The following is a 55,979-nucleotide window of genomic DNA, read 5'->3' as shown; positions in this document are numbered from 1 at the left end:
CGTGTGGATCATCGGCGGGACGTTGCCGCTGCAATCGCCGGAAACGGAACGCGTGCTCAACACGACACTCGTCTTCGATCCGCACGGCAAGCAGGTCGCGCGCTATGACAAGATTCATCTGTTCAATTTCGAGAAGGGCGAGGAATCGTTCGACGAAGCGCGCACCATCTGTCCCGGCAGCGAGGTGCGCACGTTCGAGGCGCCGTTCGGACGCGTCGGCTTGTCGGTGTGCTACGACCTGCGTTTTCCGGAGCTGTACCGGGAACTCGGCGACTGCGCGCTGATGGTCGTGCCCTCGGCCTTCACCTGGACCACCGGCAAGGCACACTGGGAAACGCTGCTGAAGGCGCGCGCCGTCGAAAATCAATGCTACGTGCTGGCCGCGGCGCAAGGCGGCACGCACGAGAACGGCCGCCGCACCTGGGGTCACAGCATGCTGATCGACCCGTGGGGCGAGATCGTCGACGTGAAGGATGAAGGACCGGGCGTCGTGCTCGGCGGCATCGACGCGCAGCGCATCGCTGCCGTGCGGCAGAGTCTGCCGGCGTACCGGCACCGCGTGCTCGCGTAGAAGACTTGAAGATGCGGGTTTCTCCCCGCACATGAATTGACGGAATCAGACCTTAGAATAGTCTTGGATTCGTCTGAATTATCACCGAACGCGTCGCGACCGACGCAACAGGCACCGAACAGGCACCGCATGAACATCATCGAACCCGGCATTCGCAACCTGGTCACGGCAAAAGACGTTTTGCTCACGCCGTACGGCCTCGACGAAGGGCTGATCACCCGCACGCTCGCGGAAATCTTCGAGCATCGCATCGATTACGCCGACCTCTATTTCCAGTCCACGCGCAGCGAAGCGTGGAGCCTGGAGGAAGGCATCGTCAAATCCGGCAGTTTCAGCATCGATCAGGGCGTCGGCGTGCGCGCCGTCTCCGGTGAACGCACCGCCTTCGCCTACTCCGACGATCTCTCGGCCGACTCCATCCGCCAGGCGGCCATCGCGACCCGCGCGATCGCGAAAGCCGGCGGCGGCAAGCACAAGATCAAGTCGGCCAGCGCGCTGACGGGCGTCTCCGGCCGCGATCTGTACCTGCCCGCCGATCCGCTGCACTCGCTCGAGGCGCATGCCAAGGTCAAGCTGCTGGAGCGCGTCGAGCAGATGGCGCGCAGCAAGGACCCGCGCATCACGCAGGTGATGGCGGGCATGGCCGGGGAATACGATGTCGTGCTGGTCGCGCGCAGCGACGGCGCGCTCGCCGCCGACGTGCGCCCGCTGGTGCGTGTCTCGGTGACGGTGATCGCCGAACAGAACGGCCGCCGCGAGATCGGCACGGGCGGCGGCGGCGGACGCTTCGACTACGGCTATTTCACGGACGCTGTGCTGCAAAAATACGTCGATGACGCCGTGCATGCCGCGCTCGTGAACCTGGAAGCGCGCCCCGCTCCGGCCGGCGCGATGACCGTCGTGCTCGGACCGGGCTGGCCGGGCGTGCTGCTGCACGAGGCGATCGGCCATGGCCTGGAAGGCGACTTCAACCGCAAGGGCTCGTCGGCGTTTGCGGGACGGATCGGCGAACAGGTTGCGGCGAAGGGCGTCACCGTGGTCGACGACGGCACGCTGCCGAACCGGCGCGGCTCGCTCAACATCGACGACGAAGGCAATCCGACCCAGTGCACGACGCTGATCGAGGACGGCATCCTCAAGGGCTACATTCAGGACTCGCTCAACGCGCGCCTGATGAAGATGCCCGTGACCGGCAACGCGCGCCGCGAATCCTACGCCGCGCTGCCGATGCCGCGCATGACCAACACCTACATGCTCAACGGCGACAAGGATCCGCAGGAGATCATCGGGTCCGTGAAGAACGGGCTGTACGCGGTGAATTTCGGCGGCGGCCAGGTCGACATCACCAACGGCAAGTTCGTGTTCTCGGCCTCCGAGGCGTACATGATCGAGAACGGCAAGGTCACGTATCCGGTGAAGGGCGCGACGCTGATCGGCAGCGGCCCGGAATCGCTCAAGTACGTAACGATGATCGGCAACGACATGTCGCTCGACAGCGGCGTCGGCGTGTGCGGCAAGGAAGGCCAGAGCGTGCCGGTGGGCGTCGGCCAGCCGACGCTGCGCATCGAGAAGATGACCGTCGGCGGCACCGTCTGATTTTGCGAAGAACGTGCGGGAATTCCGCTTCGGTCAAGCTCGAAACATGCGCTCCGACTGATAATGATGCGGATTTTCCGCGTTCTTCCGCATTCAGGCTTGCCAGCTTCGCGTCTCAGAGGTTATAAACGCAGACACCACAGTTTCGCCCGTCCTGATTCCGCCATGTCCGCCAAGTTTTATTTTTATTTCTTTTGGCATCTCAAGCCGCTGGCGGATGGAGAGGGGTGAGTACCGGTTGAACAAACCAAATTCCCGAAAAACCGCCAGCGAGTCTGGCGGTTTTTTTTTCGCCTTGCCGCCTTGCCGAATAGCGCTGGAACTGTCCTGTTGGAGAAACGAAATGCCCCCGCACAATACCGATGACGTCCGCATCCGTGAATTGAAAGAGCTGACCCCGCCCGCGCATCTGATCCGCGAATTCCCCTGCGCCGAACCGGTTTCTGAACTCATCTACAACGCGCGGCAGTCGATGCACCGCATTCTCCACGGCATGGATGACCGGTTGATCGTCATCATCGGGCCGTGCTCCATTCATGATCCGAAGGCGGCGATCGAGTACGCCGGACGCCTCATCGAGCAGCGCAAGCGCTTCGCGGGCGAACTGGAAATCGTCATGCGCGTGTATTTCGAGAAACCGCGCACGACGGTGGGCTGGAAGGGGCTCATCAACGACCCGTACATGGACAACAGCTTCAAGATCAACGACGGCCTGCGCGCCGCGCGCGAGCTGCTGATGCACATCAACGAGCTCGGGCTGCCCGCCGGCACGGAATACCTCGACATGATCAGCCCGCAGTACATCGCGGACCTGATTTCCTGGGGCGCGATCGGCGCGCGGACCACGGAATCGCAAGTGCATCGCGAGCTGGCTTCGGGGCTGTCCTGCCCGGTGGGCTTCAAGAACGGCACGGACGGCAATGTGAAGATCGCCGTCGATGCAATCAAGGCGGCGTCGCAGCCGCACCATTTCCTGTCGGTGACAAAGGGCGGTCATTCGGCGATCGTCTCCACCGCCGGCAACGAGGACTGCCACATCATCCTGCGCGGCGGCAAGACGCCAAACTACGACGCGGCGAGCGTCGATGCCGCCTGCAGCGACATCGGCAAGGCGGGTCTGGCGGCGCGTCTGATGGTCGATGCGAGCCACGCGAACAGCTCGAAGAAGCATGAGAACCAGATTCCGGTGTGCGCGGACATCGGGCGTCAGCTGGCAGCGGGCGATGAACGGATCGTCGGCGTGATGGTGGAATCGCATCTGGTCGCCGGGCGGCAGGATCTGAAGGAAGGGTGCGAGCTGACTTACGGGCAGAGCGTCACCGATGCGTGCATCGGGTGGGACGAGAGTGTTGGGGTGCTTGAGGGGCTGGCGGAATCGGTCAAGCTGCGTCGGGTGGCGCGCGGTGGGGGGAATTAAGGGCGGAGGGTTTAGCGTTTATCGCGGACCTGGTCGAGCTCGCGCGCAGCCGCAGCGGCATACTGCTCGTCCTCGCCCGCGAGTTCGCCCTTCGAGCGCAATCCCTCGAAGATGTCCTGGCTCCGGCGCAGCCAGACCGCCCGCTGCTCCGCCGTCTGCCCGGTGATCGTACCGAGCCGCAAAAGCGTGATGGCGAGGTCGGTGCGCCATTCGGCATTGGTCGGATCGCTTCGAAGCAGTGCCTCTGAGCCGTGCATCGAATCGGTCAACGACACCTGTGCGAGTGCGCTGTTACCGTTCGCTTCGTGTGCGAATCCTACTTTTCTCTGACTGAGCGGACGTCGTCGACCTGCCGTCCGAGTTCGGCGATGGCTTCGTCCTGGCCGCGCTGCCGTTTCCTGGTCTGAGCACTGGATGTCACCAGGCGCGCGACGATCACTCTCACTTGCGGATCGGCGGGATTGATGGTGACGATGTTGCGGTCGCCGAGAATGTTCAGGGCCACGCCCCCGGGCCCCGCACGGGCGACCTGCCCGGGCGAAGTCTGCTCTTCCGCGGCCCGGGCGTCTTCCGCAAGTCCTGCGAACAATCCGAGGCAGCCCACCGCGAGCCATGACCCGATCGGCTTCATGGCCGTGTGCCGCCTATCGTGACCTGATTGCCCGTTCCCAGAACATTGGCCGCAACGCCGCCGCTTCCCGCCATCGCGTTCTGACTCGGCGCCGCCTGACTTTCGGATGAAGTGTGCTGAACGGGCGCTGCGGGAGCAGCGGCCGCAGGAGCGTCGTTGCGGCCCGACGCATGATCGTTGCGCCCGATGAACCCCGCGCTGGCAAGCAGCGCAATCGCTGCGGCCACTCCGGCGCCGAGAAAGCGCAGGGTCTTCTGATTGCCCGGCAGGCCGAGCCAGGTCCAGACGCGACCCCAAAGTGACGCCGAGCGCGGCGGCTGCACGGCATTCCCCTTTTTGGAACCCATGTCGCCTCCCCCGCCGAACCCTACGAAGCTTTCAATATAGGTCGCATTTGGCCGGAGGAACCGCCAGATTCAGCGTCCAGACGGTCTGGATTAAGGCGGCGACGGGCTAGTCGCGTGGATTGTGCTCCCTCTTCCACAACACATCCGTCCCACCATCCACCCGATTCATCACCCTCGCCAGCACGAACAACAAATCCGACAACCGGTTCACATACCGTCTCGGCGCGTCATTCACCGCCGCGCTTTCCACCCGCCCCAACGCGACGATCGCCCGTTCCGCCCGCCGGCACACGGTCCGCGCGACATGCGTCACCGCCGCCGCCCGCGACCCGCCCGGCAAAATGAATTCCTTCAACGGCGGCAGCGTGGCGTTGTACTCGGCGAGCCACCCATCGAGTTGCGCCAGATGCGCCTCCTCGATCATCGCGTGCCCCGGAATGGACAGCTCGCCTCCAAGATCGAACAAATCGTTCTGGATCCGCGTCAGCGCATCGCGCACGTCGGTGGGCATCGGCTCGCACAGCAGAACGCCGAGCGTCGAATTCAGTTCGTCGATGTCGCCGATCGCCGCAATGCGCGCATCGTCCTTCGACACGCGGCGGCCATCGCCCAGACCCGTGGTGCCGTCGTCACCGGTGCGCGTCGCGATCTTGCTCAAACGATTTCCCATCATCTGCTCCTGAAGCCCCGAAAGCCTGCCGGCCCATTATAGGCACGCAAGGGCGCGCTCCCGGACCGCCGACTCGCCCCGTCGAGCCGCGCCCCAAAAGCGTAAAATGAAACAAACAGGGCGCATGGCCGCACCGAATAGCACGGCCATCCGCGCAGAGCCCTGCCGGCCGCATCGGACCGTCGAGCGAAAAAAGCGAAAAACGCAACGTCCGTACCCAGCGCGCCGGAGACACACCGAACCTACCGCACGACAACGCACGCCGCCCGGAGACCCCGCCCGTGAACCATCCCAACGAACCCCACGTCTTCCAGAAGCGCCCCTTCCCCGCCGCGCTGCTCGACGCCCTGCAACAGCAATTCGCTGAACGCGTCTCCATCGCCCAGGCCGTGCGCGAACATCACGGCCGCGACGAATCGCCGTTCGATCCGCAACTCCCCGACGCCGTCGTCTTCGCGCGCAGCACCGAGGAAGTGCAGTCCATCGTCAAACTCTGCGCGCAGCACGACGTGCCGGTCATCCCCTACGGCAACGGCTCGTCGCTCGAAGGCCATCTGCTCGCGGTCCAGGGCGGCGTCAGCATCGACCTGTCCGAGATGAACCAGGTCGTCTCCATCAACGCCGAAGACCTCACCGTCACGGTCCAGCCCGGCATCTCGCGCAAGCAGCTGAACGAAGCATTGCGCGACACCGGCCTGTTCTTTCCGATCGATCCCGGCGCGGACGCCAGCATCGGCGGCATGACCGCGACGCGCGCCTCCGGCACCAACGCCGTCCGCTACGGCACGATGCGCGAGAACGTCCTCGGCCTCACGGTCGTCACCGCGGACGGCCGCGTCGTCAAGACCGGCACGCGCGCCCGCAAATCGTCTGCGGGATACGACCTCACGCGACTTTTCGTCGGCTCCGAAGGCACGCTCGGCGTGATCACCGAAATCACCGTGCGGCTCTATCCGCAGCCCGAAGCCATCTCGGCCGCCGTGTGCGCGTTTCCGTCGATCGGCAATGCCGTGCGCGCCGTCATCGAGACCATCCAGATGGGCGTGCCGATTGCCCGCGTCGAATTCGTCGACACGCTCGCCGTGCGCGCCATCAACCGTCACTCGAACCTGACCTTGCGCGAAGCCCCGATGCTGTTCTTCGAGTTCCACGGCACCGAATCCGGCGTGCAGGAACAGGCGCGCACCGTGCAGGACATCGTCGCGGAACATGGCGGCGAAGACTTCGAATGGGCAACGCGCCCCGAGGACCGCAGCCGGCTCTGGAACGCCCGCCACAGCGCCTACTTCGCGATGCTGCAACTCAAGCCGGGCTGCCGCGCCGTCACCACCGACGTCTGCGTGCCCATCTCCCGTCTCGCCGAATGCGTCGACGAAACCGAACAGGACCTGATCGCCTCGACCTTGCCGTGCCCGATCGTCGGCCACGTCGGCGACGGCAACTTCCACGTCGCGATGCTGCTCGACCCGGACAAGCCCGAAGAACTGGAGGAAGCCGAACGCATCAACCACCGGATCGTCGGCCGCGCGCTGAAGATGGGCGGCACCTGCACCGGCGAGCACGGCGTCGGGCTGCACAAGATGGGCTTCATGCTGGAGGAACACGGCGCGGAAGCCATCGGCGTGATGCGTGCGATCAAACAGGCGCTCGATCCCAAAAACCTGATGAATCCGGGGAAAATCTTCACTTTCGAAGGCTGACGAAGTCGCGCAAGATGCACGGATGACCTGAGCGCACGCCAAACGGCGCTCACGAAAGCGCACTCACAGCGCAGGCATCACAAGGAGGAGACATGAACGCCCCCGACGAGCTCAAGCCCGGGCACGTGGCGCCGGATCTGCCGCACGAAGACGCGCCCGAGCTCACCGAAGACCAACTCGCCGCGCGTCAGCGTGAAGTGGTGCAGGCGCTGATGGCCGTGCTCCCCACGCATTGCCTGCTGTTCCGCGACGAGGACACCGCCGCGTACGAATGCGACGGCCTCGCCGCCTACCGGCGCCTGCCGCTCGCCGTCGCGCTGCCGGAAACCGAAGCGCAGGTGCAGCGCGTAGTGCAGATCTGCAACCGCCTCGCCATTCCGATCGTGCCGCGCGGCGCGGGCACCGGCCTCTCCGGCGGCGCCATGCCGATCCGCCACGGCATCGTGCTGTCGCTGGCGCGCTTTCGCAAGATCGTCGAAGTGGATCCGTATGCGCGCACCGCCACGGTCCAGCCGGGCGTGCGCAATCTCGCCATCTCCGAAGCCGCCGCGCCTTACGGGCTCTACTACGCGCCGGATCCGTCGTCGCAGATCGCCTGCACCATCGGCGGCAACGTGTCCGAGAATTCCGGCGGCGTGCATTGCCTGAAATACGGCCTGACCGTGCATAACGTGCTGCGCGTGCGCGCCGTGACCATGGACGGCGATGTCGTCGAGTTCGGCTCGCTCGGGCCGGACGCGCCGGGCCTCGATCTGCTCGCGGTGCTGATCGGCAGCGAAGGCATGTTCGCGATCGTTACCGAGATCACGGTCAAGCTGATTCCGAAGCCGCAGACCGCGCAGGTCATCATGGCCAGCTTCGATGATGTCGTGAAAGGCGGCGATGCGGTCGCGGCGATCATCGCCGCCGGCATCATCCCGGCCGGCCTTGAAATGATGGACAAACCCGCGACGCGCGCCGTCGAGCAGTTCGTCAACGCGGGCTACGACCTCGACGCCGCCGCCATCCTGCTGTGCGAGTCCGACGGCACGCACGACGAAGTCGCCGAGGAAATCGTGCGCATGACGGCCGTGCTGCGCGAACACGGCGCCTCGCGCATCCAGATCTCGCGCTCCGAAGCCGAACGGCTCAAGTTCTGGTCGGGCCGCAAGAACGCGTTCCCGGCCGCGGGCCGCATCTCGCCCGACTACTACTGCATGGACGGCACCGTGCCGCGCCGCTCCATCGGGCCCTTGCTGAGACGCATCGAGGAGATGGAGAAGAAGTACGCGCTGCGCTGCATCAACGTGTTCCACGCCGGCGACGGCAACATGCATCCGCTGATTCTCTTCAACGGCAACGACCTCGACGAATGGCATCGCGCCGAGGCCTTCGGCTCCGACATTCTCGAATGCTGCGTCGAGCTGGGCGGCACGGTGACGGGCGAACATGGCGTGGGCATCGAGAAGATCAATTCGATGTGCGTGCAGTTTTCGCCCGAAGAGCGCGACGCCTTCTTCGCCGTGAAGCGCGCCTTCGACCCGCCCGGCCTGCTCAATCCCGACAAGGGCATCCCGACGCGCACGCGCTGCGCCGAGTACGGCAAGATGCACGTGCGCGGCGGCCTGCTGCCGCATCCCGAACTCGAGCGCTTCTGAAGCGCCGGCATCCACTCTCCCGCGCGCCGCGTGTGCGGCGCGCGTTCCGCTATCCATGTTTCTCCGAGTGCGGCGGCGTTAAGCGGCCGGTACAATCGACCGGACAGCCGTCAGAAGTCAGCACACTGAATCAGACAAGTCGAATCACGACATCGACGCTCAGACGGAACACTCATGGAACAGGACGACATCGTCGCCGGCTGGTCGGAACGGATCGCCCGGGCCACCGCCAACGGCACGCCGCTGCGCATCCGCGGCGGCGGCACGAAGGACTGGTACGGCCAGACGCTCCAGGGAGAGATCCTCGACTCGCGCGCGTATCGCGGCATCATCGCCTACGATCCGGCTGAACTCGTCATCACCGCGCGCGCCGGGACGCCGCTCGTCGAGGTCGAAACGGCGCTGCGCGAACACGGCCAGATGCTGCCGTTCGAACCCCCCCACTTCGGCCGCAATGCAACGCTCGGCGGCTGCATCGCCGCGGGACTTGCCGGCCCGCGCCGCGCCTGGACCGGCGCACCGCGCGACTTCGTGCTGGGCGCCGTCGTGATGAACGGCCACGGCCAGGCACTGCGCTTCGGCGGTCAGGTGGTCAAGAACGTCGCGGGCTACGACGTCGCGCGGCTTCTCGCCGGTTCGCTCGGCACGCTCGGCCTGATCCTCGAACTCTCCATCAAGGTATTGCCGCGCCCCGTTGCCGAAGCCACGCTCAAGTTCGACATGCACGCCACCGACGGCGTGCGCAAGCTCAACGAATGGGGCGGCCATGCGCTGCCGATCTGCGGCAGCGCATGGCGCGACGGCACGCTCGCGCTGCGTCTCGCCGGCGCGGAAGCGGCCGTGAAGACCGCCCGCACCGCGCTCGGCGGCGAAGTGGTCGACGCGGTCGAAGCGGACCGCTTCTGGATCGGCATGCGCGAGCAGACGGATCCGTTCTTCGCGGTGATCGAGCCGCGTTCGGCGCTGTGGCGGCTCGCGTTGCCGTCGATCGCGGAGCCGCTGCACCTGCCGGGCGCGCAGCTGATGGAATGGGGCGGCGCGCAGCGCTGGTGGATCACCGACACCGATCCGCAAACCGTGCGCATCAGCGCCAAGCAGGCCGGCGGCCACGCCACGATCTTTCGGGCGGGCTCCGCTTATGACCGCAACGCGGGTGTGTTCACGCCGCTTCCCGCGCCGCTGATGAAGATTCATCGCGGGCTGAAGGCGGCTTTCGATCCGGCGCGCATCTTCAATCGCGCGCGGCTGTATCCCGATTTCTAGACGCATCGCTGGCCGAACCGGAACTGAACGATGCAAACCAATCTCGCCGAATTCATCCGCGGCACCGCTGACGGCGACGAAGCCGACGCCATCCTGCGCAAGTGCGTGCATTGCGGCTTCTGCACGGCGACCTGTCCGACCTATCAAGTGCTCGGCGACGAACTCGACGGACCGCGCGGGCGCATCTATCTGATGAAGCAGATGTTCGAAGGCGCGCCGGTCACGCGCAGCACGCAACTGCATCTGGACCGCTGCCTCACGTGCCGCAACTGCGAAAGCACGTGCCCGTCGGGCGTGCAGTACGGGCGGCTGGTCGAGATTGGCCGCAAGGTGGTGGAGGAGAAAGTCGAGCGGCCCGTTCGGCAGCGCTTGCAACGGCGCCTGCTCGCGAGTTTCCTGCCCAACAGCACGCTGTTCACGCCGGCCATGAAGCTGGGCCAGCAGTTCCGCGGGCTGCTGCCGCGCTCGCTGCGCGCGAAGATTCCGGTGCCCGAGCGGCCGCTCGCCGCGCCCACGCGCAAGCACGAACGCAAGATGCTGATGCTGTCCGGCTGCGTGCAGCCCGCGATGATGCCGAACGTGAACACGGCCACGGCGCGCGTGTTCGATGCACTGGGCATCGAGATCGTGACCGCGCCCAATGCGGGCTGCTGCGGCGCGATTCGCCTGCATCTGGGCTACAACGACGACGCGCTCGACGACGTGCGCAACAACATCGACGCGTGGTGGCCGTACGTGGAAGACGGCGTCGAGGCGATCATCATGAACGCCTCCGGTTGCGGCGCGACGGTGAAGGAATATGCGCACCTGCTGCGCCACGATCCGAAGTACGCGGAGAAGGCGCGGCGCATCGTCGACATGACGCGCGACCTGGCCGAGATCCTGCCGATCTACGAGGAAGAACTCGTCGCGCTGGCGCGGCGGCGCAGCGTGCATACGGTGGCGTTTCATCCGCCTTGCACGTTGCAGCATGGCCAGCAGATCCGCGGGCATGTCGAGCAATTGCTGACCTCGCTCGGGCTCGACGTGCGCCTGCCCGCCGACGCTCATCTGTGCTGCGGATCGGCGGGGACCTACTCGGTGCTGCAGCCGAAGCTCTCCTATACGCTGCGCAACCAGAAGCTCGACCGGCTCGAAAAGCTCGAGCCGCAGCTGATCGTGTCGGCGAATGTCGGCTGCATCGCGCATCTGCAGAGCGGCACGTCCACGCCCGTCACGCACTGGATCCAGCTGGTGGAGCATCTGATCTACGGATGAGCCGTTCGTATAATGACGCGTCGCTCGTCAAGCCCTCTCAAGGCCGTTTTCAAGCATGTCCATCGCTCAACATCTCGAAGAAGTCCGGCAGCGCATCGCCCAGGCCGCGCATGACGCAGCGCGCGATGCGTCGTCGGTCGCGCTGCTCGCCGTCACCAAGACCTTCCCTGCCGCCGACGTGCGCGCCGCCTTTGAAGCCGGCCAGCGCGCCTTCGGCGAGAACTACGTGCAGGAAGGCATCGGCAAGATCGCGGAACTCGCGGATCTGCGCCGCGACATCGAATGGCATTTCATCGGGCCGCTGCAATCGAACAAGACGCGGGTGGTCGCCGAGCAGTTCGACTGGGTGCATTCCGTCGACCGTCTGAAGATTGCCGAGCGCCTCGCCACGCAACGTCCTGAAGGCACGGCCGCGCTCAATGTCTGCATCCAGGTGAACGTCAGCGGCGAAGCCTCGAAGAGCGGTGTCGAGCCGCACGAGGCCGCCGCGCTCGCGCATGCGGTCGCGGCGCTGCCCGGCCTGCGGCTGCGTGGCCTGATGGCGATTCCCGAAGCCGCCGCAACACTCGACGCGCAACGCCGGCCGCTCGCGCGTTTGCGCGAACTGATGGCCGCCTTGCGCGCCGACGGCCTCGCGCTCGACACGCTCTCGATGGGCATGTCCGCCGATCTCGAAGCCGCCGTGCTCGAAGGCGCGACCATGGTGCGCATCGGCACCGCGATCTTCGGCAGGCGCACCACCCCTCACTGACTCTTCTCTCATCATGAAAATCGCATTCATCGGCGGCGGCAACATGGCCGCGGCGCTCATCGGCGGATTGATCAAGCGCGGCACGGCGCCCGCCGACATCTTTGCCATCGACATCAACGACGAAGCCCGCGCGCGCACCGCGAAGCAGTTCGGCGTGGCGACCGGCGCCGCCATCGACGGGCAGCTCGCCGGCTTCGACGCCATCGTGCTCGCCGTGAAGCCGCAAGTCCTCAAGAGCGTGGGTGAAGCGCTCGCGCCGCATCTGTCAAAGCAAACCGTCATCAGCATCGCTGCAGGCATCCGGGCGACGGACCTGTCGCGCTGGCTCAACGGCTACACGCAGATCGTGCGCACGATGCCGAACACGCCCGCGCTGATCGGCATGGGCGTCACGGGTCTGGCCGCGCTGCCGGGCGTGAGCGAGGCCGCGAAGGCGCTGGCCTCACAAGTGCTCGAAGCGGTCGGCACGGCGGTCTGGTTCGACGACGAAGCGCAACTCGACGCCGTCACCGCGATCTCGGGCAGCGGCCCGGCCTACGTGTTCTATTTCATCGAAGCGATGCAGGAAGCAGCGCGCCGCCTCGGCCTCGACGATGAAAAAGGCCGCGCGCTCGCCGTCGCCACCTTCACGGGCGCGGCGCAACTGGCGGCGCAATCGGGGGAACCGGCCAGCGTGCTGCGCGAACGCGTGACCTCGAAGGGCGGCACGACGGCGGCGGCGCTCGCGTCGTTCGACGCGCAGGGCGTGAAGGAAGCGATCGTGCGCGGCGCGCTGGCCGCCGAGGCACGTGCGAAGGAAATGGGCGGCGAACTGGGCGCGGCCTGAGGCTGCACGCTTCAATCCGCCCGATGTGACAACGGCAGCCAAGGCTGCCGTTTTTCATTTACGTCATCGCGTAATGCAGCGCGATGCCCGCGAACAACATCCCGCCGAGCCAGTTGTTGTGCTTGAACGCCGCGAAGCACGCCATGCGCTCGCGGTTGCGGATCAGGCCGTAGTGATAGACGGCGCAGGCCGCCGCCGCCAGCCAGCCGAGCCAGTAGAGCCAGCCGAAGCCGAGCGCCACGCCGATGCCCACATAGATCGCCAGCGTGGCCGCATAGCACAGCATGACCGCGGCCACATCGAAGCGGCCGAAGGTGAGCGCGGAGGTGCGGATGCCGATCTTGATGTCGTCGTCGCGATCCACCATCGCGTATTCGGTGTCGTAGGCCACCGACCAGAACACGTTGGCGGCGAGCATGATCCACGCGAGCATCGGCACGTGGTTCTGCACGGCGGCAAAGGCCATCGGAATGCCGAAGCCGAACGCGATACCGAGATATGCCTGCGGAATCGCGAAGAACCGCTTGGTGAACGGATAGCTGCCCGCGACGAACAGCGCGAACACCGACAGTTCCTTGGTGAGCGTATTGAGCGGCAGGATTAGCAGGAAGGCGACGAGCGCGAGCGCCGCCGCCAGCGCCACCGCTTCCCACGCCTTGACCTTGCCCGACGTGATTGGACGCTCGGCAGTGCGCTTCACGTGGCGGTCGAAGTCGCGGTCGGCATAGTCGTTGATTGCGCAGCCCGCCGAGCGCATCAGGATCGTACCGACGATGAAGATGACGAGGAGCATCGGCTGCGGCTTGCCGTCCGATGCGATCCACAGCGCGTTGAGCGTCGGCCACAGCAGCAGCAGGCTGCCGATGGGCTTGTCGAGGCGCACGAGGCGCATGAAGAGCGGAAGTCGGGCGAACATGGCGGAAGTCGGGACAGGAGATACGGCAAGCGCGATGCGGCTATTTTAGAGCAGCGCGTTCGAACCCCTCCAAAAGCACAAACCCCGCACGAGAGCGGGGTTTGCGTGATGTCGAAGCGTGCTTCGACGCTCAGGCGAGCATCGCGCGCAGCATCCACGCCGTCTTTTCGTGCGTCTGCATGCGTTGCGTGAGCAGGTCGGCGGTCGGCTCGTCGTTGGCGGCTTCCGTTGCCGGGAAGATCTCGCGCGCCGTGCGCACCACCGCTTCCTGGCCTTCCACCAGCTGGCGGATCATCTCTTCCGCCGCCGGCACGCCATCCGCTTCCGGAATCGACGACAGCTTCGCGAAGTCCTTGTAGCTGCCCGGCGCATGCACGCCCAGCGCCCGGATGCGTTCCGCGATCGAATCGACGGCCAGCGCGAGTTCGTTGTATTGCGTCTCGAACATCAGGTGCAGCGTGTTGAACATCGGACCCGTGACGTTCCAGTGGAAGTTATGGGTCTTCAGGTACAGCGTGTAGGTATCGGCCAGCAGACGGGACAGGCCGTCGGCAATCTTCTTGCGGTCCTTGTCGCTGATGCCGATGTTGACGGCAGGTGCAGTGCCTTTCTTCGCCATGATGACTCCGTGAGAGCGTGGTTCGAACGGTGCGGACTCCGGGCATCGGCCTGAATACCCGGCGTCGCGAGCGCTCGACAGTTTAGCGTAGAAATGGGGAGCGCTTCATGACGCGTGATGCGCTTCCCGCCTTCTCATGCTGCGGCAATCCCGCTTGCCACGACGACGCCATACGCCGCCGCGACCATCCCGAACGCCAGCGCGACACGCACGCCGCGCGAGGCGTTCACGCTGACGGCTTCGATGTGATCGACCGCCTGGGCGATGTGGTTCAACGCTTGAGACATGATGAGTTCTCCCGGTATTGCTAACTACCGCTGTCAGACGGCGGCTTCGTCCGTCACATCGAGGGTCTGGCCGAGTTGCGCCAGCGCGGCGACGACACCCTCCGCGTATGCCGGATCGATACGGCGGAAATGCTCGATCTGGCGCGTGACGATATCGTTCGGCACGCCATGAATGTGCCGCGCGATGTTGCCGAAGAAGCGTTCGCGCTGCGCGTCATCGAAGAGGGCGAACAGCGCCGCCGGCTGGCTGTAGTAGTCATCGTCCTGCCGATGGTCGTAGCGGTACACCGTGCCGCCCGCGAGCGGCGGCTCGTTCGCCGCGACATCCTGCGCGAATTCGCCATAGCGGTTCGGCTCGTAGTTCACGCGGCCGCCGAGGTTGCCGTCGGTGCGCATCGCGCCATCGCGATGAAACGACTGGCCAACCGGCGCGCGCGGCGCATTCACCGGCACCTGATGATGATTGATGCCGAGGCGATAACGCTGCGCATCGCCGTACGAAAACAGACGCCCCTGCAACAGCCGGTCAGGCGAGAAGCCGATCCCCGGCACCACATTGGCCGGCGTGAAGGCCGCCTGCTCCACGTCCGCGAAGTAGTTCTGCGCGTTGCGGTTCAGCTCGAGCGTGCCGACATCGATCAGCGGATAGTCCTTGTGCGGCCACACCTTGGTGATGTCGAACGGATTCATGCGCGATTCGGCCGCCTGCTTTTCCGTCATCACCTGGATGCGGAAATTCCAGCGCGGGAAACGGCCTTCATCGATGCTCTGCACCAGATCGCGCTGCGCGCTCTCGCGATCCTGCGCGATCACGGCCGCGGCTTGCGCGTCAGTGTAGTTCTCGATCGGCTGCTGCGACTTGAAGTGGAACTTGACGTAGAAGCGCTCGCCGTCCGCGTTGATGAAGGAGAACGTGTGCGACCCGAAGCCATGCATCTGGCGATAGTTCTTCGGAATGCCGCGGTCGCTCATGAGGATCGTCACCTGATGCAGCGACTCCGGATGACGCGACCAGAAGTCCCACGCGGCCACGTTGCTGCGCATGTTGGTGTACGGGTCGCGCTTCTGCGTATGGATGAAGTCGGGGAACTTGAGCGGATCGCGGATGAAGAACACCGGCGTGTTGTTGCCGACCACGTCCCAGTTGCCTTCCTCGGTATAGAACTTGATCGAGAAGCCGCGCACGTCGCGCTCGGCGTCCGCCGCGCCGCGTTCGCCGGCAACCGTCGAGAAGCGCATGAAGACCGGCGTTTCCTTGCCGACTTCCGAGAACACTTTGGCCTTCGTATAGCGCGAGATGTCGTGCGTCACGCGGAACGTGCCGAACGCGCCCGAACCCTTCGCATGCACGCGGCGCTCGGGAATCACTTCGCGGTCGAAGTGCGCGAGCTTTTCGACGAGCCAGAAGTCCTGCAGCGTCACCGGACCGCGCGGACCGGCGGTCTGCGCATTCTGGTTGTCGCCGACGGGCGCGCCTGCGGCGGTCGTGAGTCGTTGGGTCGTCATCGTGGTGTTCCTTATCGTGGTTCGAATGGGATCGGTCGGCCGGGCTCTGACTCAGGCAGCGGCGCGGGCGAAGTCGGCGAGTACGCTGACTGCAACGCGGCGCCAGGACTCGAAGCGCGCGTTGAAGGTGAATGTGCGGGGCATCAACTTCCTCCGGTTCGGGCGTCCACCGTTGTTGGGGACCGATGGAAGGAGCTTATCGAATGCTATCGATATTTATAAGTTGATTAATTTTATCTATCTGATAGGCGCAGTTCGGCCGCCCCAATGACAACGCGCCGCGTCCTTTCGGAACGCGGCGCGTCAGAGGCAGCAGGCGTCTGCGGCCTAGTTGACCGCCACCGGCATGTCGAGCTTCCTCACGCCGGGCAGGTCGCACGCCGCGATGGCGTCGGAAATGGCGTCGATGGCCGGCAGCCGCGTAAAGCTCTTGCGCCAGGCCAGCACGACGCGGCGGTCGGGCACGGGTTCGTCGAAGGGCACGTAGCTCAGCAGCCCCGAGTCGATGCCCGCCGCATGCGGCTTGACCTCGCTCACCGACATGCGCGGCAGCACCGTGATGCCCACGCCGCTCGCCACCATATGGCGGATGGTTTCCAGCGAGGATCCCTCGAAGGTCTTCTGGATGCCGTCGGCGTTCTGCGAGAAGCGCATCAGCTCCGGACACACGCCGAGCACGTGATCGCGGAAACAATGGCCGCTGCCCAGCAGCAGCATGGTTTCCTGCTTGAGATCGTCGGCATCGATCTTCGCGCGGTTTTCCCACGCGTGACCCGACGGCATGGCGACCACGAACGGCTCGTCGTACAGCGCGCGCACCATGAGGCCGGTCTCAGGGAACGGCAGCGCCATGATCGCGACATCGATTTCGCCCTGCTTCAGGAGCTCGATCAGCTTGAGCGTGTAGTTTTCCTGGAGCATCAGCGGCATTTGCGGAACCGCCTTGATCATCTGCTTGACCAGCGTCGGCAACAGATACGGCCCGATGGTGTAGATCACGCCCAGGCGCAGCGGCCCGACCAGCGGATCCTTGCCCTGCTTGGCGATTTCCTTGATGGCGAGCGTCTGTTCGAGCACGCGCTGCGCCTGCGTCACGATCTGCTCGCCGATGGGCGTCACGCTGACTTCGCTCGTGCCGCGCTCGAAGATCTGCACATTCAGTTCGTCTTCGAGCTTCTTGATTGCCACCGACAGCGTCGGCTGGCTGACGAAGCACGCCTCTGCCGCGCGGCCAAAATGCCGTTCGCGCGCGACCGCGACGATGTACTTCAGTTCAGTGAGCGTCATTGGGGGCCAATGGAAGACATTGATTCAATAGGTTTGAGTTATACACCTGCCGGCGCCGATTCGACAACCTTTGCTGGTTCGCCGCTCAGATGCGGCTAAATAGGGACCGACATGGCGCCGGCGAGTTCACGTTCATGTCTTATAAATCACGCCTTCAGATACTGTTCGCGCACGCCGAGCCAGCGGGCGAGATGGCGCGTGACGGCATCGGGGAAGGTCGCGAGCATCGCGTCGGCGGCCTCACGGGCGGGTTCGATCAGCCAGCCGTCGTTTTCCAGGCTCGCGAAACGCAGCATCGCCTCGCCCGACTGCCGCGCGCCGAGGAACTCGCCCGGCCCGCGAATCTCAAGGTCGCGCCGCGCGATCTCGAAGCCGTCGGTGGTTTCGCGCATCGTCGCGAGGCGCGCGCGGGCGGTCTGCGAGAGCGGATTGGCGTACATCAGCACGCACACGGACGCGGTGCTGCCCCGGCCGACGCGCCCGCGCAGCTGATGCAACTGCGCCAGCCCGAAGCGCTCGGCGTGCTCGATCACCATCAGCGACGCGTTCGGCACGTCGACGCCCACTTCGATCACCGTCGTCGCGACCAGCAACTGCACTTCATTGCGCGCGAACGCGTCCATCACCGCCGCTTTCTCGGCGGGCGCGAGCCGGCCATGCACAAGTCCCACGCGCAGTTCCGGCAGCGCGGCCACCAGCGTCTCGAAGGTTTCGACGGCGGTCTGCAACTGCAAGGTCTCGCTTTCCTCGATCAGCGGACAGACCCAGTACACCTGCCGTCCGGTCAGCGCCGCTTCGCGCACCCGGCCGATGATCTCGTCGCGACGGCCATCGGACACGATCCTGGTCAGGATCGGCGTGCGGCCGGGCGGCAGTTCGTCGATGGTGGAGACGTCGAGGTCGGCGTAATAGGTCATCGCGAGCGTGCGCGGGATCGGCGTGGCGGACATCATCAGCTGGTGCGGCTGGAAGTCGCGCGCGCCGTCCGCCGCGTTCTGCGCCTTGGCGCGCAATGCGAGCCGCTGCGCCACGCCGAAGCGATGCTGTTCGTCGACGATCACGAGCCCGAGCCGAGCGAATTCCACCGCGTCCTGGATGATCGCGTGCGTGCCGATCACCAGTTGCGCCGTGCCGAGCGCCGCCGCTTCGAGTGCCGCGCGTTTGTCCTTCGCCTTGAGACTGCCAGCGAGCCACGCGACCGACACGCCGAGTGGCTCCAGCCAGCCGCGCAGCTTGCGCGCGTGCTGCTCCGCGAGGATTTCGGTGGGCGCCATGAGCGCGGCCTGATAACCGGCGTCGATGGCCTGCGCCGCCGCGAGCGCCGCGACGATCGTCTTGCCGCTGCCGACATCGCCCTGCAGGAGACGCTGCATCGGATGCGGCAGGGTCAGCTCCGTGGCGATTTCCGCGACCACGCGCTGCTGCGCGCCGGTCAGCGCGAACGGCAGCGCCTGCAACAGGCGCGTGACGAGCGACGCTGCGTCGGCGGGCGCGCGGCGCGGCATGGCGGGCGCGGAGCGGCGGCGGCGTTCCTCGTGCGCGCGCTTGAGCGACAGTTGCTGCGCGAGCAGTTCCTCGAACTTGATGCGGGTCCAGGCGGGATGGGTGCCGTCGATCAGCGCGGTCTCGTCGGAATCCGCGCGCGGGTGATGCAACGTCTTCACGGCATCGAGCAGGCCGGGCACGTTGAGCGGCGCGAGATGCGCGCGCGCAATCGGCTCCGGCAGCAGTTCCGGCAGCGACACGCGCCCGAGCGCGGAATCGATGGCCTTGCGCAAATAGCCCTGCGAGATGCCCGCCGTCGACGGATACACCGGCGTCAGCGCCTGCGGCAGCGGCGTGTCTTCATCCACCGGGCGCACCGTGGGATGCACCATCTCCATGCCGAAGAAGCCGCCGCGCACGTCGCCACGCACCCGCAGACGCACGCCGATGGCCATCTGCTTGACCTGCGAGCCGTAGAAGTTGAGGAAGCGCAGCGTGAGTTCGTCGCCGGCGTCGTCGTGGATTTTCACGAGCAACTGGCGGCGCGGACGGTAGGCGATCTCGTTGTCGAACACGACGCCTTCGGTCTGCGCGTTGTCGCCGGGAATCAGTTCGCCGACGGGCGTGAGCGAGGTTTCGTCCTCGTAGCGCATCGGCAGGTGCAGCACGAGGTCGATGTCGGACTTCAGGCCGAGCTTGGCGAGCTTGTCCGCGGTCTTGACGACGGTCTTCGGCTTCTCGTCGGCCTTGGCCTTCGGCTCCGCCTTGGCCCGCTTGCGCGCCGGCGCGACGGCGTGCGGCGCCTCGCCGTCCTCCACGGACAGCGGATCGGTCGAGGTGACGCGGCGGTCGGACAAGGGCATCTAATCTCTTCGCAAGTACAATATGAGGTTTGTTCGGCGCGCTTTTGCCGCGTTCGTGCCTTTCTTCACGCCCATGTTCACGCTTTCCGATTTCGATTTTAATCTGCCGCCCGAGCTGATCGCGCAGAGCGCGCTCAGCGAGCGCAGTGCGAGCCGTCTGCTCGAAGTGGACAACCACGCCGCGCCCGCCCGTTTCACCGACCGCCGTTTCGCCGAACTGCCGGCCCTGCTCGACGCCGGCGACCTGCTCGTCTTCAACGATACCAAAGTGCTCAAGGCGCGCTTCTTCGGCCAGAAGGCCAGCGGCGGCCGCGTCGAGGTGCTGGTGGAACGATTGACGGGCGCAACCACGGCGCTGGCGCAGATCCGCGCCAGCAAGAGCCCGCCGGAAGGCAGCACGATCCGTCTGGCGGACGCGTTCGACGTCACCGTGGGCGAGCGTGTAGAGCCGTTCTACACGCTGCATTTCCCCGCCGATTGCCTGACGCTCATCGAGCAATACGGCCGTCTGCCGCTGCCGCCGTATATCGAGCACGACGCCGACGCCTACGACGAAACCCGCTACCAGACCGTCTACGCGGCCAATCCGGGCGCCGTGGCCGCGCCGACCGCGGGCCTGCACTTCGACGAAGCGCTGTTCGCCGAGCTGGACGCACGCGGCGTCGAGCGCGCGACGCTCACGCTGCACGTCGGCGCGGGCACGTTTCAGCCGGTGCGCGTGGAAAATATCGCCGAGCACACGATGCACAGCGAGTGGTACGACCTGCCGCAGACGCTCGTGGACCGGATCGCCGCCGTCAAGGCGCGCGGCAACCGCGTGATCGCGGTCGGCACGACTTCCATGCGCGCGCTCGAAGCCGCCGCCCGCGACGCCGCCGAGGCCGGCCGCCCGCTCGCGGCCACCCAGGCCGAAACGGATATCTTCATCACGCCGGGCTACGCCTTCCGCGTGGTCGACCGGCTCGTGACCAACTTCCACCTGCCGAAGTCGACGCTGATGATGCTCGTCTCGGCTTTTGCCGGAATGGACACGATCCGCGACGCGTACCGTCACGCGATCGAGCAGCGCTACCGCTTCTTCAGCTACGGCGACGCGATGCTGCTGACGCGGCAAGACTGAATTCCTCAACCACACTTTTGCGCCGGACTGTTCTCCGGTTGCAGCGGAGTCTCATCGATGACCGAAGGTCACGTCACCCCGCCCGACAACGGGCTCAAGTTCGAATTGCTCACCACCGACGGCCAGGCGCGCCGCGGCCGGCTCACGCTGAATCACGGCGTGGTCGAAACGCCGATCTTCATGCCGGTCGGCACCTACGGCACGGTCAAGGCCATTCAGCCGCGCGAGCTCGAAGAGATCCGCGCGCAGATCATCCTCGGCAACACCTTTCACCTCTGGCTGCGGCCGGGGCTGGAGGTGATCGGCGCGCACGGCGGCCTGCACCGCTTCATGGGCTGGAATCGCCCGATCCTGACGGACTCCGGCGGCTTCCAGGTGTTCTCGCTCGGCGACCTGCGCAAGATCACCGAGGACGGCGTCACCTTCGCGTCGCCGATCAACGGCGACAAGCTGTTCCTCTCGCCCGAAGTGTCGATGCAGATCCAGAAGGTGCTGAACTCGGACATCGTCATGCAGTTCGACGAATGCACGCCCTACGCCACCCAGGGCGTGCCGACCTCGCACCAGGACGCCGCCGATTCCATGCGCATGTCGATGCGCTGGGCCAAACGCTCGATCGACGAATTCAACCGGCTCGGCAATCCGAATGCGCTGTTCGGCATCGTGCAGGGCGGCATGTTCGAGGATCTGCGCGACGAGTCGCTCGCGGGACTGTCGGAGATCGGCTTCCACGGGCTTGCCATTGGCGGGCTTTCCGTGGGCGAGCCGAAGGAAGACATGATGCGCGTGCTGAACCATATCGGCCCAAAGCTGCCTGCGGAGAAGCCGCACTACCTGATGGGCGTCGGCACGCCGGAAGACCTGGTGGCGGGCGTGGCGGCCGGCGTCGACATGTTCGACTGCGTGATGCCCACCCGCAACGCGCGCAACGGCTGGCTGTTCACCCGTTTTGGCGATCTCAAGATCAAGAACGCGAGTCACAAGAACTCGATGAAACCGCTCGACGAAAGCTGCGGCTGCTACACCTGCCGCAATTTCACGCGCGGCTATCTGCATCACCTGCATCGCGTGGGCGAGATTCTCGGCGCGCAGCTCAACACGATCCACAACCTGCACTACTACCTTGAATTGATGGGCGAAGTGCGCGAATCCATCGAAAATCACTCGTTCGAGGCGTTCCGCAAGACTTTCGCGGAGAATCGCGCGCGCGGCGTGGACTGACGCGGACCGGAAACGCGCGCCCAAGCATTACAATCTGCTTTCTATTGCTTTCGGCTCATGCCGCGAAGGCCACGGAATTCGCCGCTTCACAGCTTCTTCATAAGCCTGATAACACCCGGATAACAGCTTGAAGACAAAGCGCATTCCTAAAGTCTCGCGACAAGTGCGGGTGGTAGAATAGTCGGCTAATTTCATTCGAGATTATCGAACGTATTCATCGAACGCTTTTTTTGCGTCATAACGGAGAGACCAACGTGTCGTTCATTTCCAATGCCTTTGCACAAGGCACCACCGCGAGCAGCGCGGAATCGAGCCTGATGAGCTTCCTGCCGCTCATCCTGATGTTCGCGGTGCTGTACTTCATCATGATCCGCCCGCAGATGAAGCGTCAGAAGGAGCATCGCAACATGCTCGCCGCCATGGCCAAGGGCGATGAAGTGGTGACGAACGGCGGCATCGTCGGCAAGATCACGAAGGTGACGGACGCGTACGTGGGCGTGGAAATCGCCGAAGGCACGGAAATCACCATCCAGAAGGCATCCGTGACCACCATCCTCCCGAAGGGCACGATCAAGTCGCTGTAAGGCCACCTGTTCCGCCGCGTCCGGCGCGGCCTCGCCGCCGGGCGTCGGATTCCCCCGACGCCCTTCCGCGCACACCGCCGGACGCCCTCTCCCCGAAGCCAACTTGACGGTCGGCCATCCTCATGAATCGTTATCCCCTCTGGAAGTATGTCGTGATGCTGATGGCGCTCGTCATCGGCCTCGTGTACACGCTCCCCAACTTCTTCGGCGAAGCGCCGGCCGTGCAGGTATCCAGCGGCAAGGCTACGGTCAAGCTCGACTCCGCCACGCTCGCGAACGTCGAGAGCGCGCTCGCCGCGAACCACGTCACCGCCGATGAAGTCACGTTCGACAACTCCCAGCTGAACGCGAACATTCGCGTGCGCCTGAAGGACACCGACACGCAATTGCGCGTGAAGGACCTGCTGAGCCACGCGCTCAACAGCGACCCGAGCGATCCTCAGTACATCGTCGCGCTGAACCTGCAGAGCGCCTCGCCGCGCTGGCTGACGGCCCTGCACGCATTGCCGATGTATCTCGGTCTCGACCTGCGCGGCGGCGTCCACTTCCTGCTGCAAGTGGACATGGCCGGCGCGCTCAACAAGAAGCTCGATTCCGACGCCGCCGATGCCCGCACCTACCTGCGCGACCGCAACGTCCGCGACGGCGGCGTGAACCGCGTCGGGCAATCGGTCGTCGTGAATTTCTCGGACCAGAGCGCCGCGGACAACGCGCGCACCCTGCTCCAGACCGGCGTCAACGAACTGCAATGGAGCACGCGCCAGGGCGGCGACGGCTATCAGGTGGTCGGCACGTTCTCGGCGGCGACGCAGCGAACCGTCGAGGACGGCGCGCTCAAGCAGAACATCACGACGCTGCATAACCGCGTCAACGAACTGGGCGTCGCCGAGCCGGTGATCCAGCAGCAGGGCTCGGACCGTATCGTGGTCGAACTGCCGGGCGTGCAGGACACGGCGAAGGCGAAGGACATCATCGGCCGCACGGCGACGCTCGAAGCGCGCCTCGCCGACCCGGTCAATACCTACATCGGCCTGAACGATCCGGTCCCGCCCGGCGACGAAGCCTTCAAGCAGGGCGACCGCAACGTGCTGCTGCGCAAGCAGGTGATCTTCACCGGCGACCGCATCATCGACGCGTCCGCGGGCTTCGACGAACATCAGCGCCCGTCCGTCAATATCCGTCTGGATTCGGCCGGCGGCCGCGCGGTGTCGGCGGTGTCGCGCGACAACATCGGCAAGCCGATGGCCATGGTGCTGTTCGAGAAGGGCAAGGGCGAAGTGCTGACGGTCGCGACCATCCAGTCGGAACTGGGCGACCGCTTCCAGATCACCGGCCAGCCGACGCCGCAAGCCGCCGCCGATCTCGCGCTGCTGCTGCGCGCGGGCTCGCTCGCGGCGCCGATGGACATCATCGAGGAACGCACCGTCGGCCCGAGCCTCGGCGCGGACAACATCAAGAAGGGCTTCGACTCGGTGCAGTACGGTTTCGCCGCGATCGCCGTCTTCATGATCGCGTACTACCTGCTGTTCGGCCTGTTCTCGATGCTGTCGCTGTCGGTCAACCTGCTGCTGCTGGTGGCCATCCTGTCGCTGCTGCAAGCCACGCTGACCTTGCCGGGCATCGCGGCTATCGCGCTGGCGCTCGGTATGGCGATCGACGCGAACGTGCTCATCAACGAGCGTATCCGCGAAGAACTGCGCAACGGCGCGCCGCCGCAGACCGCGATCCAGGAAGGCTTCAGGCACGCCTGGGCGACGATTCTCGACTCGAACGTCACCACGCTGATCGCCGGCCTGGCGCTGCTCGCGTTCGGTTCGGGTCCGGTGCGCGGCTTCGCGGTCGTGCACTGTATCGGCATCCTGACGTCGATGTTCTCGGCCGTGTTCTTCTCGCGCGGCCTCGTGAACCTGTGGTACGGCGGCAAGAAGAAGCTGAAGTCGCTGGCGATCGGCCAGGTGTGGCGTCCGGACGGCGGCAACGCCGAAGCCGCCGCGGCGGCCTATCTGGCGGCCCAGCGCGGCGACGACTCGCCGGTGGATGAAATCGTGAAAACCGCGAAGGGCAAGACCAAGACCGCCGCGCCGCGCGCGCCGGCCCAGGCGCCCGTCCAGACGCAGGCACGCAGCGGCAAGCCGACGGTGCGCCGCCGTTCGGGGCCGGGCGTCGATCAACAGAAACCGGGCCAGTCCCGCTGAACCCGGAGAGCTAGATCATGGAATTCTTCCGCATCCGCCGCGACATTCCGTTCATGGAGCGCGCGTTGATCTTCAACGTGATTTCGCTCGTGACCTTCCTCGCGGCCGTGTTTTTCCTCGTGCATCGCGGGCTGCATCTGTCGGTGGAGTTCACCGGCGGAACGGTCGTCGAGGTGCAGTATCCGCAGGCCGTATCGCCCGAACCCGTGCGCGCGACCATGACCAAGCTCGGCTACGCCGACGCCCAGGTGCAGAACTTCGGCACCTCGCGCGACGTGCTGATCCGCCTGCCGATCAAGCAGGGCCTCACCTCGGCGCAGCAGAGCGACCAGGTGATGGGCGCGCTCAAGGCCGACAACCCGCAGGTGAGCCTGCAGCGCGTCGAGTTCGTCGGTCCGCAGGTGGGCAAGGAACTCGTGACCAACGGCCTGCTCGCGCTGGCGTGCGTGGTGGTCGGCATCGTGATCTACCTGTCGTTCCGCTTCGAGTGGAAGTACGCAGTGGCGGGCGTCATCGCCAACCTGCACGACGTGGTGATCATCCTCGGCTTCTTTGCGTTCTTCCAGTGGGAGTTCTCGCTCTCGGTGCTGGCGGCGATTCTCGCGGTGCTCGGCTATTCGGTGAACGAATCCGTGGTCATCTTCGACCGGATCCGCGAAACCTTCCGCAAACAGCGCAAGATGACCGTCATGGAAGTGATCGACCACGCGATCACCAGCACCATGTCGCGAACCATCATCACCCACGGCTGTACGGAAATGATGGTGCTGTCGATGTTCTTCTTCGGCGGCCCGACGCTGCATTACTTCGCGCTGGCGCTGACCGTGGGTATCCTGTTCGGTATCTATTCGTCGGTGTTCGTGGCCGCGGCGCTTGCCATGTGGTTCGGCGTGAAGCGTGAAGACCTCGTGAAGGACAAGAAGGACAAGTTCGATCCGAACGACCCGAACGCGGGCGCTCAGGTCTGAAGCTTCAGGCATTCCAGGACGTAAAAAAGCGGCCGGTCTTCACAGACCGGCCGCTTTGTTTTGGAGCGCTGAAACGCTTACTGCTTCACGCCTTCCGCCTGGATATGCAGCACCGTCTTCAGGCTGAAGCCATACGACTTGCCGTAGTCCATGCCGAAGTCGCCGCGATCGAACGTCGCCGTTGCTTCCACGCCGCACACTTCCTTCTTCATCATCGGGTTCACGAAGCACTTGAAGTGCTCGATCTTCAGGTTCAGCGGCTTGGTGACGCCGTGCATCGTCAGCGTGCCCATCACTTCGCTCGGCGCATCGCCGTCGAACTTCATCGACGTGCCCTTGTACTCGGCCGTCGGATACTTCGACGCGTCGAAGAACTCCGCCTTCTGCAGATGCTCGTTGAGCTTGTCGTTGCCGGTGTCGACCGACGCGATGTCGATCGTCACGTTCACCGTGCCGGTCTTCGCCGCGCGGTCGAGCGTCACTTCGCCGCTGCTCTTGTTGAACTTGCCGCGCCACGTCGACACGCCGCCGAAGTGGTCGGCCTCGAAGCTCGGATAGGTGTGGTTCGGGTCGAGCTTGTAGGTGTCGGCGGCCAGCGCGCCGAAGGACATGCCGAGCGTGCCGAGTGCGAGCGCGCCCGCAGCGATGATCGAAAGCTTTTTCAAGTTCTTCTCCTGACTAGATACACAAAGCGTGTGCAAAAAGGTTGACGCGCCGCTTACTTCTTCGCGGCGACGATATGAAACTTGATGACGACGTCGTCCGCCACGATCGACGTATCCTTCCACTCACCCGTGCCGATATCGAACTGGGTGCGCTTGATCGGCAGCGCGCCGTCGAAGGTTTCGGTCGCGCCCTGCTGCGTGACCGTGACCGGGACGGTGACCGTCTGCGACTTGCCCTTGATCGTGATCTTGCCGGTCACGTTGTACTTGTTGCCGCCGGCCGGCGCGATCGCGCTCGACACGAAGGTCGCGGTCGGATACTTGCCGGCGTCGAACCATTCGGCGCCGCGCACCTGCTTGTTGTAGTCGTCGTCGCCGAGGTCGTAGCTGCCGGTGTCGATCGTGATGTTCGCGGTGCCCGCCGTGGGCTTCGCCGGATCGAAGGCGATCTGCGCGCTGAACTTGTTGAACTTGCCGTCGGTGGGCACGTTCATCTGCTTCGACGTCGCCACCACCGAGCTCTTGCCCAGGTCGACCTGCGCATGCGCCGCCGCGACCAGCGCGAACGCGGCGCCCGTTGCCATCATCCAGCGATTCAGTTTCACTTTCATGTGTGCCCTGTTCAGACGGTACGAACCTGAACCATCCTTGCGAACGACGGTTCCGGAACAAAACCGGTATTGGAAATCAAAAGACCGCGATAACAATCAGCCGCCGGGAAACGCCCTGCCAACGACGAGGAAACAATGCGCGCTCAGCGCAGGAACGGCAGCATCCGGCCGAGCAGGCCGTCGCGATCGACGAAATGATGCTTCAGCGCTGCCAGCACATGCATGACGACGAAGAACAGCAGCGTGTAGTTCAGCGCGATGTGCACGAGGCGCAGCGTGGCCTTCAGCGCCTTGTCCGGACCGATGATGGTCGGCAGCGGCAGCACGCCGAGATACACCACCTGCAGGCCCGCCGCCGAGCTGTACAGATAGCCGGAAGCCGGGATCACGAGCATCAGCACATACAGCGCGAGGTGGCCGAGATGCGCCGCGCCCTTCTGCCAGCGCGGCATGCCGCCCGGCAGCGGCGGCGCCGGATGCGTCACGCGCCACAGCAAACGCAGCACGGCGAGCGCGAACACCGTCACGCCGATCCACTTGTGCCACGAGAAATACTTGAGCTTGGTCGGCGTGAAGCCGGGGATATCCGTCATGATCCAGCCGAGGTAGAAACCGCCCACGATCAGCAACGCAATGATCCAGTGCAGGCCGATCGCCGTGGCGCTGTAACGCGGTTGCGGCGCGGCTGCCGCGACGTGTGCGGTACTTTCCATAGTGCTTTCATCCAGAGAGTGCTGTGTGTAACGGCATGACGGGGTGACGTCCCGCCTTCATGCACGGACATGCAATGAGGGGAGCGCAAGGCCGCCATGCTACCGCAACGTAGCTTAACCGCCAGCGCCTGCCAAAAGTCCGTGCAGGATAGCCGAAAGTCATATTCGACGCGGGTTTGCGGCCGGTCGAGGGCTGCTTTGACAAGGCTCGCTTCACCGGTGCAACGAACTATTCCATGCATGCAACGGTCGATGTCTGCGCAACCTCGCGGCATCAACCGCAGCGCATTCCGGGCGCGATGTCGCTTGGAAGACTTAACGGACGAACGGGCCATTTCATTCCCCGATGTGAAGAAGCGTACTGCTTCATCCGCCATCGAGGCGCCATTTGATACCATGCTGATTGCGTTTGCGCTGGCCCGCTGCTTGCTATGCTCCACCGGAGCCGGTCCCCGCGGTCCCCGCAACGCCCGCCAATTCCGCTCGACACGGCTCGGGCTTCGACCATGAATGCCAATCAACCGGACGACCTGATCGCGTGTCACGAATGCGACGCGCTCTCCCGAAAATGTGACCTGCCCCAGCATGCGTCGGCGAAATGTCCGCGCTGTGGCTCGCTGCTTTATCGCAGCATTTCGTCGAACCTCGACAAGGTCTGCGCGATGACGCTCGCGGCCCTCGTCACGTTCCTGATCGCGCAGGGCTTTCCGATCGTCGAACTGGAGGCCAACGGGCTCACGTCGGAGACCACGCTGATCGGCGCGATCGTCGCGCTGTGGAGCGAGCAGATGGAGATCATGGCGGTGCTGGTCTTCTGCTCCACCGTGCTGTTCCCGCTGTGCGAACTGCTCGCGCTCCTCTATGTGCTGCTGCCGCTGCGCTCGGGGTATATTCCGCCGGGCTTCAACACGGTGCTGCGCGGCATTCAGTTCGTGCGGCCGTGGGGCATGATCGAAGTGTTCATGCTCGGCGTGCTCGTCACGCTCGTGAAAATGGTGAGCATCGCGCGCGTGATTCCCGAGGCTGCGCTGTTCGCTTTCGGCGCGCTGACACTGATGTTCGCCGTCGTGGTGAGCTTCGACCCGCGCGCGCTGTGGGCCATCGCGAGCCGCCTCGAACCGCGCCCGGCCAGGCGCCGGCGTCAAGCCAGGCCCGAGCCCACCAAAAGGCAGAAATCATGAGCGACGCCATCGAGCAGGCAGCCGAGCAACCTGATCCGCCCGCCATCCACTACACCACGGCATCGCGCGCGCAGGTCGTGGCGTGCCACGCCTGCGGACTCGTGCAGCCGCTCGCGCACACCATCGAGAAACAGCGCTGCACCCGCTGCGACGCCGTCGTGCACCGGCGTCATCCGGACAGCATCGCGCGCACGTGGGCGCTGCTCATCAGCGCCGCGATCCTCTATATTCCGGCGAACCTGTTTCCGATCATGCACACGTCATCGATACTCGGCTCGCAGGACGACACCATCATGAGCGGCGTCGCGCTCTTCTGGAACGACGGCGACTATCCGCTCGCGGCGGTGATCTTCATCGCCAGCATTCTCGTGCCGATGCTCAAGCTCGCGACCCTCAGCTTCCTCGTCATCAGCGTACAGCGCCGTTCTACCTGGCGGCCGCGGCAGCGCACCACCCTGTTCCGCATCGTCGAAGGCATCGGGCGCTGGTCGATGCTCGATGTCTTCGTCATCACCCTCACCATCGCGCTGGTGCGCTTCAAGTCGCTCGCCGTCATCACGCCGGGACCGGGCGCGCTCGCGTTCGCGTCGGTCGTCGTGCTGACGATGATCGCGTCCATGCAATTCGACCCGCGCCTCATGTGGGACAACATCGAACCGTCAGGAAAGAAACATGACTAGTGCCCAAGGTCCGAACGACCCGAAGCAGCCCGCGCCGCCCGCCGACACCGGCGCCGGTGCAGGTGCCGATAAAGGCGGCCGCCTGCCGCCGAACCTTCCCGAACCCGTGATCGAACCGCGCAGCCGCTGGCTGCCCTCGCTCGTCTGGGTGATTCCGCTCGTCGCGGCGCTGATCGGCGTGATCCTGGTCGTGAAGACGGTGTCGAGCCGCGGACCGACGGTCACCATCAGCTTCGCCAGCGCCGAAGGCCTAGAAACCGGCAAGACCAAGGTGAAGTTCAAGGACGTGGATATCGGCACGGTCAAAGGCATCACGTTGTCGAAGGATCATTCGCGCGTGCTCGTCGACGTGCAGCTCACCAAGGAAGCCACCGATTTCGCCGTCAAGGACACGCGCTTCTGGATCGTGCGCCCGCGCGTGGCCGCAAGCGGCGTGACCGGCTTGTCCACCTTGCTGTCCGGTGCGTTCATCGGCGTCGATGCGGGCAAGTCCACTGAAGACCAGAGCTATTTCGTCGGGCTGGAGACGCCGCCCGCCATCACCGGCGACCAGAAGGGCCACACCTTCACGCTGCACGGCGAATCGCTCGGCTCGCTCGACATCGGCTCCCCGGTCTATTACCGGCGCGTGCAGGTGGGTCAGGTCGCGGCCTTCTCGCTCGACAAGGACGGCACCGGCGTCACCTTGCAGGTGTTCGTCAACGCGCCGTACGACCAGTATGTCGGCACGAATTCGCGCTGGTGGCATGCGAGCGGCGTCGATCTGCGCCTCGATTCGAGCGGCTTCACGCTCAACACGCAGTCGCTCGCGACGGTCGTGCTCGGCGGCATTGCATTCCAGACGCCGCCCAACCAGCAATCCGGGCCGCAGGCGCAGAACGACGCCACCTTCCGCCTCGCTTCCGACCAGTCCGACGCCATGCGCGATCCGGACGGGCAGGCCGTGCATGTCGTGATGAACTTCAACCAGTCGCTGCGCGGCCTGGCGGTGGGCGCGCCGGTCGATTTCCGCGGCATCGTGCTGGGCCAAGTTACCGGCATCGGCGTGCAGTACGATCAGAAAACGCATTCGTTCATGATGCCGGTCACCATCGACCTGTACCCCGACCGGCTCGGCAAGCGCGCCAGGCAGGCGCTGCCGGAACAGGGATCGTCGGCGAGCCAGGACATGCTGCAACTGCTCGTGAAACGCGGCTTGCGCGGCCAGTTGCGTACCGGCAACCTGCTGACGAGCCAGTTGTATGTGGCGCTCGACTTCTTCCCGAAGGCGCCGCCGGCGCAGGTGTCCGCCAGCAACGATCCGATCGAGCTGCCGACCGTGCCGAACACGCTGGACGAACTGCAACTGCAGATTGCCGACATCGCGCGCAAGATCGACAAGATTCCGTTCGACCAGATCGGCAACAATCTGAACGGCTCGCTGAAGAACGCCAACGCGCTGTTCGACAAGCTCGACAAGGAAGTCCTGCCGGACATGCGCGGCACGCTCGACGAAGCGAAGAAGACCTTCAGCGCGGCGCAGGCCACGCTGCAATCCGATTCGCCGATTCAGTCGGACACGCGCCAGGCCATGCAGGAACTCACGCGCACGCTTCAATCGCTCAATGCGCTCGCGGATTATCTGGAACGCCATCCGGAATCGCTGTTGCGCGGTAAATCGGGAGACAAACCATGAAGTTCGGCCCGTTGATGTTGACTCTGGCCGCAGCCGGCATGCTCGCCGCCTGCGCCTCGCCGACGAGCCGTTTCTATACGCTCGCCGGCGGCGAGGCGCGGCCCGTGCCTTCGTCGCCCGCCGCGTTCTATTTCGAGCTCGCGCCCGTCGACATGCCGCAGCAGGTCACGCGCAACCAGCTGGTCGTGCAGACGAGCCCGGCGCAGGTCCAGGTGCTGGAGCAGGACCGCTGGTCCTCGCTGCCGTCCGATGAAGTGCGCCGTGCGCTGTCCGCCGATCTCACCCAGCAGCTCGGCGCCATCGATGTCTACAACACGCCGCATCCGGAGTCGGTGCCGGTGTATCGCGTGAAGGTCAACGTGCAGCGCTTCGAATCGTGGCCCGGCGAGCGCGCCGTGCTCGACGCGGTCTGGAGCGTGCGCGCCGCGGGGTCGTCGAACGTGCTGACGTGCCGGACCGTCGCGCAGGAACCCGTGGGCTCAGGCTACGACGCGCTGGTGGACGGGCATCGCAAGGCCGTCGACGAACTGGCTTCGGCCATCTCGGCCGGCATGCGCAGCGTGGCTTCGCTGCCGCCGGAAGCGCCGGCTGCTACGGCTGCATCAGCGGCATCGGGCGTTGCGGCGAAAGGCAAGTCCGCTGTCGTCGCCCGGCCCGCGAAGGCGCCGCTGTTGCCCTGTCCTTCGTCGGGCGCGCCGGCCACGGCCAGCGCGTCGTGAGCCCCGGCGCGCCGTGTTGTCGACAGACGACACGCGCGCCGAATCTGGCATGGGGCGCGGGGTCGCCCGGTTAAGATCATCGACGCCCGAAACACGCAGCCACGCGAAGACAAGATGATGAAACTAATCGGTTCGCACACCAGCCCGTTCGTCCGCAAGGTACGGATCGTCATGGCAGAGAAAAAGATCGATTGCGAACTGGTTCTCGAAGATGTCTGGGCCGCCGGCACGAAAATCCACGACTTCAATCCGCTCGGCAAAGTGCCCTGCCTGCTTCTCGACGACGGCGATGCCGTGTTCGATTCGCGTGTGATCTGCGAATTCGTCGACACCCTGACGCCCGTCGGCAAACTGCTCCCGCAGGAACGGCGCGAGCGCACCGAAGTGCGTTGCTGGGAAGCCCTCGCCGACGGCATGCTCGACGCCACCGTTCTCATCCGCCTCGAAGGCGTGTTGCGCGAGGAAGAACATCGCAGCGAAGCGTGGATCGCGCGTCAGCGGCACAAGGTGGACGACGGACTGCGCGCGATGTCGCGCGGTCTGGGTTCCAAACAGTGGTGTTCGGCGAACCGCTTCACGCTGGCGGATATCGCGTGCGGCTGCGCCCTCGGCTATCTCGACCTGCGCCTGCCCGATCTGAACTGGCGTGATGCCCATCCGAGTCTCGACAAGTACTACGCGCGTTTGTCGCAACGGCAATCGTTCATTGACACGGTGCCGGCCTGACCCGTTCACCTCTGCCCGCATGAAGATGCAGCGCGGGGGCGTTTCAATTTGAATCTACTACTAGATAGACGTAAGCTTCTTCACGCCGACATGTGAGACGAACCTTCGACGTTTCGACATGCGGAATGGCGGTAAATCTCGTGCGAAACGCCTCAAGCAGTTTCCGAACACCGCCTTCGTGTTCCGCCCCGCCAAAATCTATCTACCCAAAGATAGACAGTCAGCGCCCGATTCCTGTGTTTTTCACAGGGTTATCCACAGGCTTATCTACCGCCGTACTGAATCGGCGATTTCTTCGAGCCGCGCTCGCACCTGAAACAGACGGCTTGCCAGCAAGCCTCCCTGGAACGCGGCATAGAGTGTCCGCGCGGCGGCCTCGGGTTTTCCACCGGCATCGAGCGTGTCCTGCGCTTCGCCTTCGGCCAGCACTTTCGCCAGCCAGTTCTCGTTCGCCTTGAAGTACGCCTGCACCGCCTGCCGCACCTTGTCCGGCAGCGATTCGATATCCGCCGCCAGCATGCCGCACAGGCAAACCTGGTTGCCGCCGCCAAGAATCCGCCCGAACACCTTGGCATAGCGATCGAGCTTCTTGTCGGCGGGCGCGGAGCTGTCGATGGCGTACACGGACGACATCAGGTCCGCGCTGTAAGCGTTCACCGCTTCGAGCGCCAGATCCTCCTTCGCCGGAAAGTAATAGTGAATGCTCGACGTCTTCACGCCGACCAATTCGGCCAGATCGCGATAACTGAACGCGTTATAGCCGCGCGTCATCAGCAGAGTCTGAGCGTGTTCCAGAAGCGCTTCGCGTACGGTGCTCTTGTCCATTTGAGATTCGGCCTGGCCAGCGACCCGTTTAATTTATCTATCGCTAGATAGACGGTCAAGCACTTGTATCAAAAAAAGTTTTTTCTGAAATGTAACGCCGTAGAGTGTCAATTTTTGAAACAACAAGGCCCTGACCGTAGTCAGGGCTTGCGGTCACAACCCAGCCGGATCGCCTATCGCGCACTCGTGGCAACGGCAGCCGCCTGCGATGCTTCATGCCCCATCGATGCCTGTTCGATAATGCCGCCGCCCAGGCAGACGTCGTCCTGATAGAGCACGGCCGACTGGCCCGGCGTGACGGCCCATTGCGCGTCGTCGAAACGGAGCTCAAAGCGTCCGTCGTCGGCGCGCGAGAAATGACATGCGGCGTCCTGCTGCCGATAGCGCGTCTTGGCGCCGCACGCCACGCCTTCGTCCGGCGCGAAGCCGGCAACCCAGCTCGTGTTGCCCGCAACCAGCGCCGGCGACAGCAGCCACGGATGATCGTGGCCCTGCACGACGTACAGCGTATTGCTCGCCACATCCTTGCCGGCGACGAACCACGGCTCGCCGCTGCCGTCCTTCGCGCCGCCGATGCCGATGCCCTTGCGCTGACCAAGCGTATAGAACGCGAGCCCGATATGTTCGCCGACGAGCTTGCCTTCGGCCGTCTTCATCGGGCCCGGTTTGGTCGGCAGGTAGCGGTTCAGGAAGTCGCGGAACGGCCGTTCGCCGATGAAGCAGATGCCGGTCGAATCCTTCTTCTTCGCGTTCGGCAGACCGATCCGGGCCGCGATCTCGCGCACCTGGGCCTTCGGGATCTCGCCGAGCGGAAACAGCGTCTTTGACAGCTGCGCCTGATTCAGCCGATGCAGGAAGTACGACTGGTCTTTGGTGGAATCCGCGGCCTTGAGCAGCTGGAACAAGCCGTCGCGTTCGCGCACGCGCGCGTAATGGCCGGTCGCGATGGACTCCGCGCCGAGCGACATCGCGTGGTCGAGGAACGCCTTGAACTTGATCTCGGCGTTGCACAGCACGTCGGGATTGGGCGTGCGGCCCGCCGAATACTCGCGCAGGAACTCCGCGAACACGCGGTCCTTGTACTCGGCGGCGAAGTTGACCGCTTCCACGTCGATGCCGATCAGATCCGCGACCGAGACCACGTCGATCCAGTCCTGCCGCGTCGAACAGTATTCGCCGTCGTCGTCGTCTTCCCAGTTCTTCATGAACAGGCCGACCACCTCGTAGCCTTGTTCCTTCAACAGCCACGCCGTCACCGACGAATCCACGCCGCCCGACATGCCCACCACGACTCTTTGCTTGCTCATAGGGATACCGCGTTGACCCGCACAGCGCCGAAAACGTGCGGGAAGTGCACCGCCCGGGGCGGTCTGAATCTGGCGCCGCTGCGAAAGGCGTCAAGCCCGCAGCGCCGGCGCGACCGAATGCGTATGAATGAAATCGAGCGGCACGCGCCGCCCGGACAGGTAATCCTCGAGACACGCCAGGACGATCGGCGTGCGATGCCGCCCGGCGGACGCCCGCAACTCGTCGGCGGTGAGCCACAGGGCGCGCACGATGCCGTCGTCCAGCGCGCGTCCGGCTTCTTCGCCCGCCGACTTGCCGCAGAACGTGAAGCGCAGATAGGTGACGTCGCCGTCGGGCCGCTGGAAATGCGTCATGTACGCGCCGACCAGCGCCTCGGGTTCGAAGCGATGCGCGGTTTCCTCGAAGGTTTCGCGGATGACCGCCTGAACGAGCGTTTCGCCCGCTTCGAGATGACCGGCCGGTTGGTTGATTCGCAGCCCTGCCGACGTGTGCTCCTCGATGACGAGAAAGCGTCCGTCGCGCTCGACGATCGCCGCCACCGTCACGTGAGGCGCCCAAGTGTCTGATTTCATGGTCCGTCATTTTACCGTCACGCGATCGATTACGCCTGCTGCGCCGGGCAGACGGCCCCGAACGCCTAAGGGTAAGCGCTATGACCATAATCAGTAACAAGTGCCGGATCGGATTTTTGCGCGGGCTTTCTTCGGTTACAGTGGCGAGAGCCGTTCATTCCAGCATTTGAAACAAGACTCGGCCTTGGTCGTTCGAGCCCTGCCCAAGGGAAAAAAACGACACAAAGACAGGAGGATTCGAAGATGCATATCGGAGTACCCGCTGAAACGCGGGCGAACGAGGCGCGCGTCGCCGCCACGCCCGAAACGGTCAAGAAGCTCGTCACGCAGGGGCACCGGATCTCGGTGCAGAGCGGCGCGGGCTTGCAGGCGAGCTATATCGACGACGCCTTCGCCCAGGCAGGCGCCGACCTCGTCGATGCCGCCGCCGCCTTTTCCGCCGAGATCGTCCTCAAGGTTCAGTCGCCGTCCGAAAGCGAACTGGCGATGCTGAAACCGGGCGCCGTGCTCATCGGAATGCTCGATCCCTTCAATACCGACAACACCGCGCGGCTCGCGTCGGCGGGCGTAACGGCGTTCGCGCTCGAAGCCGCGCCGCGCACGACGCGCGCGCAGAGTCTCGACGTGCTGTCGTCGCAGGCGAACATCGCCGGGTACAAGGCCGTGCTGATGGCCTGCCAGTACTACCAGCGCTTCATGCCGATGCTGATGACCGCCGCCGGCACCGTGAAAGCCGCGCGCGTGCTCGTGCTGGGCGCGGGCGTCGCGGGCCTGCAGGCCATCGCGACGGCCAAGCGGCTGGGCGCGGTCGTCGAGGCGTCGGACGTGCGGCCGGCCGTGAAGGAACAGATCGAATCGCTGGGCGCGAAGTTCGTCGACGTGCCGTTCGAAACCGATGAGGAACGCGAGGCGGCGGTCGGCGTCGGCGGCTATGCGCGGCCGATGCCGCCGAGCTGGCTTGCGCGGCAGTCGGCGCAGGTGCACGAGCGCGCGAAGGCGGCGGACATCGTCATCTCGACGGCGCTGATCCCGGGCCGTCCCGCGCCCACCTTGCTCTCTGTCGAAACGGTCAAGCACATGAAGCCGGGTTCGGTGATCGTCGATCTCGCCGCCGGACGCGGCCCCGAGTTCGAAGGCCGCAAAGGCGGCAACTGCCCGCTCACCGAAGTCGATCAGGTGGTGATGAAACACGGCGTGCATATCGTCGGCCATACGAACCTGGCGTCGATGGTCGCCGCCGATGCCTCCGCGCTCTACGCCCGCAATCTTCTCGACTTCCTGAAGCTGATCCTGACCAAGGAAGGCACGCTCAACATCGACCTCGCGGACGACATCGTCGCGGCCACGCTCCAGTGCCGCGATGGTCAGCCCGCCCGCGCCCCGGCCTGACAACGGAGACGAACATGGACGTCATCAATCACACGGTGATCAATCTCATCATCTTCGTGCTGGCCATCTACGTGGGCTACCACGTGGTGTGGAACGTCACGCCTGCGCTGCATACGCCGCTGATGGCCGTGACCAACGCGATCTCGGCGATCGTCATTGTCGGCGCGATGCTCGCGGTGGGCCTGACGGTCGGCGCGGCCGGCAAGTTCTTCGGCACGCTCGCGGTGCTGCTCGCGGCGGTGAACGTGTTCGGCGGCTTCCTCGTCACGCGGCGAATGCTCGAAATGTTCAAGAAGAAGGAGCCGAGGAAGATCACGCACAAGGAGGGCGCGTAAATGAGCATGAACGTCGTCACCCTCCTGTATCTCGTCGCCTCGGTGTGCTTCATCCAGGCGCTGAAAGGTTTGTCCAACCCGAAGACCGCGCGCATCGGCAACACGTTCGGCATGGCGGGCATGGCGATCGCCATTCTCACGACGCTCGCGCTGATCGTGAAACAGGCCGCCTTCCTCGAAGCGAATCTTGCGCTGGGCCTGTCGCTGCTGTTCGTCGCGCTGATCGTGGGCGGCGGCGCGGGCGCGTACATCGCGGCGAAGGTCGAGATGACGAAGATGCCCGAACTCGTCGCGGCCATGCACTCGCTGATCGGTCTGGCGGCGGTGTGCATTGCCTACGGCGTCGTCGCCGAGCCCGCCGCGTTCGGCCTCGCGCCGCTCGGCGAGCCGATTCCGTATGGCAATCGCGTCGAATTGTTCATCGGCACGTTCGTGGGCGCGATCACGTTCTCGGGATCGGTCATCGCGTTCGGCAAGCTCTCGGGCAAGTACAAGTTCCGGCTGTTCCAGGGCGCGCCGGTGGTGTACTCGGGCCAGCATCTGATCAACCTGTTGCTGGCCATCGCGATGGTCGGCTTCGGCGTGATCTTCATGCTCACCGAATCGTGGCTGCCGTTCATCATCATGACGCTCATCGCGTTCGCGCTGGGCGTGCTGATCATCATCCCGATCGGCGGCGCGGACATGCCGGTGGTGGTGTCGATGCTCAACTCATATTCGGGCTGGGCGGCGGCGGGCATCGGCTTCTCGCTGAACAATCCGATGCTGATCATCGCGGGCTCGCTGGTGGGATCGTCGGGCGCGATCCTGTCGTACATCATGTGCCGCGCGATGAACCGCTCGTTCTTCAACGTGATCCTGGGCGGCTTCGGCGGCGAGGCGGGCGCGGCTGCGGCAGGCGGGACCCAGGAGCAGCGGCCGGTGAAATCCGGTTCCGCCGATGACGCCGCGTTCATGCTCGGCAACGCGGAGAGCGTGGTGATCGTGCCGGGCTACGGTCTGGCGGTGGCGCGGGCGCAGCATGCGCTGAAGGAACTGACGGACAAGCTGGTCGAGAAAGGCATCGACGTGCGCTACGCGATTCATCCGGTGGCCGGACGCATGCCGGGGCACATGAACGTGCTGCTGGCGGAGGCCGAGGTGCCTTACGAGATGGTCCACGAGATGGAGGACATCAACAGCGAGTTTGGTCAGACGGACGTGGTGCTCGTGCTCGGGGCCAACGACGTGGTGAATCCGGCCGCGAAGACCGATCCGAAATCCGTGATCGCAGGGATGCCGATTCTGGAAGCGTACAAGGCCCGGACGATCATCGTGAACAAGCGCTCGATGGCGGCGGGTTATGCCGGCCTGGATAACGAGCTGTTCTATATGGACAAGACGATGATGGTGTTCGGCGACGCGAAGAAGGTGGTGGAAGACATGATGAAGGCGGTGGAGTGATGTCTGCTGCCGGATGAGAATGCATGCCGGAGTCGTGACGGGGGGCCCGCGGAAATGCGGGCCCTTTTTGTTGGAGCGGGGCGGACGAGCAATCAGGATGCGGGCTTGCAGGTACCTCCGATTCGCTGCTGCCTGCCCAGGCGATACGAATATTCCTCGACCAGATCCTTCCTGAAGAACCACTCGGCGACGGCGCGCCTCGACCATTGGAACGCGCCCTTGTGCAGCGAGCGAAGCAATGTACAGATCGTCGTGAGGTACACCATCACGGAGTAGATCGAGACCATGAGAAGCGAGCCATTGATCATGTACCTCAACATGATGTCGAATGCGCGCCTGCGGTAATCGACGACAAACCCCTTGAGCGCTTCGTCCTCAACGTCCAACTGCTGCTCGAGGCCGGTTCTCATTGCGCTGAACAGTGGGGGATTGGCTCGAATCCGGATCTCCAGATACAGAAACGGGATCAACGAAAACGCCTCGGTAGACCGCAGGTAGCCGTTGGCGAGTCGGCGCAGCCGCGCGTACAGCGGACTGTTCAGGTCCCAGCCGCGCAGCAAGTACGTTTCGCGCAGTTCGTCGCGCAAGTCGAAAAGCTGGTCCCGGTAATGATCGAGAATGCTTCTCCGCAACGCGTAGTGCCACACGCTCATGAACAGCAGCAAGCCCAATCCAAGCAGAAACATTTGCATCGTCATCACCTTTCTATCGGATGGGCGTCTCGCCCGTTGCAGTCAACCCGCTGCTTGAGTGGCAGGGATCATCACACTCCAGTTGCCGCCGACTCTCGCCAAGCTTGCGGATTGCTCGTTTCTTGCCGGTGCGTTCGAAAAACCAGCCAACTCCGGTCATGGCAGCAACCAGATAACCCATCAGGCTCCCGAGATGATGTGTTCCACGACGCGAGCAAGCGCCTTCAGCGACTCGGGATTGGCCGTGGAAATGTTCTCGATCCCGGTGAACATCAGGCGCGCGCACCAAATCAGGCCGATCACGGTGATGATATGTTTCGCCAAACCTAACCACTCCCGGAGGTTCACTGAACTGAGCGTGAGCCGCTGGAGTTCGAGTTCATGCTTGTTCAAAAGGACGTCTCTCTCAACGGCAAACAAGCTGACTGCTTCAATGTAGAAACTGACATTGAGCATGGTTCAATTCGGGTTGACTGCTGTCTTCGCGTGGCTACTCTCTTCGGTTGAGTTTGCAAATCCCCGCCCCCAAGCGATCCCGACAATATCCCTCCGCGCACCCGCCCCACAAGTCACTTAGTCCGAATTGCAAGACGGCCAGCGTACAATGCGCGGTTTGAATGATCGATACCGCTGCCCTCATGTCCTCCCCTCTCTTCGACTGGTTCGTTCCCTGCCCGCGTGGTCTTGAAGCACCGCTTGCCGCCGAGCTCACGGAGATCGGGGAACGGCATGTGTCCGCTGCGCCGCTCTCGGGCGGCGGCGCGCTGACCGTCGGCGCCCAGGTGCCGGGCGGCGTGCATTTCCGTGGCGGCTGGGTTGCCGGCATGGCCGCGAACCTCCATTCGCGCATAGCCAGCCGCGTGCTGCTGAAGGTTGCGCAAGGCCCGTATCGCAACGAACACGACATCTACGAGCTGACGCACCGGCAGCGCTGGGAGAACTGGTTCACGCCGAGCCAGACCATGCGTGTCGATCTCACCGCCATCAAGTCGCCGGTGAAGAGCCTCGAATTCACCACGCTGCGCGTGAAGGACGCCGTTTGCGACCGCCTGCGCGACGTGGCGGGCGCGCGCCCCAGCATCGACACCGCGCAGCCGGACGTGCGCGTGTTCGCGTTCCTCACGCTGAACGAATGCACGCTGTATCTCGACACCTCGGGCGAGCCGCTCTTCAAACGCGGCTGGCGGCTCGACAAGGGCGCGGCGCCGCTGCGTGAAAACCTCGCGGCGGGCATCCTGCGCCTGACCGGCTGGACGCCGGGCACACCACTCTTCGATCCGATGTGCGGCAGCGGCACGTTCCTCGCCGAAGCGGCGCAAACCGCGCTCGGCATTGCGCCGGGCAGCGAGCGGCGCTTCGGCTTCGAGAAGCTCAAGCCCTTCCACCCGGGCATGTGGCAGAAGCTCAAGCAGGCCGCGACCGAACAACGCCGCGCCGCGCGCGCATCGCAGAACGAGCTGAACATTTTCGGCAGCGACATCTCCGGCGACATGCTCGAAAAGGCGCGCGCCAACCTGAGCCGCGCGGGCGTCTCCAACCTCTCGCTCAAGCAGGTGGATGCCCGCAACATGGTGCCGCCCACCGATGCCCCGGGCATCCTGCTCGCCAACCCGCCGTACGGCGAACGGATTGAAGTGCGCGGCCGCGGTCCGCGCGGCGAGATTCGCGAGACGCCGCGCAGCCGCCGCGACGAGGAAGACGCCTTCGCACGCGCCCAGCCGGATCCCGCGGACACCGAGTTCTTCATCAACTTCGGCAACGCGCTCAAGCAGCGCTTCCCCGGCTGGCGCGCCTATGTGCTCACGTCCGACCGCAAGCTGCCCGGCCTGCTGCGCCTGCGCGAATCCACCAAGACGCCGCTCTTCAACGGCGCGCTCGAATGCCGCCTGTTCCGCTTCGACCTGATTGCCGGAAGCGTGCGCAATCGTCCCGCTGACGAGTAAGCATGCCCCGAGGCCTCGCGACGGCGCAATAGGCCGAATGGCCGAGTCACGCCGGCGCGAAGCCGGCGCTACAATCGGCGCATGAACTCACTCACCGAACTCGTCCAGCCCATTGCCGTCGGCGTGTATCGCGCCCGTCGCGAGCGCGTCCTTGCCGCGTTGCGCGCGCAAGGCGGCGGCGTCGCCATCCTGCCCACGGCGCCGGAAGTCATGCGCAATCGCGACACGGACTACCCGTTCCGTCATGACAGCTACTTCTACTATCTGACAGGCTTCAACGAACCCGAGGCAGTCCTCGTGCTCGACGCGGACGCGCAGGACGGCGAGCCCGCATCCATCCTGTTCTGCCGCGAAAAAAACGCCGAGCGGGAAACCTGGGAAGGCTTCCGCTTCGGCCCCGAAGGCGCGCTTGACGCGTTCGGTCTGGACGCCGCGCTGCCGGTCGCCGCACTGGACGACGAGATGCCGCGCCTGATCGCGGACTCCCCCGCGCTGCATTACGCGCTCGGCACCTCGGCGGAACTGGACGCGCAAGTGCGCGGCTGGCTCGCAGCAGTCCGCGCGCAGGGCCGCAGCGGCGTGCGCGCCCCGGCAACCGTGCACCATCTGCTGCCGCTGCTCGACGAAATGCGCCTCGTCAAGGACGAGCATGAAATCGGCATCATGCGTCGCGCCGCGTCCATCTCCGCCGAAGCGCATCGCCGCGCCATGCAAGCGTGCCGTCCCGGCATGCGTGAATTCGAGATCGAGGCCGAACTGCTCTACACGTTCCGCCGCCATGGCGCACAGGCGCCGGCGTATGGCTCGATCGTCGCGGCGGGTGCGAACGCCTGCGTGCTGCATTACCCTGCGGGCAACGCCATTGCGCGCGAGGGCGATCTCATCCTGATCGACGCAGCCTGCGAACTCGACGGCTACGCATCCGACATCACGCGCACCTTTCCCGCCGGCGGCCGCTTCACGCCGGCGCAGCGTGAGCTCTACGACATCGTGCTCGCCGCGCAAGCCGCCGCCGTCGAGGCCACGCGTCCCGGCGTGAGTTTCGACGCACCGCACCAGGCCGCGCTCAAAGTCCTGTCGCAAGGGCTGCTCGACACCGGCATTCTCGACAAGACGAAGGTCGGCACGCTCGACGACGTCCTCGCCCAACGCGCCTATGCGCCCTTCTACATGCATCGCACGGGGCACTGGATCGGCATGGACGTGCATGACGCGGGCGAGTATCGCGAGGCCGGCGGTCCGCTCGACGAGCAAGGCGCGCGGCCCTGGCGCACGCTGTTGCCCGGCATGGCGCTCACGATCGAGCCGGGACTCTACGTGCGCGCGTCCGCCGACGTGCCCGAGCGCTACTGGGACATCGGCATCCGCATCGAGGACGACGCCATCCTGACGGACACCGGCTGCGAGCTGATCACGCGCGAAGTGCCGGTCGCCGCCGATGAAATCGAAGCGCTGATGCGCGCATCCTGACCCGAATCGGCCATGAGCGACATTCAAGCCGTCACACCGCTTTTCGACTACGACATCGCCATCGTCGGCGCGGGGCCGGTCGGGCTCGCGCTCGCGGGCTGGCTCGCGCGACGCAGCTCAACCTCACGGCTGTCGATCGCGCTGATCGACGCCCGCACGCCCGAAGCCGCCGTCCAGGATCCGCGCTCGCTCGCGCTGTCGCACGGCAGCCGTGTCATGCTCCAGCCGCTCGGCTTCCCCGGCGACGCCACGCCCATCCGCCGTATTCATGTGTCGCAGCGCGGGCATTTCGGCCGCACGCTGATCGAGCATGACGAGCACGAACTCCCCGAACTCGGTTACGTGGTGCGCTACGGTTCGCTGGTCAGCGCGCTGGCGGCCGCGGTGCGCGCCACGCCCGTCCACTGGCTCACCGACACCGCCGCGCTCGCGCCGCTTCAGGACAACGACGGCATCACCCTGCCGCTGCAAACGGCCGACGGCGAACGCAAGATCCGCGTGAAAGTGCTGGTCAACGCCGAAGGCGGGCTTTATCAAAAGAACGAGAAGACGAGCGAAATCAGCACGCCCGGCGAGCGTCGCGCGCGCGACTATGGCCAGACGGCCATCGTCGGGACGGTGAGCGTGTCGGATCCGCGCCCGAACGTCGCGTGGGAACGCTTCACCAACGAAGGCCCCATCGCGTTGCTGCCGTGTGGCGGCCCGCGCCACGCAGACTACTCGCTGGTCTGGTGCTGCGCGCCGGAGGAAGCCGCGCGCCGCATGCAACTCGACGAAGCCAGCTTCCTCACGGAACTCGGCGCGGCCTTCGGTACGCGCATGGGCCGGTTCACGCGCATCGCGAGCCGTGCCGCGTTTCCGCTCGGACTGTCGGCGCTGGAGGTGCTGGTCGATCAGCGCACCGTCGCCATCGGCAATGCGGCGCAGACGCTGCATCCGGTCGCGGGGCAAGGGCTGAATCTTGGTCTGCGCGACGCGCTCGCGCTCACCGACGCGCTCTCCGCCGACGGCCCGCGCCCGCTCGCCCTCGCCCGCTTCGCCCAGCGCCGCGCGCTCGACCGGCGTCTGACCATCGGCGCCACCGACACCCTCGCGCGCCTCTTCACGTCCGACTTCGCGCCGCTTGCGGCCATGCGCGGGCTCGCGCTCACCGCGCTCGAATTTCTGCCGCCGGTAAAAACTGCGCTCGCCCGCCAGATGATGTTTGGTCAGCGCCGCTAGCCTGTCCGAAGGCAATCGCTTGCGTCATGCGATCAACTTATCCTCTATGAACGCGCGTTCTTTCATAGAAGATTTAATGACTTGCACGCGATTGCCCTTAATTTCAGCACGCGCTTCGCGTTAAAATACGCGTTTCCCTTCTGTGACATTGCCTCCGCCAGACGCGTTTGCGGCCGCCATCGGCCGGACTCTGCCATGCGGATGCCCGAGCCTTCATGCCCACCATCGGTTCACACGTTCTGCGCAACAACCTGTTCGTCGCCCCGATGGCAGGCGTCACCGACCGCCCGTTCCGCCAGCTCTGCAAGCGCATGGGGGCGGGCTATGCGGTGTCGGAGATGGTCGCGTCGAACGCGCAGTTGTGGAAAAGCGAAAAGACCATGCGCCGCGCCAACCACGCGGGCGAGGTCGAACCCATCTCCGTACAGATCGCCGGCGCTGATCCCCAGATGCTCGCCGAGGCCGCGCGACACAATGTCGCGAACGGCGCGCAGATCATCGACATCAACATGGGCTGCCCGGCCAAGAAGGTCTGCAACGTGGCCGCGGGCTCCGCGCTGCTGCAGAACGAACCGCTGGTCGCGCGCATCGTGGAAGCCGTCGTGCAGGCGGTCGGCGTGGGGCCCGGCGCCGTGCCCGTCACGCTCAAGATCCGCACCGGCTGGAATCGCGACAACAAGAACGCGCTGACCATTGCGCGGATCGCGCAGGACGCGGGCATCGCCATGCTCACCGTGCACGGCCGCACCCGCGCCGATCTGTACAAGGGCGATGCGGAATATGAAACCATCGCCGCCGTGAAGGCCGCGGTGAAGATCCCGGTGGTCGCCAACGGCGACATCGCCACGCCCGAGAAAGCCCGCCACGTGCTTGCCGTGACCGGCGCCGACGCCATCATGATCGGTCGCGCCGCGCAAGGCCGCCCGTGGCTGTTTCGCGAAATCGAACATTTCCTGAAGACCGGCGAGCACATGCCGCCGCCGCGCATCGTCGAGATCCAGCAGGTGATGAACGAGCACCTCGAAGATCACTACGCCTTTTATGGGGAATTCACGGGCGTTCGGACGGCGCGCAAGCATATCGGCTGGTACACTCGCGGCCTTTCCGGCGCCAACACCTTTCGGCACCGGATGAATACGCTGGACACGACCAAAGAACAATTGCTCGCAGTCAACGAATTCTTCGACGCGCAAAAGGCGTTGTCCGACCGTCTCGTCTATGTGGACGAGGCCGGGGAAGCGGACGGCGCAGCCGAAGAAGAATCGTGCGGCGGGCTCAACAACACGACAGACCGACTGATTGCCGCATGAGCAGACATAACATCGAACAATGCGTCCGCCAGAGCCTCGACAACTATTTTCAGGACCTGGACGGCTCCAATCCGCACGACGTCTACGACATGGTGATCTCGTGCGTGGAAAAACCGATGCTGGAAGTGGTGCTCGAGCAGGCCGGGGGAAACCAGTCGCTGGCGGCTGAGTATCTCGGCATCAACCGCAACACGCTCCGCAAGAAGCTGCAACAGCACGGATTGATTTGATTCTTCGGACCGAGGCGCCGCCTCGGTCCGGCCTGGTTCTTTTTTCTCGGTTTCAGTGTTCATCATGATCAAGCAAGCGCTCCTTTCCGTCTCCGACAAATCCGGCATCGTCGATTTCGCGAAATCGCTGTCGGCGCTCGGCGTCAAGCTCCTCTCGACCGGCGGCACGGCAAAACTGCTCGCCGACGCGGGCCTGCCCGTCACCGAGGTCGCCGACTACACCGGTTTCCCGGAAATGCTCGACGGACGCGTGAAGACGCTGCATCCGAAAGTGCATGGCGGCATCCTCGCCCGCCGCGATCTGCCCGAGCACATGGCCGCGCTGGAGCAGCACGAGATCCCAACCATCGATCTGCTGGTCGTGAACCTGTATCCGTTCGTGCAGACGGTCTCGAAGGAAGAGTGCTCGCTGGAAGACGCGATCGAGAACATCGACATCGGCGGGCCGACCATGCTGCGCTCGGCGGCGAAGAATCATCGCGACGTGACGGTCGTCGTCGATCCGGCCGACTACGCCACCGTGCTCGAGGAAATGCGCGCGAACGGCAACAGCGTCGGCTACACGACCAACTTCCGTCTCGCCACCAAGGTGTTCGCGCATACCGCGCGGTATGACGGCGCCATCACGAACTACCTGACGAGCCTGACCGAAGAGCTGAAGCATTCGAGCCGCAACACGTACCCGGCCACCTTCAACCTCGCATTCGAGAAGGTGCAGGACCTGCGCTACGGCGAGAACCCGCACCAGAGCGCCGCGTTCTACCGCGATCTGTCGGTTCCAGCTGGTGCGCTCGCCAACTACACGCAGTTGCAGGGCAAGGAACTGTCGTACAACAACATCGCGGATTCGGACGCGGCGTGGGAATGCGTGAAGACCTTCGACGCGCCCGCCTGCGTGATCATCAAGCACGCGAACCCGTGCGGCGTGGCGCTCGGCGCGGACGCGAACGAAGCGTATGCAAAGGCGTTCCAGACGGATCCGACCTCGGCGTTCGGCGGCATCATCGCGTTCAATCGCGAAGTCGACGAAGCGGCAGCCCAGGCGGTCGCGAAGCAGTTCGTCGAAGTGCTGATCGCGCCGTCGTTCAGCGACGCGGCGCGCGCCGTGTTCGCCGCGAAACAGAACGTGCGCCTGTTGCAGATCGCGCTCGGCGACGGTCACAACACGTTCGATCTGAAGCGTGTTGGCGGCGGTCTGCTGGTGCAGTCGCTGGACGCGAAGAACGTGCAGCCGCATGAACTGCGCGTGGTGACGAAGCGCCACCCGACGCCGAAGGAAATGGACGACCTGATGTTTGCGTGGCGCGTCGCGAAGTTCGTCAAGTCGAACGCCATCGTGTTTTGCGCGAACGGCATGACCATGGGCGTCGGCGCGGGCCAGATGAGCCGCGTGGACTCGGCGCGCATCGCGGGCATCAAGGCGCAGAACGCCGGCCTGACGCTGAACGGCTCGGCCGTGGCGTCGGATGCGTTCTTCCCGTTCCGCGACGGCCTCGACGTGGTCGTGAATGCGGGCGCAACCTGCGTGATCCAGCCGGGCGGCTCGATGCGCGATGACGAAGTGATCGCCGCCGCCGACGAGCACAACATTGCGATGATCCTCACCGGCACGCGTCATTTCCGTCATTAAATCCGGACGCTTCCATTAAGATGGGCCTGTTTGCGCAACACACGGCGCAAACAGGCCTTTTTGATATCGACTACCCGGTCGACGACCCGCATCGCGAACGAATGAGAATCCTAGGCATCGACCCCGGCTTGCGCGTGACCGGCTTCGGCATCATCGAGAAGCACGGACATACGCTCAGCTACGTGACGAGCGGCGTCATCAAGACCGCCGATGCCGACCTGCCCTCGCGCCTGAACACCATTTTCAGCGGCATCTCGACGCTCATCGCGCAGCACAATCCGGATCAGGCGGCCGTCGAGAAGGTCTTCGTCAACGTCAATCCGCAATCCACGCTGCTGCTGGGCCAGGCGCGCGGCGCCGCGATCTGCGGACTGGTGGCGGGCGGCGTGCCAGTCGCCGAATACACGGCGCTGCAACTGAAACAGGCCGTGGTCGGCTACGGCCGCGCGACCAAGGAACAAATGCAGCAGATGGTCGTGCGCCTGCTGAGCCTCTCCGGCATGCCGGGCACCGATGCCGCCGACGCGCTCGGCATGGCCATCTGCCACGCGCACGGCGGCGGCGGGCTCGCGACGCTGGGCGAGATTGCGCCGGGGCTCGCGAAAAAAGGCCTCCGTGTCCGTCGCGGGCGGCTCATTGGCTAGAACACTTCACACGCATATAAATCCATGATCGGTCGCATCGCCGGCGTTCTGCTGGAAAAAAATCCGCCGCATTTGCTCGTCGACTGCAATGGCGTCGGCTATGAAATCGACGTGCCGATGAGCACGTTCTACAACCTGCCGAACACCGGCGAAAAGGTCGTGTTGCTCACGCAAATGATCGTCCGCGAAGACGCGCATCTGCTGTACGGCTTTCTCACGGCGCAGGAGCGCTCGACCTTCCGTGAATTGCTGAAGATCAGCGGCATTGGCGCACGCATGGCGCTGGCCGTGCTGTCCGGCATGAGCGTGCACGAACTCTCGCAGACCGTGACGACCCAGGACGCCGCGCGCCTGACGCGCGTGCCGGGCATCGGCAAGAAAACTGCCGAGCGCCTGCTGCTCGAACTGAAAGGCAAGCTCGGCGCCGATCTCGGCGCGATGGCGAGCGCCGCTTCGCAGTCGGATCACGCGTCGGACATTCTCAATGCGCTGCTCGCGCTCGGTTATTCCGAGAAGGAAGCGCTCGCCGCCATCAAGAACGTGCCGGCCGGAACGGGTGTGTCGGAAGGCATCAAGCTGGCGTTGAAGGCGCTGTCGAAGGCGTAAAAGCGGGATTCTTCCTAGGCCATCCGGCCAGCTTCGCCGCGCAAAAGCTCGCTGTACAATCGGACCATGATCGAAACCGACAAACTCGCCGCCGAACGCGTCATCTCGGCCTCGCCCGTCTCGCCCAACGAGGAAGCATTCGAGCGCGCTTTGCGCCCGCACAAGCTGGACGAATACATCGGGCAGGAAAAGGCGCGCGGGCAGCTCGAAATCTTCATCGAAGCCGCCAAGCGGCGTTCCGAAGCGCTCGATCACGTGCTGTTGTTCGGGCCGCCGGGCCTCGGGAAGACCACGCTTGCGCACATCATCGCGCGGGAAATGGGCGTGAATCTGCGGCAGACCTCGGGGCCGGTGCTGGAGCGCGCGGGCGACCTCGCGGCGCTGCTCACGAATCTCGAAGCCAATGACGTGCTGTTCATCGACGAAATTCACCGGCTGTCGCCGGTCGTCGAGGAAATCCTGTATCCGGCGCTGGAGGATTACCAGATCGACATCATGATCGGCGAAGGTCCGGCCGCGCGCAGCGTGAAGCTGGACTTGCAGCCGTTCACGCTGGTCGGCGCAACCACGCGCGCGGGCATGTTGACGAATCCGTTGCGCGACCGGTTCGGCATTGTGTCGCGGCTGGAGTTTTATAATGCGAACGAGTTGGCGCGCATCGTCGCGCGCTCGGCGTCGCTGCTGAAGGCGGATATCGTCAATGAAGGCGCGTTCGAAATCGCCAAGCGCTCGCGCGGCACGCCGCGGATTGCCAACCGCCTGCTGCGGCGCGTGCGAGATTACGCGGAAGTGAAAGCGGACGGCATGATCACCGCCGACGTCGCCGACAAAGCCCTGAAGATGCTCGACGTCGATCCGGTCGGCTTCGACCTGATGGACCGCAAGCTGCTCGAAGCGATCCTGCACAAGTTCGACGGCGGTCCGGTCGGGGTGGACAATCTGGCGGCGGCCATCGGCGAAGAGCGCGACACCATCGAGGACGTGCTGGAGCCTTATTTGATCCAGCAAGGCTTCCTGCAGCGTACGCCGCGCGGACGCGTCGCCACGATGCTCACGTATCGCCACTTCGGGCTCGTCGCGCCCGACGCCGGTCCGGTGCGCGACATGTGGGACGCCAATAACGGCTAGGCGCGTTTGCGGAGGTTGTCGTCGTCGGTATCGGTGGAAAGGTGCGCGACGTCACCCCACGAAACCACGGTAGCGCCGTCCGCGCCGTAATCCACGATGTTGATGCTGCAATTGAGCAGCGGCCAGTTGCGCGGCTCCTGCAACGGCAGTTTCATCGCGAACCGGTAGATGCAGTCCAGCACGCCGCCGTGCGCGACCACCGCAATCCGGCCGCCCGCGTGCGCAGCGACGATCGGCTCCATCGCATGCACCACGCGGTGATAGAACACGCGCTGCGATTCGCCGTCGCCGGGCGGCGAGAAGCCCGGATCGCGCGTCTGCCATTCGATATATTCGGCGGGGAATTTCTCGTTGATCTCGTCGCTGTCGTGCGCCTGGAACGCGCCGAAGAAACGCTCGCGCAGTCCTTCCGACAAACGTATTTCGAGTCCAAGCGCATCGGCGAAAGGATGCGCGGTCTGGCGCGCGCGTTGCAGATCGCTCGAATAGACGGCATCGAGTCGCCCTTCACGGGCCAGCCGCGCGCCCAGTTGCTCCGCCTGCTGCACACCATGCGCCGACAGCGGAATATCGACGTGTCCCTGAATGCGTTTGAGGCGATTCCAATCGGTTTCGCCGTGTCGAATGAAGAGGACCTGCGTCGTCATAGGCTTCCTGATATCAGGGCCGCACTTGCAGCCAGAAGGTGACCGGACCGTCGTTGACGAGCGACACCTGCATCTCTGCGCCGAATTCGCCCGTCTCGACGATCGGATGCTTCGCCCGCGCCTGCGCCACGAAGTAGTCGAAGAGCCGCTTGCCTTCGTCCGGAGGCGCGGCCGGCGTGAAGCTCGGGCGCAGGCCGCTCGAAGTATCGGCGGCCAGCGTGAATTGCGATACCAGCAACACGCCGCCCGCACGCCCCGCGCCATCCATGTTGGACACCGGCAGATTCATCTTGCCGGCGGCATCGCTGAACAGGCGATATGCCAGCATCTTCGCGAGGAGTTTGCCCGCGGCGGCTTCGTTGTCGCCGCGCTCGGCGCAGACCAGCGCGAGCAGGCCCGCTTCGATCGCGCCCGTCACGCGTTCGTTCACGCGCACGTCGGCGCGCCGGACCCGCTGGATCAGCGCGATCATCGGCTCAGGCGGTCAGCGTGACGCGCGCAAAGCGGCGCTTGCCCACCTGCACGATGAACTCGCCCGCTTCGATCTTCACGGCCTTGTCGGAGACGGTCGTACCGTCGATCTTCACGCCGCCCTGCTCGATATTGCGCAGGGCTTCGCTGGTCGACGGCACGAGGCCCGCCTGCTTGAGCAGCTGACCAATGGCAAGCGGCGCGCCCGCGAGCGTGATGCTCGGAATGTCGTCCGGCACGCCGCCCTTAGCGCGATGGTTGAAGTCGTCGAGCGCACGCTCGGCATCCGCCTGCGAATGAAAGCGCGCGACGATTTCCTGCGCCAGCATCACCTTGAAGTCGCGCGGATTGCGGCCGCCGTCGGCTTCGCGCTTGTAGCCTTCGATCTCGTTCATCGGCCGGAACGACAGCAGCTCGAAGTAACGCCACATCAGCACGTCCGAGATGCTCATCAGCTTGCCGAACATGTCGGTGGGCTTCTCGCTGATGCCGATGTAGTTGTTCTTCGATTTCGACATCTTCTCGACGCCGTCGAGACCTTCGAGCAGCGGCATCGTCAGGATGCACTGCTGTTCCTGGCCATACTGCTTTTGCAGTTCACGGCCGACGAGCAAGTTGAACTTCTGGTCCGTGCCGCCGAGTTCGAGATCCGCGTTCAGCGCGACGGAGTCGTAGCCCTGCATCAGCGGGTAGAGGAATTCGTGGATCGAGATGGGCACGCCGCTCTGGAAACGCCTGGTGAAGTCTTCGCGCTCCAGGATGCGTGCGACCGTGTAGCGCGAGGCCAGCTTGATCATGCCGTCGGCGCCGAGCGGCATCGACCATTCGCTGTTGTAGCGGATCTCGGTCTTGTCGCGGTCCAGGACGAGCGCCGCCTGTTCGAAATAGGTTTTCGCGTTGGTCTCGATCTGTTCGCGCGTGAGCGGCGGACGCGTGGCATTGCGGCCGGACGGATCGCCGATCAGCGAAGTGAAGTCGCCGATCAGGAAGATCACCTGATGGCCGAGATCCTGCAGCTGGCGCATCTTGTTCAGTACGACCGTATGGCCGATGTGGATGTCCGGCGCTGTCGGGTCGAGGCCCAGCTTGATGCGCAGCGGCTTGCCCGTCGCGGCGCTCCTCGCGAGCTTCTGCGCGAATTCGTCTTCGATCAGCAGTTCGTCGCAGCCACGCTTCGCGATGGCGAGCGCGCTCTTCACTTCGTCGGTAATCGGAAAGCGCTGGGCGGCAGGCGCGGAGGAAGCGTTGGAGTCTGTGGTCATGCTTGCGGCTTGTGAAGTCAAAAGGTTCGATGGCTGGCGTCGGCGGCGTCTCGTGCGCGCCTTGGCCGCGGTCCGGGCTGGCCGGATGGGTCGCCGCGTCGGATCGCGGCGCGCGCGGCGAATGACGGAATCGCGCGCATTGAATGCTTCAAGCCGGCAATTTTACGCGATCAGGCGGCTATTCGTGCCGTTTCGGATGGATTTGCACCGTTCAAGGGCGGCCTGCCGCACTTCCAGACGCGGCCCGCATGTGCCGCACGAGACAGATCGTTTCAGACGCATCTTAACGATTCGGTCCTTAACCCGGATAATCGCCGCTGGATCGAGGAATCCGGCGGCATCGCATCGACGAGGAGAACAGCGTGGGAAAGAAAGCCGAAGCAATCGAAACCGGCAAGGCGGATGGCGTGTACTTCGGCTTGATGTCCGGCACCAGCATGGATGGCGTTGACGGCGTGGCCGTGCAGTTCGCCATCGGCAAGCCGCCGGTCGTGCTCGGCGAGGCGCACGTGTCGTTTTCGAAAGGCTTGCGGGACGCACTCTTCGCGTTACAAGCGCCCGGCGAGAACGAGATCGAACGCGAAGCCCTCGCCGCCAACGCGCTCGCGACACGCTATGCCGTGTGCTGCCATGAACTGCAGAGCATGAGCGGGTTCTCGGCCGCGAAGGTGCGCGCCATTGGGGTGCATGGGCAGACGGTGCGGCATCGGCCGGAGAAGGGTTACACGCGGCAGATCAACAACCCGGCGCTGCTGGCGGAGATGACCAGCATCGATGTCGTCGCGGATTTTCGCAGCCGCGATGTCGCCGCCGGCGGTCAGGGCGCGCCGCTCGTGCCGGCCTTTCACGCGACGGTGTTCGGCGCGAGGAACGAGACGCGGGTGGTATGCAACCTGGGCGGCATCAGCAATATCACGATCCTCGCGGCCAGCGGCGAAGTGCGCGGCTTCGACTGCGGGCCGGCGAATGCGCTGATCGACGAATGGACGCTGCGTCACTTGAAAAAGCCCTACGACGAGGGCGGGCAATTCGCGGCACAGGGGCAGGTGAACGCGGCATTGCTGAACGCCTTGCTCGACGAACCGTTCTTCGATCTTCCGCCGCCCAAGAGCACCGGGCGCGATCTGTTCAATCCCGCGTGGATCGACGCGAAGCTCGGCGCGTTCGCGCAACTCGCGCCCGCCGATGTCCAGGCGACCCTCACTGCGCTCACCGCAACGACGGTTGCCCGCGAGATTGCCCGGCATGCATCGGACAGCCGCGCGGTTTATGTCTGCGGCGGCGGCGCGCGCAATCCGGTCTTGCTGAAGATGCTCCAGCAGGCGCTGGAGGACGGTGGCGTGAACGGCGTGCCCGTGATGACGACCGATGCGCTTGGCGTGCCGCCGCAGCAGGTGGAGGCGCTGGCCTTCGCCTGGCTTGCGATGCGCTGCGTCGCGCGTGAGCCGGGCAATCTTCCGGCGGTGACGGGTGCGGCGGGTGAGCGGGTGCTCGGCGCGATCTATCCGCACTGACGGCGGCGCCGAAACAAAAAAACGGAGCCCGCAGGCTCCGTTTTTCATGCAAGTTTCTGTGCGCTCAGACCGAGAACGACGATCCGCAACCGCAGGTGGTCGAGGCGTTCGGGTTCTTGATGACGAACTGCGCGCCGTTGATATCGTCCTTGTAGTCGATCTCCGCGCCGACCAGATACTGATAGCTCATCGAGTCGATCAGCAACTGCACGCCGCCCTTTTCCGTCACGGTGTCGTCTTCGTTCACGGTTTCATCGAACGTGAAACCGTACTGGAAACCGGAGCATCCGCCGCCCTGCACGAACACGCGCAGTTTCAGGTCCGGATTGCCTTCTTCATCGATCAATTGCTTGACCTTGTCCGCCGCTGCGTCGGTGAAGACGAATGGCAACGGCATTTCGGTCGTGGGGGTGTCGCTGACAGCGCTCATTCGAACTCTCCAATTAAGCTTCTAACCGCTATTGTAGGGCTGATCTCGATATCGTGCCGAAAGCCCATGAAATCAATGGGCTGGTTCAAATTTCGACAGCCTGCCCCGACGTGCGCCGAAAAAAGAAAAAGCCGCCGGCACAGCAGTGCGGGCGGCCTTTGCAGCAGCTTCGCAGCAAGGCCGAAAATCGGCCCCCGATGCGAAACCCCGAGCGCTTAACGCTTCGAGAATTGCTTCCGGCGACGTGCCTTGTGGAAACCGACCTTCTTACGTTCCACTTCACGTGCGTCACGGGTGACGAAGCCAGCGTTCGACAGTTGCGACTTGAGCGTTGCGTCGTAGTCCATCAGCGCGCGGGTGATGCCGTGGCGAACCGCACCGGCTTGACCCGTCTCACCGCCGCCGTTCACGTTGACCTTGATGTCGAACGTGGTGCCGTGGTTCGTGAGTTCGAGCGGCTGACGCACGATCATCAGCGACGTTTCACGCGAGAAGTAGTCGGCGATGGGCTTGCCATTGACGATGATCTCGCCCTTGCCCGACTTGATGAAGACGCGAGCGACGGCGCTCTTGCGGCGGCCCGTACCGTAGTTCCAGTTACCGATCATGTGGGCTCCCCTTAGATCTCGAGCGCTTTAGGCTGTTGAGCCGTATGCGGATGCGTTGCTTCGGCGTAGACCTTCAGCTTCTTGATCATCGCGTAGCCGAGCGGACCCTTCGGAAGCATGCCCTTGACGGCCTTCTCGAGCGCACGGCCCGGGAAGCGCTCTTGCATCTTGCCGAACGTCGTTTCGTAGATGCCGCCCGGGTAGCCCGAGTGACGATAGTACTTCTTGTCCGTGGTCTTGTTGCCGGTGACCTTCAGCTTGCCGGCATTGACGATGATGATGAAATCACCAGTGTCGACGTGCGGGGTGAACTCAGGCTTATGCTTGCCGCGAAGACGGCGTGCCACTTCGCTGGCGACACGGCCGAGAACCTTATCCGTCGCGTCAATCACGTACCATTCGCGCGTCACCTCTTCGGCTTTTGCGGAAAACGTCTTCATGATCGATCCAAAAAATTGAATTGCCCTTGAACTTTGCGTTGTTCGGCCCTGCTTATTGGGTGCGTTTGCGGGGCGTTGATGCCCTCCCACGACGCGTGCAGGCTCTCACAAGCCTCTCTCCGCGGGCGTGTGGCGAAGAGAACTTTGAATTATATAGGGAAATCAGGCGTCGCGTCAAAGAGGCGGTCTTAACAAGCGCGCGTCGCGCGCAGAAGGGCGAAGAAACGGAGGTGCCGCGAAACCGAGGGACGAAAAAAAGCCCGGGCAACTGAGGCTCGGGCTTAATCCACCAAAGGAGGAGGTGGAGGAGACAGGAACGAGTATAGGCACGGCCATGCTGCAAAGCAAGAAGATTTGCATCATGAGATCCAATTTCATTATTTGAAATGAATGGCAGGATTGCATCAAGTCAGATTTCTCTCTTTACATCAACAACTTGACAGTGTCTCTGGCCCCGAAGAACGTGAAATTTCGCGCCTAGATCTTATCCTCGACTTGTTTTTTGCATCGGCATATCGCGTTCAACAGCGCCCTTTCCCGCCCGTCAACCCGGAAATGTGCGTAAGCCCCCCGCAGGCCGACCGCTGTGACCCGCTACAATGATTCCCTCTGTAACGAAGTGTTGAGCAGTTGGAGCCTGAGCATGGAATGCAAAGTGAGCTGGATGGGACAAGACGGCATGGCCTTCGCCGCCGAAACGGGCAGCGGCCACCTCGTGAACATGGACGGCGCGCCGGAAGGCGGCGGCCGCAATCTCGCGCCGCGGCCCATGGAAATGGTGCTGCTCGGCACCGGCGGCTGTACCGCCTATGACGTGGTGATGATCCTCAAAAAGAGCCGCCAGGAAATCCAGGACTGCTCGGTCACCCTCAAGGCCGACCGTGCCAGCGAAGATCCGAAGGTCTTCACGAAGATCCACTTCCACTTCACCGTGACCGGCAAGAACCTGAACCCGGCGACGGTCGAGCGTGCCATCAACCTGTCGCACGACAAGTACTGCTCGGCGTCGATCATGCTGGCGAAGAGCGGCACGGAACTGACGCATTCGTTCGACATCGTCGAAGCGTAGTCCTAGCGTAAGCGTCATTCTGCGGCCGCATGGACAGAGCTGAAGCCGGTGTTCAAAGTAATGTCCGTTACTTCAAGTGATGGGGACTACTTTGGACACACGGAA

Annotated in this window: 57 protein-coding genes (1 of these 57 only partly in view); 33 read left to right on the top strand and 24 right to left on the bottom strand. The window is 64.5% G+C overall.

The genetic code is table 11. From position 1 onward, the window contains the following. The 3 genes from QCE69_RS01865 to aroG all read left to right on the top strand — a co-directional run. Positions 1–571, top strand: partial view of a carbon-nitrogen hydrolase family protein gene (locus QCE69_RS01865; RefSeq protein WP_309913825.1) — the 3' portion only. The gene continues 260 nt to the left of window position 1, outside the view; only the last 571 of its 831 coding nucleotides appear in the window; the start codon falls outside the window, past its left edge; its stop codon occupies positions 569–571. Between the two features lie 129 nt (positions 572–700). Continuing rightward, positions 701–2,167: a metalloprotease TldD gene (gene tldD / locus QCE69_RS01860; RefSeq protein WP_309807256.1), complete on the top strand. Its 1,467-nt coding sequence runs from the start codon at positions 701–703 to the stop codon at positions 2,165–2,167. A gap of 343 nt (positions 2,168–2,510) precedes the next feature. Beyond that, a complete protein-coding gene (gene aroG, locus QCE69_RS01855; protein WP_309913821.1) occupies positions 2,511–3,584 on the top strand; it encodes a 3-deoxy-7-phosphoheptulonate synthase AroG in 1,074 nt (357 codons plus the stop codon). Between the two features lie 11 nt (positions 3,585–3,595). On the opposite strand, the gene QCE69_RS01850 is transcribed toward aroG, so the two are convergent. The 4 genes from QCE69_RS01850 to QCE69_RS01835 form a co-directional block, all read right to left on the bottom strand. Next, the gene (locus QCE69_RS01850; RefSeq protein WP_309929160.1) at positions 3,596–3,853 is read right to left on the bottom strand and encodes a hypothetical protein; all 258 of its coding nucleotides are present in this window, start codon (positions 3,851–3,853) and stop codon (positions 3,596–3,598) included. A gap of 47 nt (positions 3,854–3,900) precedes the next feature. Then, entirely contained in the window at positions 3,901–4,215 is a 315-nt protein-coding gene (locus tag QCE69_RS01845; protein WP_309913816.1) for a hypothetical protein, read from the bottom strand. Continuing rightward, positions 4,212–4,562, bottom strand: coding sequence for a hypothetical protein (locus QCE69_RS01840; RefSeq protein ID WP_309929157.1), 351 nt, complete (start codon positions 4,560–4,562; stop codon positions 4,212–4,214). The genes QCE69_RS01845 and QCE69_RS01840 overlap by 4 nt, the downstream gene beginning before the upstream one ends. Positions 4,563–4,668: 106 nt before the next feature. Further along, positions 4,669–5,232, bottom strand: coding sequence for a cob(I)yrinic acid a,c-diamide adenosyltransferase (locus QCE69_RS01835; RefSeq protein WP_309929156.1), 564 nt, complete (start codon positions 5,230–5,232; stop codon positions 4,669–4,671). 281 nt (positions 5,233–5,513) lie between these two features. Here QCE69_RS01835 and QCE69_RS01830 point away from each other — a divergent pair, with 281 nt between their 5' ends. The 6 genes from QCE69_RS01830 (at position 5,514) to proC (ending at position 12,666) form a co-directional block, all read left to right on the top strand. Then, a complete protein-coding gene (locus QCE69_RS01830; RefSeq protein WP_309913809.1) occupies positions 5,514–6,932 on the top strand; it encodes an FAD-linked oxidase C-terminal domain-containing protein in 1,419 nt (472 codons plus the stop codon). Positions 6,933–7,024: 92 nt separating this feature from the next. After that, positions 7,025–8,569, top strand: coding sequence for an FAD-linked oxidase C-terminal domain-containing protein (locus QCE69_RS01825; RefSeq protein ID WP_309913806.1), 1,545 nt, complete (start codon positions 7,025–7,027; stop codon positions 8,567–8,569). Positions 8,570–8,743: 174 nt separating this feature from the next. Beyond that, complete coding sequence (glcE, locus tag QCE69_RS01820; protein WP_309929155.1) at positions 8,744–9,832, top strand: glycolate oxidase subunit GlcE; 1,089 nt, start codon at positions 8,744–8,746, stop codon at positions 9,830–9,832. A 30-nt stretch (positions 9,833–9,862) separates the two neighbouring features. After that, positions 9,863–11,089 (top strand): glycolate oxidase subunit GlcF, encoded by a 1,227-nt coding sequence (gene glcF, locus QCE69_RS01815; RefSeq protein ID WP_309913800.1) that lies wholly within the window; start codon positions 9,863–9,865, stop codon positions 11,087–11,089. Between the two features lie 55 nt (positions 11,090–11,144). Then, on the top strand, positions 11,145–11,840 hold the full coding sequence (locus tag QCE69_RS01810; RefSeq protein ID WP_309929153.1) for a YggS family pyridoxal phosphate-dependent enzyme: 696 nt from the start codon (positions 11,145–11,147) through the stop codon (positions 11,838–11,840). A 13-nt stretch (positions 11,841–11,853) separates the two neighbouring features. Then, the gene (gene proC, locus QCE69_RS01805) at positions 11,854–12,666 is read left to right on the top strand and encodes a pyrroline-5-carboxylate reductase (protein ID WP_309929151.1); all 813 of its coding nucleotides are present in this window, start codon (positions 11,854–11,856) and stop codon (positions 12,664–12,666) included. A gap of 58 nt (positions 12,667–12,724) precedes the next feature. Here proC and ubiA read toward each other — a convergent pair whose 3' ends face one another. The 6 genes from ubiA to recG all read right to left on the bottom strand — a co-directional run bounded on the left by ubiA (position 12,725) and on the right by recG (position 19,629). Beyond that, positions 12,725–13,582, bottom strand: coding sequence for a 4-hydroxybenzoate octaprenyltransferase (ubiA, locus tag QCE69_RS01800; protein WP_309929147.1), 858 nt, complete (start codon positions 13,580–13,582; stop codon positions 12,725–12,727). A gap of 130 nt (positions 13,583–13,712) precedes the next feature. Next, positions 13,713–14,201, bottom strand: a complete 489-nt coding sequence (locus QCE69_RS01795; protein ID WP_309807246.1) for a Dps family protein — start codon at positions 14,199–14,201, stop codon at positions 13,713–13,715. Positions 14,202–14,335: 134 nt separating this feature from the next. Beyond that, positions 14,336–14,488 carry a hypothetical protein gene (locus QCE69_RS01790; protein ID WP_309807245.1) on the bottom strand — a complete coding sequence of 51 codons (153 nt, stop codon included), beginning with the start codon at positions 14,486–14,488 and terminating at the stop codon, positions 14,336–14,338. Between the two features lie 33 nt (positions 14,489–14,521). Continuing rightward, the gene (locus QCE69_RS01785) at positions 14,522–15,994 is read right to left on the bottom strand and encodes a catalase (protein ID WP_309929145.1); all 1,473 of its coding nucleotides are present in this window, start codon (positions 15,992–15,994) and stop codon (positions 14,522–14,524) included. Positions 15,995–16,321: 327 nt separating this feature from the next. After that, positions 16,322–17,281: a LysR substrate-binding domain-containing protein gene (locus QCE69_RS01780; protein ID WP_309929143.1), complete on the bottom strand. Its 960-nt coding sequence runs from the start codon at positions 17,279–17,281 to the stop codon at positions 16,322–16,324. 146 nt (positions 17,282–17,427) lie between these two features. Further along, positions 17,428–19,629: an ATP-dependent DNA helicase RecG gene (gene recG, locus QCE69_RS01775; protein ID WP_309929139.1), complete on the bottom strand. Its 2,202-nt coding sequence runs from the start codon at positions 19,627–19,629 to the stop codon at positions 17,428–17,430. 73 nt (positions 19,630–19,702) lie between these two features. Here recG and queA point away from each other — a divergent pair, with 73 nt between their 5' ends. The 5 genes from queA (at position 19,703) to secF (ending at position 25,717) form a co-directional block, all read left to right on the top strand. Beyond that, on the top strand, positions 19,703–20,749 hold the full coding sequence (queA, locus tag QCE69_RS01770; RefSeq protein ID WP_309929136.1) for a tRNA preQ1(34) S-adenosylmethionine ribosyltransferase-isomerase QueA: 1,047 nt from the start codon (positions 19,703–19,705) through the stop codon (positions 20,747–20,749). Positions 20,750–20,806: 57 nt separating this feature from the next. Next, entirely contained in the window at positions 20,807–21,970 is a 1,164-nt protein-coding gene (gene tgt, locus QCE69_RS01765; protein WP_309929133.1) for a tRNA guanosine(34) transglycosylase Tgt, read from the top strand. Positions 21,971–22,224: 254 nt separating this feature from the next. Next, positions 22,225–22,554 (top strand): preprotein translocase subunit YajC, encoded by a 330-nt coding sequence (gene yajC, locus QCE69_RS01760; RefSeq protein WP_309807238.1) that lies wholly within the window; start codon positions 22,225–22,227, stop codon positions 22,552–22,554. A 122-nt stretch (positions 22,555–22,676) separates the two neighbouring features. After that, positions 22,677–24,749, top strand: coding sequence for a protein translocase subunit SecD (gene secD, locus QCE69_RS01755; protein ID WP_309913775.1), 2,073 nt, complete (start codon positions 22,677–22,679; stop codon positions 24,747–24,749). Between the two features lie 17 nt (positions 24,750–24,766). Continuing rightward, complete coding sequence (gene secF / locus QCE69_RS01750; RefSeq protein ID WP_309913772.1) at positions 24,767–25,717, top strand: protein translocase subunit SecF; 951 nt, start codon at positions 24,767–24,769, stop codon at positions 25,715–25,717. A 77-nt stretch (positions 25,718–25,794) separates the two neighbouring features. Here the strand turns inward: secF and QCE69_RS01745 are convergent, their stop codons facing one another. The 3 genes from QCE69_RS01745 to QCE69_RS01735 form a co-directional block, all read right to left on the bottom strand. After that, the gene (locus QCE69_RS01745) at positions 25,795–26,328 is read right to left on the bottom strand and encodes a YceI family protein (RefSeq protein ID WP_404987345.1); all 534 of its coding nucleotides are present in this window, start codon (positions 26,326–26,328) and stop codon (positions 25,795–25,797) included. Between the two features lie 107 nt (positions 26,329–26,435). Then, positions 26,436–26,993 carry a YceI family protein gene (locus tag QCE69_RS01740; RefSeq protein WP_309807234.1) on the bottom strand — a complete coding sequence of 186 codons (558 nt, stop codon included), beginning with the start codon at positions 26,991–26,993 and terminating at the stop codon, positions 26,436–26,438. A gap of 143 nt (positions 26,994–27,136) precedes the next feature. Next, a complete protein-coding gene (locus tag QCE69_RS01735) occupies positions 27,137–27,706 on the bottom strand; it encodes a cytochrome b (protein WP_309929131.1) in 570 nt (189 codons plus the stop codon). 506 nt (positions 27,707–28,212) lie between these two features. Here QCE69_RS01735 and QCE69_RS01730 point away from each other — a divergent pair. From QCE69_RS01730 to QCE69_RS01710, 5 genes are all read left to right on the top strand, one after another. Further along, positions 28,213–28,887, top strand: coding sequence for a paraquat-inducible protein A (locus QCE69_RS01730; protein ID WP_309929129.1), 675 nt, complete (start codon positions 28,213–28,215; stop codon positions 28,885–28,887). Further along, complete coding sequence (locus QCE69_RS01725) at positions 28,884–29,567, top strand: paraquat-inducible protein A (RefSeq protein WP_404987166.1); 684 nt, start codon at positions 28,884–28,886, stop codon at positions 29,565–29,567. Before QCE69_RS01730 ends, QCE69_RS01725 begins: the two co-directional genes overlap by 4 nt. Then, the gene (locus QCE69_RS01720; RefSeq protein WP_309929126.1) at positions 29,560–31,242 is read left to right on the top strand and encodes an MlaD family protein; all 1,683 of its coding nucleotides are present in this window, start codon (positions 29,560–29,562) and stop codon (positions 31,240–31,242) included. The genes QCE69_RS01725 and QCE69_RS01720 overlap by 8 nt, the downstream gene beginning before the upstream one ends. Further along, entirely contained in the window at positions 31,239–31,961 is a 723-nt protein-coding gene (locus tag QCE69_RS01715; RefSeq protein WP_309913757.1) for a PqiC family protein, read from the top strand. The genes QCE69_RS01720 and QCE69_RS01715 overlap by 4 nt, the downstream gene beginning before the upstream one ends. Before the next feature lie 117 nt (positions 31,962–32,078). After that, on the top strand, positions 32,079–32,687 hold the full coding sequence (locus tag QCE69_RS01710; protein WP_309919548.1) for a glutathione S-transferase C-terminal domain-containing protein: 609 nt from the start codon (positions 32,079–32,081) through the stop codon (positions 32,685–32,687). Positions 32,688–32,954: 267 nt separating this feature from the next. Here QCE69_RS01710 and QCE69_RS01705 read toward each other — a convergent pair whose 3' ends face one another. The 3 genes from QCE69_RS01705 to QCE69_RS01695 form a co-directional block, all read right to left on the bottom strand. Beyond that, on the bottom strand, positions 32,955–33,512 hold the full coding sequence (locus QCE69_RS01705) for a TetR/AcrR family transcriptional regulator (RefSeq protein WP_309913754.1): 558 nt from the start codon (positions 33,510–33,512) through the stop codon (positions 32,955–32,957). 173 nt (positions 33,513–33,685) lie between these two features. Beyond that, positions 33,686–34,819, bottom strand: a complete 1,134-nt coding sequence (gene mnmA, locus QCE69_RS01700; protein WP_309929123.1) for a tRNA 2-thiouridine(34) synthase MnmA — start codon at positions 34,817–34,819, stop codon at positions 33,686–33,688. A gap of 90 nt (positions 34,820–34,909) precedes the next feature. Beyond that, positions 34,910–35,392 carry an NUDIX hydrolase gene (locus tag QCE69_RS01695; RefSeq protein ID WP_309929121.1) on the bottom strand — a complete coding sequence of 161 codons (483 nt, stop codon included), beginning with the start codon at positions 35,390–35,392 and terminating at the stop codon, positions 34,910–34,912. Between the two features lie 243 nt (positions 35,393–35,635). On the opposite strand from QCE69_RS01695, the gene QCE69_RS01690 reads away from it, so the two are divergent. The 3 genes from QCE69_RS01690 to QCE69_RS01680 are packed head-to-tail and all read left to right on the top strand — an operon-like array spanning position 35,636 to position 38,559. Then, positions 35,636–36,781, top strand: coding sequence for a Re/Si-specific NAD(P)(+) transhydrogenase subunit alpha (locus QCE69_RS01690; protein WP_309913748.1), 1,146 nt, complete (start codon positions 35,636–35,638; stop codon positions 36,779–36,781). Between the two features lie 14 nt (positions 36,782–36,795). Beyond that, positions 36,796–37,116 carry an NAD(P) transhydrogenase subunit alpha gene (locus QCE69_RS01685; RefSeq protein WP_309929119.1) on the top strand — a complete coding sequence of 107 codons (321 nt, stop codon included), beginning with the start codon at positions 36,796–36,798 and terminating at the stop codon, positions 37,114–37,116. Continuing rightward, positions 37,117–38,559 (top strand): NAD(P)(+) transhydrogenase (Re/Si-specific) subunit beta, encoded by a 1,443-nt coding sequence (locus QCE69_RS01680; RefSeq protein WP_309929116.1) that lies wholly within the window; start codon positions 37,117–37,119, stop codon positions 38,557–38,559. It abuts the gene before it with no gap. A 92-nt stretch (positions 38,560–38,651) separates the two neighbouring features. Here the strand turns inward: QCE69_RS01680 and QCE69_RS01675 are convergent, their stop codons facing one another. Then, positions 38,652–39,251 (bottom strand): hypothetical protein, encoded by a 600-nt coding sequence (locus tag QCE69_RS01675; protein WP_309913739.1) that lies wholly within the window; start codon positions 39,249–39,251, stop codon positions 38,652–38,654. Between the two features lie 180 nt (positions 39,252–39,431). After that, a complete protein-coding gene (locus tag QCE69_RS01670) occupies positions 39,432–39,707 on the bottom strand; it encodes a hypothetical protein (RefSeq protein ID WP_309929113.1) in 276 nt (91 codons plus the stop codon). A gap of 182 nt (positions 39,708–39,889) precedes the next feature. Here QCE69_RS01670 and QCE69_RS01665 point away from each other — a divergent pair, with 182 nt between their 5' ends. From QCE69_RS01665 to ruvB, 9 genes are all read left to right on the top strand, one after another. After that, positions 39,890–41,194, top strand: a complete 1,305-nt coding sequence (locus QCE69_RS01665) for a class I SAM-dependent RNA methyltransferase (RefSeq protein ID WP_309807218.1) — start codon at positions 39,890–39,892, stop codon at positions 41,192–41,194. Positions 41,195–41,275: 81 nt separating this feature from the next. Next, entirely contained in the window at positions 41,276–42,664 is a 1,389-nt protein-coding gene (locus QCE69_RS01660) for an aminopeptidase P N-terminal domain-containing protein (RefSeq protein WP_309929110.1), read from the top strand. 12 nt (positions 42,665–42,676) lie between these two features. Beyond that, positions 42,677–43,885: a UbiH/UbiF/VisC/COQ6 family ubiquinone biosynthesis hydroxylase gene (locus QCE69_RS01655; RefSeq protein ID WP_309929107.1), complete on the top strand. Its 1,209-nt coding sequence runs from the start codon at positions 42,677–42,679 to the stop codon at positions 43,883–43,885. Between the two features lie 215 nt (positions 43,886–44,100). Continuing rightward, on the top strand, positions 44,101–45,195 hold the full coding sequence (gene dusB / locus QCE69_RS01650) for a tRNA dihydrouridine synthase DusB (RefSeq protein WP_309929105.1): 1,095 nt from the start codon (positions 44,101–44,103) through the stop codon (positions 45,193–45,195). Next, positions 45,192–45,425 carry a Fis family transcriptional regulator gene (locus QCE69_RS01645; RefSeq protein ID WP_008351548.1) on the top strand — a complete coding sequence of 78 codons (234 nt, stop codon included), beginning with the start codon at positions 45,192–45,194 and terminating at the stop codon, positions 45,423–45,425. The genes dusB and QCE69_RS01645 overlap by 4 nt, the downstream gene beginning before the upstream one ends. A 64-nt stretch (positions 45,426–45,489) precedes the next feature. Next, positions 45,490–47,055, top strand: coding sequence for a bifunctional phosphoribosylaminoimidazolecarboxamide formyltransferase/IMP cyclohydrolase (purH, locus tag QCE69_RS01640; RefSeq protein WP_309913725.1), 1,566 nt, complete (start codon positions 45,490–45,492; stop codon positions 47,053–47,055). Positions 47,056–47,156: 101 nt separating this feature from the next. Further along, positions 47,157–47,699, top strand: a complete 543-nt coding sequence (gene ruvC / locus QCE69_RS01635; protein ID WP_309913722.1) for a crossover junction endodeoxyribonuclease RuvC — start codon at positions 47,157–47,159, stop codon at positions 47,697–47,699. Positions 47,700–47,723: 24 nt separating this feature from the next. Next, entirely contained in the window at positions 47,724–48,305 is a 582-nt protein-coding gene (gene ruvA / locus QCE69_RS01630) for a Holliday junction branch migration protein RuvA (protein WP_309913719.1), read from the top strand. A gap of 66 nt (positions 48,306–48,371) precedes the next feature. Continuing rightward, the gene (gene ruvB / locus QCE69_RS01625; RefSeq protein WP_309913717.1) at positions 48,372–49,433 is read left to right on the top strand and encodes a Holliday junction branch migration DNA helicase RuvB; all 1,062 of its coding nucleotides are present in this window, start codon (positions 48,372–48,374) and stop codon (positions 49,431–49,433) included. On the opposite strand, the gene QCE69_RS01620 is transcribed toward ruvB, so the two are convergent. From QCE69_RS01620 to tyrS, 3 genes are read right to left on the bottom strand one after another with little or no spacing between them, the layout of a single operon-like run. After that, the gene (locus QCE69_RS01620) at positions 49,430–50,080 is read right to left on the bottom strand and encodes a histidine phosphatase family protein (protein WP_309913713.1); all 651 of its coding nucleotides are present in this window, start codon (positions 50,078–50,080) and stop codon (positions 49,430–49,432) included. The two genes, ruvB and QCE69_RS01620, sit on opposite strands and share 4 nt — an antisense overlap. Positions 50,081–50,093: 13 nt before the next feature. Further along, positions 50,094–50,552 (bottom strand): D-aminoacyl-tRNA deacylase, encoded by a 459-nt coding sequence (gene dtd, locus QCE69_RS01615; protein WP_309929103.1) that lies wholly within the window; start codon positions 50,550–50,552, stop codon positions 50,094–50,096. A 4-nt stretch (positions 50,553–50,556) separates the two neighbouring features. After that, complete coding sequence (gene tyrS, locus QCE69_RS01610; RefSeq protein WP_309929101.1) at positions 50,557–51,813, bottom strand: tyrosine--tRNA ligase; 1,257 nt, start codon at positions 51,811–51,813, stop codon at positions 50,557–50,559. Positions 51,814–52,196: 383 nt separating this feature from the next. Here tyrS and QCE69_RS01605 point away from each other — a divergent pair, with 383 nt between their 5' ends. Next, positions 52,197–53,327: an anhydro-N-acetylmuramic acid kinase gene (locus tag QCE69_RS01605; RefSeq protein WP_309931519.1), complete on the top strand. Its 1,131-nt coding sequence runs from the start codon at positions 52,197–52,199 to the stop codon at positions 53,325–53,327. Between the two features lie 64 nt (positions 53,328–53,391). On the opposite strand, the gene erpA is transcribed toward QCE69_RS01605, so the two are convergent. From erpA to rplM, 3 genes are all read right to left on the bottom strand, one after another. Next, entirely contained in the window at positions 53,392–53,757 is a 366-nt protein-coding gene (erpA, locus tag QCE69_RS01600) for an iron-sulfur cluster insertion protein ErpA (RefSeq protein ID WP_309807205.1), read from the bottom strand. A gap of 215 nt (positions 53,758–53,972) precedes the next feature. Then, positions 53,973–54,365, bottom strand: coding sequence for a 30S ribosomal protein S9 (gene rpsI / locus QCE69_RS01595; protein WP_035497678.1), 393 nt, complete (start codon positions 54,363–54,365; stop codon positions 53,973–53,975). An 11-nt stretch (positions 54,366–54,376) separates the two neighbouring features. Beyond that, positions 54,377–54,805 carry a 50S ribosomal protein L13 gene (gene rplM, locus QCE69_RS01590; RefSeq protein WP_016344249.1) on the bottom strand — a complete coding sequence of 143 codons (429 nt, stop codon included), beginning with the start codon at positions 54,803–54,805 and terminating at the stop codon, positions 54,377–54,379. A 643-nt stretch (positions 54,806–55,448) separates the two neighbouring features. Here rplM and QCE69_RS01585 point away from each other — a divergent pair. Then, entirely contained in the window at positions 55,449–55,874 is a 426-nt protein-coding gene (locus QCE69_RS01585) for an OsmC family protein (protein ID WP_309807202.1), read from the top strand. Positions 55,875–55,979: the final 105 nt, after the last annotated feature.

The sequence above is a fragment of the Caballeronia sp. LZ032 genome (genome assembly GCF_031451315.1).
Taxonomy (GTDB): Bacteria; Pseudomonadota; Gammaproteobacteria; order Burkholderiales; family Burkholderiaceae; genus Caballeronia.
This window is presented reverse-complemented; position numbering and strand designations above follow the sequence as displayed.

Coding starts and splice junctions, on each gene's coding strand:
- QCE69_RS01725 (WP_404987166.1), top strand. CDS start 28,884: ATGAGCGACGCCATCGAGCAGGCAGCCGAGCAACCTGATCCGCCCGCC.
- QCE69_RS01780 (WP_309929143.1), bottom strand. CDS start 17,281: ATGACGCTCACTGAACTGAAGTACATCGTCGCGGTCGCGCGCGAACGG.
- QCE69_RS01795 (WP_309807246.1), bottom strand. CDS start 14,201: ATGGCGAAGAAAGGCACTGCACCTGCCGTCAACATCGGCATCAGCGAC.
- QCE69_RS01840 (WP_309929157.1), bottom strand. CDS start 4,562: ATGGGTTCCAAAAAGGGGAATGCCGTGCAGCCGCCGCGCTCGGCGTCA.
- secD (WP_309913775.1), top strand. CDS start 22,677: ATGAATCGTTATCCCCTCTGGAAGTATGTCGTGATGCTGATGGCGCTC.
- glcE (WP_309929155.1), top strand. CDS start 8,744: ATGGAACAGGACGACATCGTCGCCGGCTGGTCGGAACGGATCGCCCGG.
- QCE69_RS01710 (WP_309919548.1), top strand. CDS start 32,079: ATGAAACTAATCGGTTCGCACACCAGCCCGTTCGTCCGCAAGGTACGG.
- QCE69_RS01705 (WP_309913754.1), bottom strand. CDS start 33,512: ATGGACAAGAGCACCGTACGCGAAGCGCTTCTGGAACACGCTCAGACT.
- QCE69_RS01740 (WP_309807234.1), bottom strand. CDS start 26,993: ATGAAAGTGAAACTGAATCGCTGGATGATGGCAACGGGCGCCGCGTTC.
- purH (WP_309913725.1), top strand. CDS start 45,490: ATGATCAAGCAAGCGCTCCTTTCCGTCTCCGACAAATCCGGCATCGTC.
- QCE69_RS01715 (WP_309913757.1), top strand. CDS start 31,239: ATGAAGTTCGGCCCGTTGATGTTGACTCTGGCCGCAGCCGGCATGCTC.
- ruvC (WP_309913722.1), top strand. CDS start 47,157: ATGAGAATCCTAGGCATCGACCCCGGCTTGCGCGTGACCGGCTTCGGC.
- QCE69_RS01845 (WP_309913816.1), bottom strand. CDS start 4,215: ATGAAGCCGATCGGGTCATGGCTCGCGGTGGGCTGCCTCGGATTGTTC.
- ruvA (WP_309913719.1), top strand. CDS start 47,724: ATGATCGGTCGCATCGCCGGCGTTCTGCTGGAAAAAAATCCGCCGCAT.
- rpsI (WP_035497678.1), bottom strand. CDS start 54,365: ATGATCGGTAACTGGAACTACGGTACGGGCCGCCGCAAGAGCGCCGTC.
- dusB (WP_309929105.1), top strand. CDS start 44,101: ATGCCCACCATCGGTTCACACGTTCTGCGCAACAACCTGTTCGTCGCC.
- tyrS (WP_309929101.1), bottom strand. CDS start 51,813: ATGACCACAGACTCCAACGCTTCCTCCGCGCCTGCCGCCCAGCGCTTT.
- ruvB (WP_309913717.1), top strand. CDS start 48,372: ATGATCGAAACCGACAAACTCGCCGCCGAACGCGTCATCTCGGCCTCG.
- QCE69_RS01695 (WP_309929121.1), bottom strand. CDS start 35,392: ATGAAATCAGACACTTGGGCGCCTCACGTGACGGTGGCGGCGATCGTC.
- aroG (WP_309913821.1), top strand. CDS start 2,511: ATGCCCCCGCACAATACCGATGACGTCCGCATCCGTGAATTGAAAGAG.
- QCE69_RS01585 (WP_309807202.1), top strand. CDS start 55,449: ATGGAATGCAAAGTGAGCTGGATGGGACAAGACGGCATGGCCTTCGCC.
- QCE69_RS01620 (WP_309913713.1), bottom strand. CDS start 50,080: ATGACGACGCAGGTCCTCTTCATTCGACACGGCGAAACCGATTGGAAT.
- QCE69_RS01675 (WP_309913739.1), bottom strand. CDS start 39,251: ATGCAAATGTTTCTGCTTGGATTGGGCTTGCTGCTGTTCATGAGCGTG.
- mnmA (WP_309929123.1), bottom strand. CDS start 34,819: ATGAGCAAGCAAAGAGTCGTGGTGGGCATGTCGGGCGGCGTGGATTCG.
- QCE69_RS01685 (WP_309929119.1), top strand. CDS start 36,796: ATGGACGTCATCAATCACACGGTGATCAATCTCATCATCTTCGTGCTG.
- QCE69_RS01735 (WP_309929131.1), bottom strand. CDS start 27,706: ATGGAAAGTACCGCACACGTCGCGGCAGCCGCGCCGCAACCGCGTTAC.
- QCE69_RS01825 (WP_309913806.1), top strand. CDS start 7,025: ATGAACGCCCCCGACGAGCTCAAGCCCGGGCACGTGGCGCCGGATCTG.
- erpA (WP_309807205.1), bottom strand. CDS start 53,757: ATGAGCGCTGTCAGCGACACCCCCACGACCGAAATGCCGTTGCCATTC.
- QCE69_RS01670 (WP_309929113.1), bottom strand. CDS start 39,707: ATGCTCAATGTCAGTTTCTACATTGAAGCAGTCAGCTTGTTTGCCGTT.
- ubiA (WP_309929147.1), bottom strand. CDS start 13,582: ATGTTCGCCCGACTTCCGCTCTTCATGCGCCTCGTGCGCCTCGACAAG.
- rplM (WP_016344249.1), bottom strand. CDS start 54,805: ATGAAGACGTTTTCCGCAAAAGCCGAAGAGGTGACGCGCGAATGGTAC.
- glcF (WP_309913800.1), top strand. CDS start 9,863: ATGCAAACCAATCTCGCCGAATTCATCCGCGGCACCGCTGACGGCGAC.
- QCE69_RS01660 (WP_309929110.1), top strand. CDS start 41,276: ATGAACTCACTCACCGAACTCGTCCAGCCCATTGCCGTCGGCGTGTAT.
- recG (WP_309929139.1), bottom strand. CDS start 19,629: ATGCCCTTGTCCGACCGCCGCGTCACCTCGACCGATCCGCTGTCCGTG.
- tgt (WP_309929133.1), top strand. CDS start 20,807: ATGACCGAAGGTCACGTCACCCCGCCCGACAACGGGCTCAAGTTCGAA.
- proC (WP_309929151.1), top strand. CDS start 11,854: ATGAAAATCGCATTCATCGGCGGCGGCAACATGGCCGCGGCGCTCATC.
- QCE69_RS01745 (WP_404987345.1), bottom strand. CDS start 26,328: ATGTCCTTCGGCGCGCTGGCCGCCGACACCTACAAGCTCGACCCGAAC.
- secF (WP_309913772.1), top strand. CDS start 24,767: ATGGAATTCTTCCGCATCCGCCGCGACATTCCGTTCATGGAGCGCGCG.
- QCE69_RS01665 (WP_309807218.1), top strand. CDS start 39,890: ATGTCCTCCCCTCTCTTCGACTGGTTCGTTCCCTGCCCGCGTGGTCTT.
- QCE69_RS01790 (WP_309807245.1), bottom strand. CDS start 14,488: ATGTCTCAAGCGTTGAACCACATCGCCCAGGCGGTCGATCACATCGAA.
- QCE69_RS01810 (WP_309929153.1), top strand. CDS start 11,145: ATGTCCATCGCTCAACATCTCGAAGAAGTCCGGCAGCGCATCGCCCAG.
- QCE69_RS01690 (WP_309913748.1), top strand. CDS start 35,636: ATGCATATCGGAGTACCCGCTGAAACGCGGGCGAACGAGGCGCGCGTC.
- QCE69_RS01720 (WP_309929126.1), top strand. CDS start 29,560: ATGACTAGTGCCCAAGGTCCGAACGACCCGAAGCAGCCCGCGCCGCCC.
- QCE69_RS01785 (WP_309929145.1), bottom strand. CDS start 15,994: ATGACGACCCAACGACTCACGACCGCCGCAGGCGCGCCCGTCGGCGAC.
- queA (WP_309929136.1), top strand. CDS start 19,703: ATGTTCACGCTTTCCGATTTCGATTTTAATCTGCCGCCCGAGCTGATC.
- QCE69_RS01655 (WP_309929107.1), top strand. CDS start 42,677: ATGAGCGACATTCAAGCCGTCACACCGCTTTTCGACTACGACATCGCC.
- QCE69_RS01680 (WP_309929116.1), top strand. CDS start 37,117: ATGAGCATGAACGTCGTCACCCTCCTGTATCTCGTCGCCTCGGTGTGC.
- tldD (WP_309807256.1), top strand. CDS start 701: ATGAACATCATCGAACCCGGCATTCGCAACCTGGTCACGGCAAAAGAC.
- QCE69_RS01730 (WP_309929129.1), top strand. CDS start 28,213: ATGAATGCCAATCAACCGGACGACCTGATCGCGTGTCACGAATGCGAC.
- QCE69_RS01835 (WP_309929156.1), bottom strand. CDS start 5,232: ATGGGAAATCGTTTGAGCAAGATCGCGACGCGCACCGGTGACGACGGC.
- dtd (WP_309929103.1), bottom strand. CDS start 50,552: ATGATCGCGCTGATCCAGCGGGTCCGGCGCGCCGACGTGCGCGTGAAC.
- QCE69_RS01645 (WP_008351548.1), top strand. CDS start 45,192: ATGAGCAGACATAACATCGAACAATGCGTCCGCCAGAGCCTCGACAAC.